The 57671-nt window shown below is 45.7% G+C and carries 50 protein-coding genes and 1 riboswitch (1 of these 51 running past the window's edge); of the genes, 16 read left to right on the plus strand and 34 right to left on the minus strand.

What is annotated here, in order from left to right; genetic code table 11:
• The first annotated feature begins 271 nt into the window (after positions 1 to 271).
• From F0261_RS06555 to F0261_RS06565, 3 genes are all read left to right on the plus strand, one after another.
• Positions 272 to 817 carry an NUDIX hydrolase gene (locus F0261_RS06555; protein ID WP_171337518.1) on the plus strand — a complete coding sequence of 182 codons (546 nt, stop codon included), beginning with the start codon at positions 272 to 274 and terminating at the stop codon, positions 815 to 817.
• A gap of 65 nt (positions 818 to 882) precedes the next feature.
• Positions 883 to 1650 (plus strand): class II aldolase/adducin family protein, encoded by a 768-nt coding sequence (locus tag F0261_RS06560; protein WP_014948258.1) that lies wholly within the window; start codon positions 883 to 885, stop codon positions 1648 to 1650.
• A 55-nt stretch (positions 1651 to 1705) separates the two neighbouring features.
• Positions 1706 to 2890, plus strand: coding sequence for a mandelate racemase/muconate lactonizing enzyme family protein (locus F0261_RS06565; RefSeq protein ID WP_014975676.1), 1185 nt, complete (start codon positions 1706 to 1708; stop codon positions 2888 to 2890).
• A gap of 70 nt (positions 2891 to 2960) precedes the next feature.
• Here F0261_RS06565 and F0261_RS06570 read toward each other — a convergent pair whose 3' ends face one another.
• Both F0261_RS06570 and F0261_RS06575 read right to left on the minus strand, forming a co-directional pair.
• Positions 2961 to 3836 (minus strand): amidohydrolase, encoded by an 876-nt coding sequence (locus F0261_RS06570; RefSeq protein ID WP_171337519.1) that lies wholly within the window; start codon positions 3834 to 3836, stop codon positions 2961 to 2963.
• 72 nt (positions 3837 to 3908) lie between these two features.
• Positions 3909 to 4700, minus strand: a complete 792-nt coding sequence (locus tag F0261_RS06575; RefSeq protein ID WP_171337520.1) for an SDR family NAD(P)-dependent oxidoreductase — start codon at positions 4698 to 4700, stop codon at positions 3909 to 3911.
• Positions 4701 to 5038: 338 nt separating this feature from the next.
• Between F0261_RS06575 and F0261_RS06580 the strand changes: the two genes are divergently transcribed.
• On the plus strand, positions 5039 to 6799 hold the full coding sequence (locus tag F0261_RS06580; RefSeq protein WP_171337521.1) for an acyl-CoA dehydrogenase family protein: 1761 nt from the start codon (positions 5039 to 5041) through the stop codon (positions 6797 to 6799).
• 94 nt (positions 6800 to 6893) lie between these two features.
• Here the strand turns inward: F0261_RS06580 and F0261_RS06585 are convergent, their stop codons facing one another.
• Together F0261_RS06585 and F0261_RS06590 are read right to left on the minus strand one after the other, a co-directional pair.
• Positions 6894 to 7439 carry a DUF3016 domain-containing protein gene (locus F0261_RS06585; RefSeq protein WP_014948252.1) on the minus strand — a complete coding sequence of 182 codons (546 nt, stop codon included), beginning with the start codon at positions 7437 to 7439 and terminating at the stop codon, positions 6894 to 6896.
• A gap of 123 nt (positions 7440 to 7562) precedes the next feature.
• Positions 7563 to 7934 carry a hypothetical protein gene (locus F0261_RS06590; RefSeq protein WP_014948251.1) on the minus strand — a complete coding sequence of 124 codons (372 nt, stop codon included), beginning with the start codon at positions 7932 to 7934 and terminating at the stop codon, positions 7563 to 7565.
• A 480-nt stretch (positions 7935 to 8414) separates the two neighbouring features.
• Between F0261_RS06590 and ccoG the strand changes: the two genes are divergently transcribed.
• The 5 genes from ccoG (at position 8415) to F0261_RS06615 (ending at position 14825) form a co-directional block, all read left to right on the plus strand.
• Entirely contained in the window at positions 8415 to 9845 is a 1431-nt protein-coding gene (gene ccoG, locus F0261_RS06595; protein WP_014975671.1) for a cytochrome c oxidase accessory protein CcoG, read from the plus strand.
• Positions 9842 to 10825 carry a serine/threonine protein kinase gene (locus tag F0261_RS06600; RefSeq protein WP_061439538.1) on the plus strand — a complete coding sequence of 328 codons (984 nt, stop codon included), beginning with the start codon at positions 9842 to 9844 and terminating at the stop codon, positions 10823 to 10825. The genes ccoG and F0261_RS06600 overlap by 4 nt, the downstream gene beginning before the upstream one ends.
• Positions 10826 to 10944: 119 nt before the next feature.
• Positions 10945 to 11197, plus strand: a riboswitch (cobalamin riboswitch).
• Positions 11198 to 11285: 88 nt separating this feature from the next.
• Positions 11286 to 13208 carry a TonB-dependent siderophore receptor gene (locus F0261_RS06605; RefSeq protein WP_216600737.1) on the plus strand — a complete coding sequence of 641 codons (1923 nt, stop codon included), beginning with the start codon at positions 11286 to 11288 and terminating at the stop codon, positions 13206 to 13208.
• Positions 13209 to 13516: 308 nt separating this feature from the next.
• A complete protein-coding gene (locus F0261_RS06610) occupies positions 13517 to 14149 on the plus strand; it encodes a thiol:disulfide interchange protein DsbA/DsbL (protein ID WP_014948248.1) in 633 nt (210 codons plus the stop codon).
• A gap of 85 nt (positions 14150 to 14234) precedes the next feature.
• Positions 14235 to 14825, plus strand: a complete 591-nt coding sequence (locus F0261_RS06615) for an HD family hydrolase (protein ID WP_014948247.1) — start codon at positions 14235 to 14237, stop codon at positions 14823 to 14825.
• Positions 14826 to 14883: 58 nt separating this feature from the next.
• Here the strand turns inward: F0261_RS06615 and F0261_RS06620 are convergent, their stop codons facing one another.
• From F0261_RS06620 to F0261_RS06680, 13 genes are all read right to left on the minus strand, one after another.
• The gene (locus F0261_RS06620) at positions 14884 to 16104 is read right to left on the minus strand and encodes an alginate export family protein (RefSeq protein WP_171337522.1); all 1221 of its coding nucleotides are present in this window, start codon (positions 16102 to 16104) and stop codon (positions 14884 to 14886) included.
• A gap of 129 nt (positions 16105 to 16233) precedes the next feature.
• Entirely contained in the window at positions 16234 to 17136 is a 903-nt protein-coding gene (locus F0261_RS06625) for an ABC transporter ATP-binding protein (RefSeq protein WP_171337523.1), read from the minus strand.
• Positions 17137 to 17152: 16 nt separating this feature from the next.
• Entirely contained in the window at positions 17153 to 18148 is a 996-nt protein-coding gene (locus tag F0261_RS06630) for an ABC transporter permease (RefSeq protein ID WP_061439529.1), read from the minus strand.
• Positions 18149 to 18236: 88 nt separating this feature from the next.
• The gene (locus F0261_RS06635; protein ID WP_061439524.1) at positions 18237 to 19646 is read right to left on the minus strand and encodes a CmpA/NrtA family ABC transporter substrate-binding protein; all 1410 of its coding nucleotides are present in this window, start codon (positions 19644 to 19646) and stop codon (positions 18237 to 18239) included.
• Positions 19647 to 20217: 571 nt separating this feature from the next.
• Entirely contained in the window at positions 20218 to 21534 is a 1317-nt protein-coding gene (locus tag F0261_RS06640) for a methyl-accepting chemotaxis protein (protein ID WP_061439522.1), read from the minus strand.
• A 282-nt stretch (positions 21535 to 21816) separates the two neighbouring features.
• A complete protein-coding gene (locus F0261_RS06645) occupies positions 21817 to 23415 on the minus strand; it encodes a GGDEF domain-containing protein (protein ID WP_061439521.1) in 1599 nt (532 codons plus the stop codon).
• Between the two features lie 4 nt (positions 23416 to 23419).
• A complete protein-coding gene (locus F0261_RS06650) occupies positions 23420 to 24937 on the minus strand; it encodes a bifunctional UDP-sugar hydrolase/5'-nucleotidase (protein WP_061439519.1) in 1518 nt (505 codons plus the stop codon).
• 145 nt (positions 24938 to 25082) lie between these two features.
• Positions 25083 to 26069, minus strand: coding sequence for a glycosyl transferase family protein (locus F0261_RS06655; RefSeq protein ID WP_061439517.1), 987 nt, complete (start codon positions 26067 to 26069; stop codon positions 25083 to 25085).
• The gene (gene cobA / locus F0261_RS06660) at positions 26053 to 27036 is read right to left on the minus strand and encodes a uroporphyrinogen-III C-methyltransferase (protein WP_061439515.1); all 984 of its coding nucleotides are present in this window, start codon (positions 27034 to 27036) and stop codon (positions 26053 to 26055) included. Before cobA ends, F0261_RS06655 begins: the two co-directional genes overlap by 17 nt.
• A gap of 12 nt (positions 27037 to 27048) precedes the next feature.
• The gene (locus F0261_RS06665; RefSeq protein WP_061439513.1) at positions 27049 to 29952 is read right to left on the minus strand and encodes a nitrate reductase; all 2904 of its coding nucleotides are present in this window, start codon (positions 29950 to 29952) and stop codon (positions 27049 to 27051) included.
• Between the two features lie 87 nt (positions 29953 to 30039).
• Positions 30040 to 30411, minus strand: coding sequence for a nitrite reductase small subunit NirD (gene nirD / locus F0261_RS06670; RefSeq protein WP_014975661.1), 372 nt, complete (start codon positions 30409 to 30411; stop codon positions 30040 to 30042).
• A 36-nt stretch (positions 30412 to 30447) separates the two neighbouring features.
• Positions 30448 to 32997 carry a nitrite reductase large subunit NirB gene (gene nirB, locus F0261_RS06675; protein WP_171337524.1) on the minus strand — a complete coding sequence of 850 codons (2550 nt, stop codon included), beginning with the start codon at positions 32995 to 32997 and terminating at the stop codon, positions 30448 to 30450.
• Between the two features lie 311 nt (positions 32998 to 33308).
• Positions 33309 to 34874: a SulP family inorganic anion transporter gene (locus F0261_RS06680; RefSeq protein ID WP_014978293.1), complete on the minus strand. Its 1566-nt coding sequence runs from the start codon at positions 34872 to 34874 to the stop codon at positions 33309 to 33311.
• A 434-nt stretch (positions 34875 to 35308) separates the two neighbouring features.
• Between F0261_RS06680 and F0261_RS06685 the strand changes: the two genes are divergently transcribed.
• Entirely contained in the window at positions 35309 to 35596 is a 288-nt protein-coding gene (locus F0261_RS06685; RefSeq protein ID WP_014948232.1) for a hypothetical protein, read from the plus strand.
• A gap of 354 nt (positions 35597 to 35950) precedes the next feature.
• On the plus strand, positions 35951 to 37291 hold the full coding sequence (locus F0261_RS06690) for a nitrate regulatory protein (RefSeq protein ID WP_014975658.1): 1341 nt from the start codon (positions 35951 to 35953) through the stop codon (positions 37289 to 37291).
• 48 nt (positions 37292 to 37339) lie between these two features.
• Here F0261_RS06690 and F0261_RS06695 read toward each other — a convergent pair whose 3' ends face one another.
• The 5 genes from F0261_RS06695 to F0261_RS06715 all read right to left on the minus strand — a co-directional run bounded on the left by F0261_RS06695 (position 37340) and on the right by F0261_RS06715 (position 40899).
• Complete coding sequence (locus F0261_RS06695) at positions 37340 to 37984, minus strand: nucleotidyltransferase family protein (protein ID WP_171337525.1); 645 nt, start codon at positions 37982 to 37984, stop codon at positions 37340 to 37342.
• Between the two features lie 2 nt (positions 37985 to 37986).
• On the minus strand, positions 37987 to 38679 hold the full coding sequence (locus tag F0261_RS06700; RefSeq protein ID WP_039231824.1) for a phosphatase PAP2 family protein: 693 nt from the start codon (positions 38677 to 38679) through the stop codon (positions 37987 to 37989).
• A 31-nt stretch (positions 38680 to 38710) separates the two neighbouring features.
• Positions 38711 to 39031, minus strand: a complete 321-nt coding sequence (locus F0261_RS06705) for a BolA family transcriptional regulator (protein ID WP_171337526.1) — start codon at positions 39029 to 39031, stop codon at positions 38711 to 38713.
• Between the two features lie 5 nt (positions 39032 to 39036).
• Positions 39037 to 39678, minus strand: coding sequence for an alpha-ketoglutarate-dependent dioxygenase AlkB (locus F0261_RS06710; protein WP_171337527.1), 642 nt, complete (start codon positions 39676 to 39678; stop codon positions 39037 to 39039).
• A 138-nt stretch (positions 39679 to 39816) separates the two neighbouring features.
• Entirely contained in the window at positions 39817 to 40899 is a 1083-nt protein-coding gene (locus F0261_RS06715; RefSeq protein ID WP_171337528.1) for a hypothetical protein, read from the minus strand.
• Positions 40900 to 41135: 236 nt separating this feature from the next.
• On the opposite strand from F0261_RS06715, the gene F0261_RS06720 reads away from it, so the two are divergent.
• A complete protein-coding gene (locus tag F0261_RS06720) occupies positions 41136 to 42368 on the plus strand; it encodes a methyltransferase (protein ID WP_014948223.1) in 1233 nt (410 codons plus the stop codon).
• Positions 42369 to 42417: 49 nt separating this feature from the next.
• On the plus strand, positions 42418 to 43026 hold the full coding sequence (locus F0261_RS06725) for a peptidylprolyl isomerase (protein WP_014975652.1): 609 nt from the start codon (positions 42418 to 42420) through the stop codon (positions 43024 to 43026).
• A 37-nt stretch (positions 43027 to 43063) separates the two neighbouring features.
• Here F0261_RS06725 and F0261_RS06730 read toward each other — a convergent pair whose 3' ends face one another.
• The 5 genes from F0261_RS06730 to efp form a co-directional block, all read right to left on the minus strand.
• On the minus strand, positions 43064 to 43582 hold the full coding sequence (locus F0261_RS06730) for a GNAT family N-acetyltransferase (RefSeq protein ID WP_171337529.1): 519 nt from the start codon (positions 43580 to 43582) through the stop codon (positions 43064 to 43066).
• A gap of 99 nt (positions 43583 to 43681) precedes the next feature.
• On the minus strand, positions 43682 to 44299 hold the full coding sequence (locus F0261_RS06735; protein WP_061439494.1) for a hypothetical protein: 618 nt from the start codon (positions 44297 to 44299) through the stop codon (positions 43682 to 43684).
• A 169-nt stretch (positions 44300 to 44468) separates the two neighbouring features.
• The gene (locus F0261_RS06740; protein WP_061439492.1) at positions 44469 to 46862 is read right to left on the minus strand and encodes a TonB-dependent receptor; all 2394 of its coding nucleotides are present in this window, start codon (positions 46860 to 46862) and stop codon (positions 44469 to 44471) included.
• A gap of 177 nt (positions 46863 to 47039) precedes the next feature.
• The gene (epmA, locus tag F0261_RS06745) at positions 47040 to 48008 is read right to left on the minus strand and encodes an elongation factor P--(R)-beta-lysine ligase (protein ID WP_061439490.1); all 969 of its coding nucleotides are present in this window, start codon (positions 48006 to 48008) and stop codon (positions 47040 to 47042) included.
• Between the two features lie 85 nt (positions 48009 to 48093).
• Positions 48094 to 48663 (minus strand): elongation factor P, encoded by a 570-nt coding sequence (gene efp / locus F0261_RS06750; RefSeq protein ID WP_014975647.1) that lies wholly within the window; start codon positions 48661 to 48663, stop codon positions 48094 to 48096.
• A gap of 36 nt (positions 48664 to 48699) precedes the next feature.
• Here efp and epmB point away from each other — a divergent pair, with 36 nt between their 5' ends.
• The gene (gene epmB, locus F0261_RS06755) at positions 48700 to 49725 is read left to right on the plus strand and encodes an EF-P beta-lysylation protein EpmB (protein WP_171337530.1); all 1026 of its coding nucleotides are present in this window, start codon (positions 48700 to 48702) and stop codon (positions 49723 to 49725) included.
• A gap of 1 nt (position 49726) precedes the next feature.
• On the opposite strand, the gene F0261_RS06760 is transcribed toward epmB, so the two are convergent.
• A complete protein-coding gene (locus tag F0261_RS06760; RefSeq protein ID WP_014978283.1) occupies positions 49727 to 49918 on the minus strand; it encodes a hypothetical protein in 192 nt (63 codons plus the stop codon).
• 279 nt (positions 49919 to 50197) lie between these two features.
• Here F0261_RS06760 and F0261_RS06765 point away from each other — a divergent pair, with 279 nt between their 5' ends.
• Positions 50198 to 50530 carry a hypothetical protein gene (locus F0261_RS06765; RefSeq protein ID WP_171337531.1) on the plus strand — a complete coding sequence of 111 codons (333 nt, stop codon included), beginning with the start codon at positions 50198 to 50200 and terminating at the stop codon, positions 50528 to 50530.
• A gap of 101 nt (positions 50531 to 50631) precedes the next feature.
• Here the strand turns inward: F0261_RS06765 and F0261_RS06770 are convergent, their stop codons facing one another.
• Both F0261_RS06770 and F0261_RS06775 read right to left on the minus strand, forming a co-directional pair.
• Complete coding sequence (locus tag F0261_RS06770) at positions 50632 to 51927, minus strand: hypothetical protein (RefSeq protein WP_171337532.1); 1296 nt, start codon at positions 51925 to 51927, stop codon at positions 50632 to 50634.
• Positions 51928 to 52106: 179 nt separating this feature from the next.
• Positions 52107 to 52808 (minus strand): HAD family phosphatase, encoded by a 702-nt coding sequence (locus F0261_RS06775; RefSeq protein ID WP_171337533.1) that lies wholly within the window; start codon positions 52806 to 52808, stop codon positions 52107 to 52109.
• Positions 52809 to 53019: 211 nt separating this feature from the next.
• On the opposite strand from F0261_RS06775, the gene F0261_RS06780 reads away from it, so the two are divergent.
• The gene (locus tag F0261_RS06780) at positions 53020 to 53694 is read left to right on the plus strand and encodes a hypothetical protein (protein WP_171337564.1); all 675 of its coding nucleotides are present in this window, start codon (positions 53020 to 53022) and stop codon (positions 53692 to 53694) included.
• Between the two features lie 124 nt (positions 53695 to 53818).
• On the opposite strand, the gene parE is transcribed toward F0261_RS06780, so the two are convergent.
• The 4 genes from parE to F0261_RS06800 form a co-directional block, all read right to left on the minus strand.
• A complete protein-coding gene (parE, locus tag F0261_RS06785; RefSeq protein WP_014975634.1) occupies positions 53819 to 55714 on the minus strand; it encodes a DNA topoisomerase IV subunit B in 1896 nt (631 codons plus the stop codon).
• Positions 55715 to 55827: 113 nt separating this feature from the next.
• Positions 55828 to 56409 (minus strand): YqiA/YcfP family alpha/beta fold hydrolase, encoded by a 582-nt coding sequence (locus F0261_RS06790; RefSeq protein WP_171337534.1) that lies wholly within the window; start codon positions 56407 to 56409, stop codon positions 55828 to 55830.
• 119 nt (positions 56410 to 56528) lie between these two features.
• Positions 56529 to 57362: a metallophosphoesterase gene (locus F0261_RS06795; RefSeq protein ID WP_171337535.1), complete on the minus strand. Its 834-nt coding sequence runs from the start codon at positions 57360 to 57362 to the stop codon at positions 56529 to 56531.
• On the minus strand, positions 57359 to 57671 hold the 3' portion of the coding sequence (locus F0261_RS06800; protein ID WP_014978277.1) for a DUF1249 domain-containing protein. The gene runs 83 nt beyond the window's last position; only the last 313 of its 396 coding nucleotides appear in the window; its start codon lies beyond the right edge, outside the window — the gene reads right to left on this strand; its stop codon occupies positions 57359 to 57361. Before F0261_RS06800 ends, F0261_RS06795 begins: the two co-directional genes overlap by 4 nt.

The raw sequence follows: 57671 nt of genomic DNA on the forward strand, positions 1-57671 counted from the left end.
TTTCAAATTCCCAGAATGAAGCTAGGAAGCTTGCCAGACCTTCCCGAAGGGCGAGTTTAAAATGTCCGTACTCTTTGTTGTGTCACCTTGATGTAGAGCCACTACACCTGCGGTAACACGCCGCGATTACGAACATTTTAACTCTCGCTGAGTGGGTAATGATCTACGCGGACTGGTATTAGTTGTGTTATATTTGCGTAGAGTCTGTCATTTAATATTGATTATTTTTAAAACAATCACAAACAGCTTCTAGAGTATTTTACCCAAATCGATGGTCATCTTATTTCGCTTATCAGCTATATTCGCTGTTTTAACGCTTTTCGCATGTTCACAGTCTTCACCCAACGCGCCGGTTTGTCGCGTTTCCGATAGGCTTTTATCTCAACAAAACCAAGTTGGAGAAAACAGTCCAGTCCCTTTGATTGCTGCCGCGTGCCTAGTCAAAACAAATAACAAGGTACTGTTAGTAGAACACCGTCTTTCAGGTAAATTGGATTTTCCTGGTGGAGGGGTGCTTGAACATGAGTCGGTCGCCTGTACTGCACACAGAGAAACGTGGGAAGAAACTGGGTTCAATGTTGAAGTTACCCAATATTTATCCACCACACCTAATGGATTGGCTATATTTGGTTGTGATTTAGATGCTGGTATTGAGACCCTTCCAGACGCCTTCGATGCGCCTCCTTGGGCCAAATTAGAGATAAAAAAACTCGTAAAAGCCGACCCCTTTACCCTTGACCACGACGCAATGCGTTTCGCTGACGATCTTATTCCCTTGCGCGATGGCTACACCCAATTCGATATAACGCAGCACTGACAAAGCATTGTTCATTGTTGCGGGTATTGGTAAATTGTCACCATGAAAAGAATAGGAGAAGTGGCTTGTTTTCACTGCCAACCTTAAGCCTTAAAGGCAAAGTATCTGAACAAGAATGGCAAACTCGTGTCGATTTAGCAGCATGCTATCGGTTAGTGGCAGATATGCGATGGGGCGACCTTATTTACACGCATATCTCAGCTAAGGTACCGGGCACTGATCATTACTTGGTTAACGCCTTTGGCCTGACGTTTGACGAGGTTACCGCCTCTAACCTGGTTAAGGTCGATTTAGAGGGTAACATCCTTGACGATACACCTTACGGCATAAACCCCGCTGGCTTCACCATTCACAGTGCTATCCACGAAGTGCGCCACGATGCCCAATGCGTTATTCACCTGCATACACTAGCCACAATCTCAGTCGCATCTGTCAAAGGCGGGCTTAAGCCCTGGAGCCAGTATTCAATGTTTTCGCTACCTTCACTTTCTTATCACAGCTACGAAGGTTTAGCCGTTGATGATAGTGAAAAGAAACGTTTGCAGGACGACCTTGGCGACACTAATCACATGCTTTTGCCTAATCACGGCGGTCTAACCCTTGGCCCCACCGTTGGCGACGCCTTTATGCGCTTTTACGATTTGCAGCGAGCGTGCGAAATTCAGCTTGCCCTGATGCAGTCTAATGAAGAGGTTATCGAGATACCGCAAAGCATTATTGATGGCATATACGCACAGGCTAATGTGGTTCACAGCGGCGAAACAGGCGGCCAAAAAGCATGGCCTGCCATGCTTCGCAAAGCTTACAAACTAGACCCGGGCTTCTGCGAATAATTTAGCTTAACCAGCTAAACGCCAACTTATTTCAAACAGGAATTGTTTATACATTATGAAAGTGACCAAAGTAGAAATTTTTGATATCGAATGCCCTAAACGCCCTCAGTGGAACCCAGTTTTCGTACGCGTATACACCGACGAAGGCATTACCGGTGTGGGCGAAGCAGGACTGGCTTATGATTGGGGTCACAGCGCCGCTGCACACATGATTAAAGAAATTGCCGAAGCCATGCTGATTGGCTTTAATCCTTTTCACACTGAACTGCTGTGGTCGAGAATGCTGCGCGAAGGCTTTTGGGGATTAGGCGGCGGCCCGGTTATTTATGCTGCGATGAGCGCTATTGATACTGCACTTTGGGACATTAAAGGCAAAGCGCTTGGCTTACCGGTTTACGAATTACTGGGTGGCAAAACTAATGGCAAGCTCCGTAGCTACGCTAGCCAGCTACAGTTTGATTGGGACAAAGAAGTAACCAAGCTTAACGATCCCGCTGACTATGCTCGCGCCACCGAAAAAGCACTTAAAGATGGTTACGATGCGGTTAAAGTTGACCCCATCGTTTACGATAAAGACGGCAACACCCATTTCGACAGAACCAAACTATTCACTAAGCCCGAGCTTAAACTTTTCAAAGCCCGCCTTCAGGCGATTAGAGACACAATGGGCGAAGATGGCGACATCATCTTTGAATGTCACAGCCTATTAGGTGCATCAACGGCTATCCAGCTGGGTGACATCGTTGAAGAAATTGGCTGTCTATATTACGAAGAGCCAGTGAATTACCTTAACTCGAAGCTTCACGACAAAGTAGCGAAGAACGTGAATGTGCCTATTGCGGGCGGTGAGCGCTTGTACCACCGCTGGGATGTACGCCCTTACCTTGAAGACCAATCTATTGATGTACTTCAGCCTGACGTTGGCCTTTGTGGTGGTTTCACCGAAGCGAAAAAGGTGTGTGACTATGCCGACATTTACGATGTACGTATTCAGGCTCACGTTTGCGGAGGCCCTGTAGCGACAGCGGCAAGCCTGCATCTAGAAACGGCCATTCCAAACTTCTTAATTCACGAGCACCATACCTACGCTATTAAAGACTGGAACCGTGAACTTTGCATTCAAGATCCTCAGCCAGTAAACGGCTTCATTGAAGCGCCTGACACACCGGGAATTGGTATCGATCTAAACGATGAGGTGGTTTATCGCTCGCCGCACATGACGGTAACTGCGCTTAAATAAAGCTGAAATCCAACGGGTTTATTGAAGGCAATAAACCCTAGGCTAGTTCAGCAGCTTAAGTAAGCTAGCTTTATGCGATGTCGTACCATCGCTTCGCATTTTCGTGCAGCAGCGCCGCTTTTTGAGTTACAGAAAGCGGCGTTGTCATATCAATGAACCCATGCCAAAGCGCGGCATACGGCATTCGCCACTGACATAGCGGGAAGTTGCTGGCAAACATCATGTGATCTGTGCCAACGGTGTCCAGCAAGGTTTCAAAAATATAAGACGCACGCTGCCACAGCCAACGGCGATCTTGCATTTCTAATCCTGAGAACTTAAACACAACTTGCTGCGTTTCATTCAAGTCGCGAATACTCTGCCGCCATGTTTTAAACGCAAAGCTATTTACATCAATTGGCGCTATTGCGGCATGGTTTATAGCCACTTTTAGCGAGGGTGTTTGTTCTAGTACCGTTAGCAGCGCATGCACAGCATTGCTATCTGCAAGATTTAACTGCGCTTCAAAAGACAAGCCTTGCGACGCCATATGATGAAGCCCCCATTTAACCTTAGGGGTGCGTAAAAGTACTTTAGCATCGTCATCTAATATGTGACGAAGCCCACGTATTGACTGGTACCGCTTTAGCTTGTCGATATGACTGCCAACATTATTTCCCGTTAAATCGATACACCCAACCGAACGGAATGGCAGCGTACAATGACGCTCCAAGAACGCAATTTCACGCCAGGGTCTTTCGTTGTCGTAACCCGCTTCAATGTGAACAAAACCGCCTAACTGCCCTAACGACGCGCAATAGAGCATGTGCTCTGTAGTATGTTTTGCAATCGCTTTTTTATCTGGCCAAAAGGGGGCATTGGCTGGTTTCAGCCAACCATAGTGCCCTTCGTTTAAGGCAAAGAAGTGAATATGAGGGTCTATCCAAGTGATTGAAGGCTTGCTCATCTTTGTTTATAAAACCTTGGTTTATGCTATTGCTGATAAGGCATTTCGCGTTGCTTTTCTGTTCAGCTCTTTCTATTGTGCTGTGTAGCCCCCATCCACCGCATACAAGCTACCCGTGATGAACGACGCTTTGTTGCTGCATAGGAAATAAGTCAATTCAGCTACGTCTTCGGGCTGGCCCAAACGTCCAATAGGTTGTGCAGCGGCTTCTTCTGCTACCACTTCATTTTTATCTGCCCCAGAGCGTGCCACGTAATTATCAATAGCGTTATGAAATAGAGGTGTTTCGATAGTACCCGGGCAGACCGCGTTAACGCGGATATTATAGGGTGCGTAGTCAAGCGCGGTGGTTTTCGCCATAGACGCCAATGCACCTTTGCTGACCCCGTAGGCGAACGAATTGCGCTTTCCAATAAAGGACTGATCTGAGCCCATCACCACAATCGCGCCGCTGCCCTGCTCTTTCATGGTTGGCAGGCAAGACTTAATCGCGCCATACGCCCCTTTTACGTTCAAGTTTAGTACCTTATCAAGCAGCGCTTCATCAGTGTCTTCAATGGTTGCTGAAACATGTATACCGGCATTACACACCAATGCGTCTATGCGTTGATAAGAACTAATAACCTCATTCACCGCGGCTTCAATATTACGCACAACACTTACATCACACGGCTTCCAGATAGCATTAGGTAGCGCTTGCTCAAAGTCTCTGATATCTAAATTAATGACTTGATATCCGTTTTGACTAAACAGCTTGCAGACTGCAAAACCGATACCCAAGCTTCCCCCCGTTACAATGCAAACCGGGCTCTGCGCATCATCATTGCTATGTTCAAGGTTTTTCTTCGCGCTTTCTGAATTCATGTTTTTATGTACCGTGTTGCTTGTGCGTATGTGAACGGGTTATTTCAATGTAGGCTAAGCATGCCAGTGAGAATTTGAATTGCAAGCGAGCTTACCACTTGAGTTCACTTTTCTATATTAACATCAATGCGTCAGTCATCATCATCAGAGCCTGTGTGACCTTTACTGCACATTTAAGTCTTGGTAAACCTATGTGTTTCTCTCATATCAGTCCGCATAGATCATTACCCACATCATCCAAATTTATTATTAACTTTCCTTTAACGGACTATTCGGACTACGCTTTTTGTGACTATAATAGACAAAATTAAAACACTTGTTTGAAAAAGGAGTCATCCATGCCTCTGTACCACGCCCCTACGACTGATTTTCAGTTCTTGTTAAAAGACTGGCTTGGACTTGATGCTCACTACGAAAAGCTCGGTATCAGCGACTTTGATAGCGAACTTGCCAACGAAATTATTGCACAGGGTGCAAAGTTTGCTTTGGATGTGGTTGCCCCTCTTAACCGTGAAGGCGATGAAGAAGGCTGTACGCTAAAAGACGGCAGCATTACCACGCCTAAAGGCTTCGCTGATGCCTATCAGGAATATGTTGCTAACGGCTGGAATGCAATGCTAGGTACTGCCGAGTACGACGGGCAAGACTTGCCGTACACCATGGCTGTGCCTGTTCACGAAATGCTAAACGCGGCGAACTTAAGCTGGCGTTTAACCACCATGCTTACTGAAAGCGCAACACTTGCGGTTACTAAACACGCCAGTAAAGAATTAAAAGATATCTACCTTGCTAAGCTAATCAGCGGTGAGTGGACAGGTACCATGAACCTGACCGAACCTCATGCAGGAACAGATTTGAGCTTGCTTAGTACCAAAGCAGAGCCACAAGGCGACGGCAGCTATAAAGTCACCGGAAATAAGATTTTTATTACCGCAGGCGATCACGACTGGAGTTCGAACGTTATTCACCTTGTTCTAGCTCGTCTGCCTGATGCTCCCAAAGGCGTTAAAGGCATCAGCTTATTCTTAGTGCCTAAGTTCCTTCCAGATGCCAGCAATGAGCCTGGCGAGGCGAACAGCTTGTCAGTAGGAAGCATCGAACACAAAATGGGGATCAAAGCGAGCCCGACTTGCGTGATGAATTTTGACGGTGCAACGGGGTACCTTGTAGGTGAAGAAAACCAAGGCCTAGCATGTATGTTCACCATGATGAACGATGCACGCTTCCAAGTAGGTCTGCAAGGTTTAGGGGCGGCAGAAGCCTCTTACCAAGGCGCGCTGACCTATGCCCGCGAACGCGTTCAGTCTCGCGCACCTCAGGGAATTCAAAATCCAGAAGGCAAAGCAGACCCGATCGTCTTTCAACCTGACGTAGCGCGTATGTTACTTACGCAGAAATCACTGATTGAAGGCTGTCGTGCACTTTCACTTTTCTATGCCAAGTTTATGGACGTTGAGAAGCTTGGTGAAGGTCAAGAAAAAGAAGATGCCGACAAGATACTTCAGTTTTTAACGCCAATCTGCAAAGCTTTTATGACGGATATGGGCCTTGAGACCACCAGCCTAGGTGTACAAGTATTTGGTGGTCACGGCTTTATTCGTGAATGGGGTATGGAACAACTTATGCGCGACGTGCGCATTGCTATGTTATATGAAGGCACCAACGGTATTCAGGCGCTAGACCTTATTGGTCGTAAGCTTACCCGAGATGGCGGTCAAATGATGGAAGCGACCTATAATGCGTTTAACGCTTTGGTCAGCGACATTCAAGACAGTGAGGCGAAGGGTCTGGCTCAAGGAATTCTTGATGACTGGCGTGCATCTTCAGCCGATTGCTTAGGTATGGATGCCACCACCGCTGCAGCTGCTGCTTGTGATTACTTGGCATACAGCGCCTATTCATTGATTGGTGTACTGTGGTACAGCATGGCCGACAAAGCGCAGGCATCAGGTAATGCAGTACTTGCAGCGTCTAAGATGAAGACACGTGACTTCTACATGGAACGTATATTAGTACGTCGCGATGCGCACAAAGCCGCTTATAAAGCTGGCCCTGGAAGCACCCTTGCAATATCAGGTAATGAGTTTGATTATCTGTAGGCAGCTTATTCTGCTATAGCCCGTGAAATATGGGCTATGAACGCAAAAAAGGTCACTATATGTGACCTTTTTTATTATGATTTGAACGAAACTATTAGTCGTTCGCTGCTACTTGGGTTGAAAAGGTATCTGAAAACCAATCATTAAGCATCGCTTTTTCATAAGAAAGCGATTCCGTGCGATTGCGACGAATATTCGACTCCATAAAATCCATATCTTTAAGTTTCACATCTTCACCACTTAAAATGACCTGACCGTCGGCATTAGCCAACGAGTAGCTGAATGTCATTCTAGGAATATCAACGCGCTTAATGATACGGACGTCGCTACCGGCGCCGTTACCGAAGCCGACAAACTGGCTTGGCCAAACCTGACCAGCTAAATCAACATTTGTTACTGTCATTGACAGCACTTGCGACTCAGGTAAATCACTGGCCAAATCTACAATGTGTTCTTCAAGCTCTTGTAGCGTTCGTTCGCGGAACCGTTTACGAGATTCATTGGTTGGTCTTACATCGCTATAAGACTCAGGTTCTTCCCACGTTATCTTCACCTCAGCGGCTTGAGTGGGAGCAAAAACGGTAAGGAGTCCCACCGCTGTGGCGCAGCTTAAACAAGAAAAAGTACGTAATTTATTCACTTTTATGCTCCTAAATTCAGTCGTTTAAACTATGAGTTAGCAAGACATTTAGAGAAAGCTTAGCATGCAGCAATTGTCGGCTTTTATATCAGCTTTATATTTAACCAACCTGGTTAAAATTGGCTAGTCTCGCTTTGCTACTTGCATAACTGACGACTGTTTAATGATTAGGCATAGTTGAACGCGTTTAGTTCCCGTAAAGTTGGGGTTTATATCGTCCTTTTCACAATAGGTGTGATAAAAACGTTTAACGCTTGCGCTATCAGCGGTGATTTGCTGAACATATGTTTGCTGGTAAGGCTTTAAGGGACTCAGCTGGATATTAATTTTATCTTGTAAACTACGCAGTTCCTCTCGCTCCGGTAAGGTGGCAATTGAAACTAGCCATTCAGAAAGCGAGTTCTGGATATCTTCAAAGAGATACTGAACAAAAGGAGACCGCAGCACAATTACCAAAACAATAATTTCAGCAGCGATGATAAAGAACCTTAACATGACTTCTCAGCTAACTTTGACAGACGTTTACTACAAATAGCGCCAATTTTTTAGCACCTTTCTCACTATGTGCTCAACTACACTTTGCCAATTTACATTTTCACAATGCTCACTGTACACGATTCAAACGGTAATTGACCACATTATTATCGACGATAATAGGGTCATATCGGTTTACCTGTAAATACAGCAAACTATACTCATGTATAGTAGGTAAAGCCTAATCGTCGATGTTGGGCATCAAATGGCATCTGGCCGTTATATTAATCCTCATTATTCACGTAGCTGTATTTAACTATTTACAAAGTTACATAGACTGAGGAAATCAAAACAAAAAACGACTTACGTTCTGAAGTTTCAGTATTGACTGAAACTTTAAAAAGATACACCATACGCCGCATTATTGATCTACATTAAATATGACGTTTTGAACGCAGTTATACTGCACAGGCAGTTCGTTACGTCACATAAGGTTAAGCTATGAATGAACAAATACCGGTAAAGACCGTTACACCGGTAAAAGTACATAAACCCAAAGGTGGACCTGAGGGTAAACGCCACGACTCTCGTAGCCGTATTTATGTGCGGGCTGTACAAGGCCCTCTGGAGACGTTTAGACGCATGTTTGGCCTTTTCTTTTTGGGCCTCTTTGCCATCATTCCATGGATTCAGTACAACGGGCATCAAGCCGTGCTACTCGATATTGGTGAGCAGCGATTTACTATATTCTCACTAACCTTATGGCCTCAAGATCTCACTTTGTTGGCCTACATATTTATTGTTTCCGCCTTTGCGCTGTTCTTCGTCACCACTTTCGCTGGTCGAGTGTGGTGTGGATTTATGTGTCCTCAAACAACGTGGGTATACATTTATACGTGGTTCGAAGAGAAATTCGAAGGCCCTCGCAACAAGCGTATAGCGCTAGATGCACGCAAAATGGATGCAGATAAATTTTTGCGTAAAACAGCTAAGCACACCGCTTGGGTATTGGTAGCGCTGTTAACGGCTTTAACCTTCGTTGGCTACTTTACGCCAATTGATGAACTGTTTATCGATTTTGTAACATTTAACACCAGCTTCTGGGCAGGTTTATCGGTTATTTTCTTTGCCGTATGTACGTACGGAAACGCTGGCTACATGCGCGAAATCATGTGCACGCACATTTGCCCGTATGCGCGTTTTCAGTCTGCCATGTTCGACAAAGACACGTTTACTGTATCGTACGATGCAAAGCGTGGAGAGCAACGCGGCCCGCGACCACGCAAACTTAGTCACGAGCAAGTAAAAGAAAAAGGGTTAGGCGACTGTATAGACTGCAACCTGTGTGTTCAGGTATGCCCAACCGGTATCGATATTCGAAATGGCTTACAATACGAATGCATCAACTGCGGCGCCTGTGTTGATGCGTGTAACGGTGTTATGGATAAAATGGGTTATCCTAAAGGCCTGATAAGCTTTACCTCTGAAGAAGAACTAGCTGGCGGTAAGACTCATATTTTACGTCCAAAGTTAATTGGTTACTTTGTTGTTTTAGTGGTGATGATAGGCTTGCTGTTTGCCAATATTTGGATGCGCAGCCCCACCGAAGTTGACATTATCCGCGACAGAAACTCGCTATACCGCGAAACGAATGAAGGGCTAATTGAGAACGTCTATACAATAAAAGTACTTAACAAAACACAGCAAACCCAAACCTACTCTATTGCTGTAAAAGGTTTGCCTGACTACAAGTACATTGGTGAGCAAACTGTAACAGTTGAAGGCGGTGCGGTGTATAGCACGCCAATTTCAGTTGCAACTGACGCCTATAATCTGGAAGATACGGTTACCGATATTTTTATCAGTGTAACCACCACTATTGATGGGGAAACGGTTACTGTTGATGAGCCAACTAAGTTCCTTTATCGATGACAGATTTTTCATTCTCTGGGCTTAGCCCAGACACCATATTAGATGCCCTGGAAAGTCAGGGCATTTTTCTTCAAAGCGGTTTACTAGCACTAAATAGTTATGAAAACCGCGTCTATCAGTTTTTGGCTGAAGACGGTCAGCGCTATGTAGCAAAATTCTATCGCCCAGGTCGATGGACCGACGCTCAAATTCTTGAAGAACACGCGTTTGCTGCAGAGCTAATCGACAACGAAATTCCATTGGCTGCGCCCATTTCTCTCAATGGCAGCACGCTGCATCACCACACCGTGGCCGAAACTGACTATCGATTTGCGTTATTTCCTTCGGTAGGCGGCAGGCAATTCGAAAATGACAACCTTGATCAACTCGAATGGATGGGGCGTTTCATTGGCCGTATTCACCGCGTGGCCCATGCTAAAGGGTTTGCACATCGTCCCTCGATTGATATTGAAAGTTACCTCGATGAGCCGAAGCAGGTGCTTACGCAAAGCACACTGCTGCCAGAGCATTTAAAGACAGCATTTTTTGCCATACTTAACCCCGTTATTGATGCCACGAAAAAAGCGTATAAGCCAACATCAAGTATTCGGCTTCACGGTGATTGCCACCCGGGCAATATATTATGGCGCGATGGCCCTACTTTCGTTGATTTAGATGATTGCCGCATGGGCCCTGCTATCCAAGATTTGTGGATGATGCTAAGCGGCGACCGCCAACAACAGCTTTTGCAGATCGATACTTTGGTTGAAGCATACGAGGAGTTTCACCCGTTTGACACTGCACAGTTGCCACTTATTGAGCCCCTCCGCGCTATGCGAATGGTGCATTACATGGCATGGCTTTCACGACGCTGGGAAGACCCTGCTTTTCCGCGGGCATTTCCTTGGTTTGCTGAAGACAAATACTGGGAAGGCCAAATACTTGCTCTGAAAGAACAGCTATCGGCCCTTCAAGAGCCTCCCCTGAAATTAGGATATTGAGCCAGCCCCTTTACTGCTGAAAAAACGCTTTTTCGATGACAGTTGTCGATAATCTTATGGCGGTTACGAAAAAGCGTAAGGTATAAGAAACCGTATTCGCTATCACTTTTTAACTTAGATATAATCGACAGTGTGTAGGTGCTCTTGTCTAGCTCCATATTAACTACGGCGACAAGGGTTAAACGGGAAATCAGTGAAAAACTGATGCTGCCCCCGCAACGGTAAACTCAACGCGTTGTCGTTTTCTTTTCATACGCCACTGTCTTTTATGCGTTACGTATTAAACGCCATTAGATGGGAAGGCAAAAGAGCTATTACATTTTTAGTAATGGTGAGTAAGCCCGGATACCGGCCTGTACTTCATGGTGTCGTTTGCTTGCTCACATCCATAATTAAGCAATGCGTGCACTTTCCCTAATCATGTGCTCGGGTGGAGCGCATCAAAGACAACATAAAAACCATGCGTACACATTTTACTAAAGCAGCCCTTAGCGCTGCAGTTATTTCGTGCTTAAGCACACCTGCCTTTGCTCAAACTTCTGACCAAGATATTGAAACTTTAACAGTAACAGGCACGCGTTTGCCTATTTCGTTAACCAAACTTCCTGGTTCAGTATCGGTGCTAACTGAAAGCGACATTAAAGCTTCGGGCGCACTTCAACTTACCGATCTAATTCGCGGCCTACCTGGCGTTAGCTTGTCTCAGTCAGGCAGTCCTGGTGGCTTAACAGAGCTGCGCGTGCGCGGCGGTGAAACCAACCATCTACTTGTTTTAATTGATGGCGTTGTTGCCAACGACGTAGGCCAAGGAAGCCTAGTTGACCTTGCTCACTTAACTAGCGCAAACGTGGTGCGCATAGAACTTCTTCGAGGCCCGCAGAGCGCAAGATGGGGCAGCGGCGCTATCGGTGGTGTATTGAGCATTACTACGAAATCAGGCCAGTTTGCCGATAATGCGTCACACGTAGACTTCTCTGCTGGCGTTGGCACACAAGGTACGTTGCAGGGCAGCATGAACGCGCGCTCGCAAAGCGATAACGTAGGTATTTCTGCATACGCCAGCTACATACGTACCGACGGCGACAACGTATCTCGTGTTGGTAACGAAGATGATGGCTACGACAACATGACCGCTGGCATTAATATTAATTATGCCGCAACGTCGGAGCATACGTTAATAGCTAACCTTCGCACGGTTCAGTACGAGAATGATTACGACGGCACTGATTTTGTGACGACAGGCCTTCCTGCTGACTCAGATAACGTGACGGATGGTTCACAAATTAGTGCGAAATTAAGATGGGAATTTGCTCCGGAAAATACAGGTTATCGCTCAGCGCTAAGTGCGCATTATCGCAAAGATGATAATGATAACACTGAGTCAGGTGCAGACACTGGCGGAACCACTGGTGAGCGCATAGAGTTAAACTGGACAGGTTTCTATACCATGGATAACTGGGATTTTGCTGGCGGTGTTGAATACCTACAGCGCCTTTTTACCCAGCGCGGCCCAATTGCATTTGGCGATCCGAACCAGAAGCAGCACGACAATACTTATAGCGTATTTGCCGAGACAAATGGTCAGCTAACCGAGTCGCTAACCGCAACACTAAGCGCACGATTCGACAACAACAGTGAATTCGACAATGCCGTAAGTTATCGCGGTGGCCTTACCTGGCAGCTTAACGATTACTACGCTGTTTTTACCAGCTATGGTAAAGCTGTTAAAACACCCACCTTCACCGAGCGCTTTGGCTACTTCCCAGCAAGCTTCATCGGCAACCCAAACTTAGAACCTGAAACCAGTGAAGAATGGGAAATAGGCGTTAAGGCAAACTGGAAATCACTGTCTGCACAAATCAGCGCATACACTACCGACCTTGAAGATGAAATCAATGGCTTCGTATTTGTGTCAGATTTGGGTGCATATAGTGCCGATAATATCGACGGTGAAAGCTCGCGAGAAGGTATTGATCTAGAACTTAACTGGGACAGTGGCTATGGTGATTTTACCGCAGCGTATAGTTATCTAGATGCGGAACAAACCGACAATGGTATAACAACCACTGAACTGCGTCGTGCCCGTCACCAAGGCTCATTAACCTACAACACTGACTTTGGAACGGAGAAGTTCAGCTTCTACACCAAGCTAGCTTACACAGGGAGTCATTACGACACCTTCTTCCCTCCTTTCCCTGAACCGTCTCAGACTCTGGCGCTGTCAGCCTATACGCTTGCAACCGTTAATTTAGGCTATCAGATAGATAAGCAGTGGCAGGTCTCGTTGAAGGTCGACAATGTATTTGATACTGATTATGAAGACATTGTAGGTTATGCAGGCCAAGAGCGTCGCGCTCTACTTTCAGTTAACTACAGCATGTAAGTGATGTAACGTTAATGAACCTTCTGTTGAGCGTTGCTTAAAGGCAAAACTCAACGTGAAATCAACAAACAATAAAGGGCTATACATGGTTATAGCCCTTTTTCTTTGAGTTTCTGTTAGGACCTGATGATTCAGACTCTGTTCATCATGCGTATATAAAATACTGCATTTACCTAAACCTTGAGTCGCGTTTTTTAGTGAGCTTGTCGCGTACTAAGGCATTGAAGTAGAACAGGTCCTAGTTAAGCGAACAAGCCTGTGATAATCTCGGTATCGATAATAGTTTTTTGAACATAGGATTATATTCCATGAAAAAGTTTGCAGTAATGTTTGTCATGGCAATGCTTTTGCCACTAACAGCATGCGCTCAGGAGCCAGCGTCTAAATGGAAAGAAGGTACGCACTATACTGTGCTTGATAAAGAAGCCACAGATAAGCCTGTTATTACTGAGTACTTCTCATTTTGGTGCCCTCACTGCTTCCAGTTCGAACCAATTGTTGCGCAAATTAAAGAAAAGAAAAGCGACGGCACGAAATTCAATAAGGTGCACGTAAACTTTATGCGTTTTACTGGACCTGAAGTTCAAGACGATGCAACTAAAGCCATGCTAATTGCGCGCGCTATGAAGCAAGAAGACGCGATGAACGGCGCTATTTTTAACTATATCCACAAGCAACGTGCATCTATCACTGGCTTGAAAGACCTTCGCAATATCTTCGTTGTGAACGGAGTAGACGGTGAAGAGTTTGACAAAATGGCCAAAAGCTTCGGCGTAAATAGCATGGTGCGCAAGAATCAACAGCAAATTGATGAGTATCGTGAGCACTTAACTGGTGTGCCAAGCTTTATTATCAACGGTAAATATCAGCCTACTTTCACTGCTGACATGACCTTCGACGACATCGCTGACCTAATCGTGTGGCTATCTGAGCAAAAATAATTTGGTTAATAACCAATACACTCATTAGACCTTGAATAACTAAATGGGCGCTCAGGCGCCCATTTTTACGCCTTGGAGCATCCCAATGTATGCAGTAAGTGACTTTGCTGACTTTATCTGTGAACTTGACCAGCTAAAAGCAGTTAAGCGCCAGATCACCCTTCCCTGTGATAACTATCGACAGGAAAACTCCGCAGAGCACAGCTGGCATGTTGCATTAATGGCAAATATGCTAAGCGAATATGCGGCTAAACCCATAGATGTGACCCGCGTTATTCGCATGATCCTTATTCACGATATTGTGGAAATTGATGCTGGCGACATGTTTGCTTTCAATCATCAAACAGATCACGACGCACAAGCCGAGAAAGAAGTAGCTGCCGCTAAGCGCATTTTTGGTTTATTGCCGAGTCCACTTAGTAGTGAAATGCTCGATTTATGGCTTGAGTTTGAAGCAGCGGAAACCGCCGATGCAGAATTTGCAAAATCAATGGACCGCGTACTTCCCGTATTTCAAAATATGAAAGACAACGGAGGAAGCTGGAAGCGTCACGGTATTGCAAGGGAGAAAATTGAGAAGCGTAATGCTCACCTTAAATCTTGCGCACCGGCTTTATGGGACTACGTTATGCAGCAGCTTGATGTGGCCGTTGAAAAAGGCTGGCTAAGTCAGTAACGACTCAGCCAGACCTGTAGTATTAATTACAACATAACGTTGTAATAGTGTATTGCAATTAGAAGCGTGTACCAATCCACATCCAGAAGCGATTGGTATCCACCTTTATATCTCCCGCATCGTAAGTACCGTACTTAATGCCAAAATTGTACTTACCTGCAAACTTCTTCGTATACTGCACATTAATTTCGCTGCCTAAGTCGTCAGCACCGTTGCTGCTGTCGTCAGCGCTGAAATCGTGGTAAGCCAAAAGCCATTTACCACCGGCTAGCCCACCTGATAGAGATAACTTAAGATCTTTTAAGCCCTGTGCTGGCGTGCCCAAGAACTGATCAGTCCAACCGTTGAATTTGTGCAGCGTAGCTAGCGGCGTTGCAAAACCGTACAACCCATCGTCAGAACCTAGTATTTCGTAATCGACCTTAGCAGTCACACCAGAAAACGTGGCTGCGACATACGCATTTAAATACGAGGCGTCAAAGTCGCTGGCCGTTTCGCCCGCGCCAGCTTCGCTTGATTGCGTGGCAAACTCACCACCGTAAGCCCAACTCACGCTCTCACCTTTCATCTTTCCATCGTAGCTCACGCCATACGTGTCCAACGCGTTATCCGTGTCGTTGTCCACTTCTAAAAGGTAAGCGTAGGCCACAAACTTGCCAATTTTAGATGTATAAGTCGCATGAAGAATATGATCTTTAGAATCTAAATCTGCCGCCTCAGCAAAAATGCGGTTGCGTTTGTAAAGATAGCTATAGAATAGTTCTAGATTGTCTGTTGCCGCATATTTAGCGCTTACGGCATCAAAGGTCTGGCGGTCTTGTCGCCAGCCAACGTGGCCAACAAATCGATGGTCATCCAAAGTAATTACTTGTCGCCCTACTCTGGCGGTAAAGTTATCCGCCTTATACTGAATAAAAGCTTGATCAACTTCGGTAGTTTCAGGGTCGGCAATGACCGAATACTCACCTACGTTAAAGCCAGTAGGCCCCACAGTAAACTCATCTTGCCCAAGTACAATACGACTGTCTTCAACCTCAGCGGTAAATGAGAAACCATTAACGCTACCCGAACTAAACCCTAGACGCGTACGCAAAGTCAGTGCACTTGCGTCTTCTAACGCATTGTCTTGATCAACAGCTTCGTAGCGTAAATTCAGATCCGCCCATGCCTTTGAATCGCTTAATGCGCTGTGAATGTCAGCGGCCATTGCGCTTCCACCCAATACTGTCAAAACAGATGCTGTTAGCATCTTAATGCCAAAGTTTTTTAACGTGTTCATGTGTATTCCCTATCGGTATCAATTTTTATTAGTCAACACTTACCCAGCCAGCAGTAGAATGCTGGTTAAAAGTGATGGTTTTGGTTAGTTGGCGGAAAAGGCTTCCGCCCTAGTCAGGTGCCGATAAAGCTAGGCGGCATCTGACTTCTTAGCGTCTTTTTTTTCAGATGACACCCCGCTGGGTTTTGCTAGCTGTTGTGAATGTTTGTTAGTTGTAGGCGCTTGGTTTGCGCGTGACGAAACGGTTTCAACCTTCTTTTGTTTGTCGTAAAGAAAGGTTAAGACTTCATGTCTGTAGTGGTTGTACTGCTTGTTATCTGCAAGTGCTAATCTATCTCGTGGACGCGGCAACGCAATATCTAGAATTTCGCCAATGGTGGCCGCTGGGCCGTTATTCATCATAACAATGCGGTCAGATAGCAATACTGCCTCATCCACATCGTGGGTAATCATAATAACCGTGTTGCCCAAGTCAGCGTGAATTTCCATGAGCGAGTCTTGAAGATGAGCGCGAGTTAGGGCGTCTAGCGCACCGAACGGTTCGTCCATTAGCAGCACTTTTGGTTCCATTGCCAATGCTCGCGCAATGCCTACTCGCTGTTTCATACCACCTGATATTTCACTGGGTAATTTATCAAGGGCGTGGGTCATGTGCACAAGCTCTAGGTTGTGCATGATCCAGTCACGCATCTCGGTTTTACTCTTGTCTCGCATGGTAGATTTCACGGCCAGTTCAACATTTTTGTATACCGTAAGCCAAGGTAATAAAGAGTGGTTTTGAAAGACTACAGCGCGCTCAGGTCCAGGCTGCTTCACTTCTGCGCCATCTAAAATTACGCCGCCCGTGGTAGCTTGATGTAGACCTGCGACGATATTCAACACCGTTGATTTACCGCAGCCCGAATGGCCAATTAACGACACAAATTCACCTTTACTGATTTTAAGATTCACATCTTGAAGCGCAGTAAATGGCCCCTTCGGTGTGGGGAAGTCGATACCCACCTGCTCTAACTCTAAGTGTTTAGTGTGCATAAAATTCTCCTCAAAATTAGCGTAGTACGCTCGACTTGTCCCAGCTTACAGCGCGCTGAATCGATAACATTAAGCGGTCTAGCACAAAGCCAATAGCGCCAATGGTGAGCACTGCTACCATGATTCTCGCTAGCGACTCCGAACTTCCGTTTTGGAATTCATCCCACACAAACTTTCCTAGGCCCGGGTTTTGGGCAAGCATTTCTGCCGCAATCAGTACCATCCAGCCAATACCAAGCGACAATCTAAGTCCTGTAAAAATCATGGGAATAGAAGATGGAAGTACTATTTTGGTGAGATGAGCAAAGGGCGTAAGACGCAATACTTTACTTACGTTGATTAGGTCTTTATCAATATTGGAAACGCCTACAGCGGTGTTAATAAGAGTTGGCCATAAACAACAAAGCGAAACCGTAAAGGCAGAGGTGACAAATGATTTAGAAAACGCCGGGTCATCGCTGACATAAAGGGCACTTACTACCATAGTCACCAGCGGCAGCCATGCCAATGGAGACACTGGCTTAAATAACTGGATAAGTGGATTTATTGCGGTGTAAGCAGATTTACTTAGACCACATAGTATACCCACGGGAACCGCCACGACTGATGCAATTAAGAATCCAACCATGACGGTGTAAAGGCTTGTCCATATCTGATCAAAAAACGTTGGCGCACCGGTGAATTCTCTAATTTTTGGCTGATAAGTAGGGTCCTGCGCTACACGCGCTGCATTTCTTGCTTCTTGACGTTGATAGAAAGCGTCCGCTTTTTCACGCTGTGTAATATGCTCGTCAATTAACGCACTGGCTTGCTCGAAAACTTGTGCAGGTCCTGGGAACTGCCCCAGCGACGTGTCGATACTTTTTGCTACACCATTCCAAATGGCCAAAAACATCAGCAAGCCGATAACAGGCAGCAGCAACGCAGGCGTGGATTGATATAAACGGCTCAACAAAGAGTTGGCGTTTGACGGCGACGATGGAAGGCGAAGAATGGTTGTCATCTTGCTCATTGCTTGCTCCTGACTCTTGATGTGCGCTTTTGCGCTGTTTATGCCCCGCCCTAGTTAGAACTGAAGGTAGGGCCATTAAATCAGACACTTACAGTACAGTGTCGCCCTTCAGACCAATCTTAAATTGCTCTAAGTAAGCGTTAGGCGTGCTTCCGTCAAACGTCACGCCATCAATGAATTCGCTCTGAGGCGGCTTGTAGCCCGTTTCCGTCCCAAACTCTGGAAAATCAGACGCCTTAGCTTTACCTTCGGCAATCAGTGCTTTAGCAGCCTGAGCATAAACCTCTGGTTTATAAACTTTTTTGGCTGTCTCTTTATACCAATCGTCAGACTTAGCCTCTGAAATTTGACCCCAGCGGCGCATTTGTGTGAGGTACCAAATAGCATCACTGTAGTATGGGTAAGTGGCGTTGTAGCGGAAGAACACGTTAAAATCAGGCACGTCGCGCTTGTCACCTTTCTCGTATTCGAAAGTGCCTGTCATGCTGTTAGCCAGTACGTCTTCATCTGCCCCTACGTAGTTACTTTTAGCAAGAATCTTTACCGCTTCAGGACGGTTCGCATTGTCGTTTTCATCCAGCCACATTGCCGCTCGAATTAGGGCTTTAACCACGCGAATGTGCGTATTTGGGTATTTGTCAGCCCAGCCCTGGCTTACGCCGAACACTTTTTCAGGGTTATTTTTCCAAATTTCGTAATCGGTGATCACAGGCACACCAATACCTTTGAATACTGCCTGTTGATTCCATGGCTCGCCTACGCAGTACCCATAGATGGTGCCGGCTTCCATCGTCGCTGGCATTTGCGGTGGGGGAGTGACTGACAACAGAGCCTGAGCGTCTATTTGGCCCGCGGTATCGCCTTTATGCGGCGCATAATATCCAGGGTGAATTCCACCTGCCGCAAGCCAATAGCGTAACTCGTAGTTGTGTGTAGAAACTGGAAATACCATTCCCATGTTGAACGGCTTTCCAGCATTGCGGTATTCATCAACCACTGGCTTTAAATAATCAGCTTTAATAGGATGAACTGGCTTGCCATTTTCGTGTGGAATATGGGCCTTCATTTTGTCCCAAATTTCATTAGAAACGGTAATTCCATTACCATTGAGGTCCATACTAAACGCTGTTACCACATGCGATTCCGTGCCGAAGCCAATGGTCGCACCAAGGGGTTGGCCAGCCAGCATATGAGCGCCATCTAGTTGGCCGTCGATTACGCGATCAAGCAGCACTTTCCAGTTAGCTTGCGCTTCCAATGTAACGTAGAGGCCCTCATCTTCAAAAAAGCCTTTTTCGTACGCCACAGCAAGCGGTGCCATATCAGTTAGCTTGATAAAACCAAACTTAAGTTCTTCCTTTTCAGGCCAGCCTACCGCTGGCTCTTGTGCTGCCACACTCGCAGAAAAACTTGCTACAGAGACGGCAAGTGCTGCACATACTCCAGCACTCGCCGTTCGAAAGCGTTTTAGCAGTGATGTTGTCTTTAACCCAGTCATACGTGTTCCTCGTAGCCAAAAAAAAACCCACCAGCGTACGACGTTTAACCGTCGAGCATGGTGGGCTTCGTTGCCGTGTTTGTAATATCGGAGTTCTTACAAACGCATCAAGTTGTTAATGGTAAGTCAGGAATTCCCGCTCACACACCTCATCTTTAAGGGAGGTTTATTAAAAGCTTTAGCTTATAAAACCATCTTTATTTTTTATTATTATGCACTTGCCATAAATGCCGGAGATGATGATGCTTCCTTACCGTTCTCCGCTGAATCCTATTTGTTTACCCTATGGTAAGTGTTGTGCATTCCACTCTGCCATCGCATTTGTGTTTGCACCCGTTGCATTGTACAGCAACGTTGCTGTTGCACGGATTATTTAGCACCCATCGTGCCAGAAATGTAAGCCATTAAAATTTATGAATATTTACACTATTGAGGTAAGAGAAAAGTGAGAATGAATTCGTTTTGGTGCACCAAAACAGGGGGGGTGTTCAACCTTGGTGCGCGAAAGCAGATACCAAGGTTGAACAAATATGGCCAATGACTGAGGCTGTCTGATTGTGTCGCTAATTTTCTAGAGGCGTTTAGTAAATTGCCCGATAGCGTTTACCACTTCATTGGCACCGCTTTGGATTTCGCTCATTGCTTTGCCTGACTGCGTTGAATACTCTAAGGCTTCGCGCGCTTTTTCCTGACCCGCTTCAATTAACTGAACTGCATTTTCTGTTAACTTTCTGTTTTCTACGACGACGTTTACGATTTCTTCAGTTGCGCTACTGGTTCGCGACGCTAGCTGCCTGACTTCATCGGCAACCACCGCGAAACCACGCCCTTGATCGCCTGCACGTGCAGCTTCAATAGCAGCGTTAAGCGCCAATAAATTAGTTTGATCGGCAATTCCGCTAATACTTTTAACCAAATCCGCAACTTTTTGGGATTGCTCATCTAGGTCCTTAATACCTTCACTCGCATTGCCCATCTGTTTCGTTAATTCGTTCATCGCCTTAACCGTAGAATCGAGCACTTGGTTACCCTTACATGCTTGCTCTCCAGTTTCTTGCGAAATGTTGAATGCAACGTTGGCGGCTTCAGAAATGGCGAATTCCCGCTTCATTTGCTCTGTAATTACCGTTGCGAATTTCACTACTTTATAAAGCTGACCATCTTCGTTTCTGATGGGGTTATATGACGCTTCTAGCCACACGTCATTCCCTCGGCTATCAATGCGTTTGTAGCGTCCAGATTCTAACTGTCCTTGCGCTAGCCCACGCCAAAAATGTTTATATTCTTCCGAGTTCGCCTCTTGCTCTGTGCAAAAGATCCTGTGATGCTTCCCAACTAGTTGCTCCAGCTTGTACCCCAAACCTTTCAAAAAGTTTTCGTTGGCTTTTATGATGGTGCCATCAAGGTTAAATTCAATAACAGCAGAAGAGCGATGAAGCGCGGCAATCATATCTCTAAGCTCATTACTGTAAGAAATATTGCGCGTTTGCTCTGCCATATAGAAAGAAATACACTTCACATTTCCATAGGCGTCGTCTATGGGCTGTATAATTCCTCTTACCCAAATCTCATGACCTTTTGCATTGTTGAATCTAACTGCGCCATGCCAATGACGATGATTTTTAATAGCGCCTAGCATATCTTGAACGTCCGATTTTTTGGGCGATTTCGGATCCATTAGGCTTTCAAGAGACTTCCCTTCTAGCTCTGAAATCTTAAATCCTGTTGCTTGAGTATATAGATCATTAATTGCACTTATACGTCCGTCTGCATTCAACTCAATGTACAACATTTCTTCACGAAGCTCTTCCTTAACCGTTTCATGTGCCGCCATTTCCTTTTCCAAACGTTGGTTTTCGGCTATCAACTCTTTATTTTTGAAAAACATCCTGCGCTCCTAATGAACTTCGTTTCACGCATTATTTATCAGCCGACTCAGCTCATAACGAAGCCACCCTGACAAAATAGGCACTGGCGTATCACACTGAAATACGGTTAGTTGTCTGAAACGATAAGCTAGTATTTATTGGCTTTGATTAAAGATAGCAGAGCAAGTGAAGTTTATTGATGTTTCACACAAATAAAACTAAATTTTTTGTTCAATAAAGATTAAAGATAGCCCAGTTTGGGCATTGACATAAACCCGCCTCTTTTTGCTATACCAAAATACTCATGGCAGCGATGAAAACACGCAGCGATTCCTTCCGCCCGTTTTGGCGTCGTACAACGCTTTATCAGCGGTATTCAGGATCGAAGTTAATGTCCAGTTGTGGTGATTAACGAAGTTGACCGTTGCAACGCCCAAACTTGCGGTAATTACGGGTGAAACTGTGCTCTTGCTGTGCTCTATCCCTAATGATTCTATCGCATCTCGAATCTCTTCAGCTTTCACCTTCGCGCCTTTCTCATCGATATTAGGCAAAATCGCTACGAACTCCTCACCACCGTATCGAGCACAAAAATCAGTATTACGGGTAATAACTTCATTAAGCCCAATAGCGACGGCTTTCAGGCATTCATCCCCTTTAGGGTGACCATAATTGTCATTGTAAAGTTTGAAACTATCGACATCCAAGATAATCACCGTCAACGGCCATTCATACCGTTTTGACATTGCTATTACCTTTTCCATTTCCATTTCAAACGCCCGTCGGTTTGGGATGTTAGTGAGCGGATCGCTAAGTGACAAACGAATCAATTCGGTTTCTTGGCTCTTCACTCTCTCAAAATACAGTGCAAAGGTTTTAGCCAGGCGAGATATCTCGTCACTGCCTTCGAAGCTTGCTACCTCGTCACTATTTTTTTCAACCAAATTGGTTAAAGCAATTAAACGCAGAATAATACGTTTGTAGATGTAGAAGATGATGGCGCAACAAATAATCATCACAATTAATGAGAGTGCCAATGACAGGGTTATTTGTTTGGACACGGCCTGGTTGGCAGACAATGCGTAAGAAGAGGTGTCTTTTGTGATTGAAGATGCCCTAAACTCAATATTTGACGCGACTTCTTCAGCCAAGTGCTCAACAAAACTGCCTCGCCCTCTTGAACGTCCACGAATACGCATGACATTAGCTTGTTTATCAATCATGCCCCATTTACCTAATACCCCCTCCTCTAGCGCTCTTACCAGTTCGCTGCTGCGCTTGTCTAGCGATGTCGCCTCACGCAAGGAAGCGATGCTTTCTTCAATACTGTCCTCTAACTTGCGTAACTCATGCAGTTGGAACTGCTGATTTATTTGGGCAATTTGTAATATCAGAGGAACCAGCGTTTGAGAAGATTGAATACCCACATACTGCGATTTATTGTCTTCGAAAATATTGTTCAAGTAAGTAAAGAGTACTTCCCTTTCCACCCGCACTTCTTTTTCAACATCAATTCGCTGACGCACTAATGCGTTTAGTTCTTCTATTTCTAATGTAAGTACATTCAGTTGCGTCGCTAAGTACTTGTCTCCCTGCTCAAGTTTCAAATTGGAGGAATCCAGGCGCTCTATCGTTTCATCTAACTGAGTTTTGACAATACGCCGAGACGATTGGCTCTCAGACGATGTTAATCGCGCAGTAAGTGAAATTAAGTGCTGAACTTCACGAGTAATTTCAGTAGCTTGGCTAAGAGTGGGGATAGAAGACGAGGTGATATCGTCAAGCACTGTTCGCACGTCATTTAAACGCAGCAGCGTCAAAACCAGTATTAAAAGAAAAAATCCCATCACACTGCATTGTGCAATGATAAACAGATACAAAATCTTTTTCTTATGCTGCATCTGATCACTCGCCTTTTGCCATATTTATTATGCGGTTATCAGTTTTAGGCTTTAAATCGTATTGATTGACGATGGCCTGCATAACAAGGTCTGATATTTGAGGGGGACGTGTGCTCGAGGCCGGACGCTTTTCGGTATTCTTTAACGCATAGAAACCGTCTCCGCCATTAGCCAGAAAGTTACTTGTAGCCAATGAATAGGTTTTCGACTTATCTATTCGCTTTCCATTAATCGTGACATTTTTTACTCGTTGAAGCACTTTCGCTGAAGGGTCGAAACTATAAGACATACCCGATACATGAGGAAAACCACCTTTTAAATTTTGATATTGCGAAAGCCCCTCTTCCAGAGCTTGAATTAACTGAGCGCCAGTTATATCCAAAGCCACAACATGCGCGCGAAACGGCATTTCGGTGACAATATCTTGCCGAGTAATTGGTGTACCTGCCGTATATTGTTTGTTGCCTCGGATACTGCCTCCGTTTATCAAGGCAATTTCAGTATTGGCATAGCGTTTAATGGTATCCGCGACAAAGTTTACAAAAGGATTCTCTTCACTTCTCACTTCTTTGCGCGCAGTCGAAACGGCAATCTTCCATTCGCCAATTTGGATATTTAACAACCGCTTTAGGCGCGCTTCATACTCAATGAGTTGCTCGTTTAACTCAGCATCAGCCTCTATATCTTCTAACGGCTGTTCTATATACGACGTTGCTTGCCACCCAGTATTTTTCACAAAACTAGCAACGACAGCGGTTCCCTGCTGTGTAAGTACCATACTATTAGGATGACGCGTAGTTTCGAGCATATTTTTCTCGTCCAAGCGACTGTCTGTTATAAAAGCGACATCAATAATGCGTTTGTTCAGCATGGTATTAATAAAAGGGAACGGGTAGGAATAGTGAAGCAAAATAATATCTGCGCCTTGCTGTCGCAATCTTTTAGACTCCTCCATGATGGCTTTTTGAGGAGGCGTTATAGCAATATCAGATAATTGGTACTCCTCTATCACTCTCTCATGTAAAACTGATATAACACCAAGTGTTAATTCTTCTTTTTCTACAATCACAGAAGTGTGCAGGCCATCTGGGGAACGCCCCACCCGGTTGTCTATTACGTTGCTGGCTACCAATGGAAAGGCTGCTTCATAAGAACGAAGAGATAATTCATCCTCATAGAAACTAAATTCTCTCTTTGTGACCCCCATCACATCTGGCTCAAGGGAATTGAGAATATCAATAATGTGGGAGCCACGGTCAAACGAGGATAGCGCGCTCGGCCCAATCGAGCCGCCGCCGAAAATGAAGAAGACGGTTTCACTAATTTGCCGCTGTTGTTTTACGAGGGTTTGAAGATTAGCGTAACGCCCTGTGCGTGCGTCGCTAATATTAGGCATATCTGCGGTTAGTACGAAAGTTACGCTAGAGGTTGTGACCTGTTCTCGATTTTCAGATACAGCATAACCTGCTCGAAATAAGAGCGACAGGCTAGCTAAAAATACGAGCCATTGCGTGATTCGCATAACACCACTTAAGGAAAACTTGTTAATACTATTAACAAGTATAGCAACGATTAAGTCAATGCGACGATTGGCTATTTTTCCTTAAAAAGAAGGGCTTTATAACAAGCAATATAGATAATTGCCCGCTCAGAAAACGCAGGTGACCTTAAAATGGCGTTGCGCTTTTATCGCGCTGTGCCCAAAGCTGCCTTGCCTGGGACAGGGCATCTGCAACATCACACTTTTGTAGCAGTATCAAATAGCTGGCAAGTGTACTCAAAACGGCTTGTTCACCGTAAAGGCTATTCGCGTTACCCGCCCACACATCAAGCATGTCGTTAACGTTCATGTCTTTATCTTTAAGCGCCCATTTGTCAGCAACCACCGGCATTATTACTTCTTCGGTCTCACCATTTCGGGTAATAAATAGCTCAGTTTCCCGTTCACCATTAACTTCAGGATCTCCGCCATCACCACGAAAGCAAAGCGCATCTATAGATGGATAATTTTCATTAACGCGGCAGTGTTTGTGGTCAAGATGCATATGGTAAACGCCCTGTACGCAAAATTGTGCAGCGGTGGGATTCAACAACCTTGCGAGGGTGTTAGCGCATGAACGCAGGCCAAATACCTCACGAAGCTTAATAATTGTGTCGAGCGCAGGCAGCAAATAAGACAAATCAAGGTAAGTCACCCCTTTATCCGTTAACTGCTGTTTGGCATCTTCAATACTGCTAACTTCAGACAGGCCCAATTGGGGTAACGCTATACTTGCATAAAGGCGCCCTGAACCCGGCTCATGCGCACCGTGGAGCATAACCGAGTAACCATTGTTGGCTAGAACCGCTACGGCCAATAAGTACCATGGTAACTGGCGACGCTTTCCCGCGTAGCAGCCAATATCTAACGTGGGGGTGAGGGTTTTGACTTCTGGCTCTATTAGCTCTCTGCATGCATCGACAAAGCCAATAACTTCTTCTGGTGTTTCTTCACGCGTACGCAGCAACATAAGAAATGCGCCGCGTTGATCGCCTGTCACTTCATTGGCCAATACCATTTTCATGGCATGATAAGCCTCATCACGGGTAAGGCTACGCCCCCCTTTTTGACCTTTGCCAATAATTTTTATGTATTCACTAAATGGTTGCTGCATGCTTGGATGAATGTAATAGAAGAGTATTTACCTGTTGACGAGACTCTACCACCTTTCCAAATATAAGTAACGTAGGCCCCGTTAAATTTGCTGCTTCTACCTTGCTATGAATATCGGCAAGCACGCCAGTAATCATGCGCTGTTCAGGCGAAGTGGCATTTTCAATTACCGCTACTGGCCATGTCGTTGGCACGTTGTGATGAATCAAGCCTTTGCATAGACCTTCAAGCCGGCTTAGTCCCATATAAACCACCATGGTTTGGTTCAACACATTTTGCGCCAAAGGTGCCATCTCTGGCCATTGTTCCGCGTCTTTAAAATGTGCGGTCATAAAACTCACCGATTGAGCGCAGCGCCTGTCGGTTAAAGGGATACCCGTATAGGCTGACACACCCGATGCTGCCGTAATACCAGGAACAATAGCAAAAGGAATGTTGGCCTTTGTGAGTGCATCGGTTTCTTCGCAGGTTCTTGCAAATAGGGCTGGGTCACCGCCTTTTAACCGCACGACAGTGTGACCGTTGCATGCCAATTCAACCACTCGCTTGCATATAGCGTCTTGGGTAAAGCTATGCTTTTTGCAGCGCTTCCCTACATATTCTTTCACCACTTTAGAGGGAATTAGCGCGAGAATATCTTCGCTGACTAAGGCATCGAACAGCACGACATCGGCTTGTTGCAGAAGACGAAACGCTTTTAACGTAAGTAACTCGGCATCGCCGGGGCCAGCACCGACGATGAACACCTGCCCTTGTTTATGACCTTCAGTTTGCCTGTTTGCTAACTTCAACCACTTGCCAAAGTATGAATGCTTAGCTGGAGCTTTTGGATTATCGGAGCGCTGGCGCGTCGTCACGGTCGTGACCGTGGTAGAAATAGCATCGCGATAAAAGAGGTTTAACAAAGGTTTCTGCGGTTTAAATAAGGTGCGCAAAAACGGTAACGACCAACTAGATGCAATTGACATGATTTAACGCTCCTAAACAGATTGAATTTCAATGACTAAATGCTTGTCTATCAGCTGAGACAAGGCGGGCTTACACGAGCCACAATTCGTACCACACTTTAATGCTTCACCAAGCTCTGCCACCGAACTACAGCCTTCTTCGATGGCATGTGTAATGGTTTTTTCGCGCACTTCAAAGCAGCTACAAACTACATCACCATTTAAAAATGCGTCGTCTACTTGGCCACGTATTAAATTGCGCTGTATGTCTGTAGAAATAGATGTGTTGAGAAGACTGGCAAGCCATTCGTTAGGTACTGACCATGTGCTTTTTGAATGTGGCGCTGCCTGCGCTGTTGTATGTGCAGTTGCTGGTGCCCTTTCACCCTTTTCTGGCTCATCGCCCAAAAACGCCGCGAAACAAAGAGTATCATCGACAAGCGCAAGGCATACTGAGTATGTATGATGATGAAACTGCAATAGCACCGCGTTTTGCGGCAGCAGAGGTATCAACCCTTGGGTAAAATCCCGACGACCTTTGTTCGAAGCAACATTCAATACTGATAATGCTGCATCCGAGTTATTTAAAGGTGAAGACGCCTCTGTGCTTTCAAGCGGTGTCGTATTCCAGTAATCACACGCATGCTTTAGTGCGTCTTCACTAAACGGATTAAGTTTTGAATTATGTGCTGATTGGTTTACTGATGAAACAAAGAGCTTGCCGTAGGTAGCGAAATGAGCAGGCGCGATAGCTACCGCCGCGTGTTTTAACTCTGGCTGCCCTGAAATAGGGTCTACCGCGCTGGCGTAAAGTGCGCCTAGTTTACTGTGCGAACCCCATTGCGCCGACCAGTGAATAGGAATGAATACTTCCCCTTTGCGCATATCCGTATCCGCTTTAACCGGATAAATAACAGGGGCGTCTTTACACACTGCACTTGAAAGAGAAACGAGGCTTCCATCTTCAACGCCCAATTCAGCAGCGTCTTTAGGGTTGATATGCACGCAAGCACTTGGCATATGAGCCAGTAACTTTGCCGCTTTACCCGTGCGCGTCATGGTATGCCACTGATCTCGCGCTCGGCCGCTGTTCACAACAAAAGGATAAGCGTCTGATGTTACCTGCAGTGGCGCTCTGTAAGTTACGGGAATAAGTTTCGCTTTGCCACTAGGGGTTGAAAACCGTTTATCTTCAAAAGGACGTTTACTGGTAAGGCGAGGGTTAGGGTTAGATTTAGAATTAGAACTGGCCGTATTCTCAGCTTTTATAACTGTGTGAAAAGGCCACTGCAAAGGCGATAGCCCATTGTACTGAGCTTCACTTAACGCTTGTAAAGGTGACAGGTCTAATTGTCGCTTACCGTTATTTTGATAGCCGGTTAGCCCAGCGTATTCGCAGAATATTTGTGACGAATGGGTAAAATTAAATGCCTCGCCAAAGCCCATTTTACCCGCCACTTCGCATAGTATTTGCCAATCGTGTTTTGCACTACCTGGTGGGGGCAATATACCGCGCTGACGTGAAATACGGCGCTCTGAGTTTGTTACCGTGCCGTCTTTTTCCGACCACCCCGTGGCAGGAAGGGCAATGTGCGCGTAGTTAAGCGTATCGTTAGACTCAACAATATCAGACACCACCACCATGTCACACTTTGAAAGTGCGCGCTCAACTTGACCGCGATTTGGCATACTGACAACAGGGTTAGTCCCCATTATCCAAACGAACTTTACCTTTCCACTCTCAATTGCATTAAACAAATCAACTGCTTTAAGCCCCTGCCCTTTAGGCATGACGGGTGCATTCCAATAGGTTTTAACAGCGCTGATATGATCAGGGTTTTCAAGGTCCATATGAGCAGCTAGCATATTGGCTAACCCACCGACTTCACGCCCTCCCATGGCATTTGGCTGGCCAGTAATTGAAAACGGACCACAACCGTCTTTAGCAATTAAATCCATTGCTAAATGACAGTTGATAATGGCTTGGGCTTTATCCACACCAGCAGAAGACTGGTTCACGCCCATAGAATAAAAAGTAACTACGCTAGAGGCTTCACAAAAGGCATCAAAGAAGGCCTTAATGCTGTTAATGTCCAGGTCGCATACTTCAGCAACGTCATCTAACGTTAAGGCATTTGCACTTTTGAGCGTTTCTTCAAGTCCCTCGGCATAGGTCTCAACGGCGGATTTGTCTATTCGACCTTGTGCGTTTGCATAGCTGAGTAAACCGTTAAATAGCGCTACGTCGCTACCCGGCTTTATAGGAAGGTGTAAATCGGCAATGGTACAGGTTTCGGTTTTGCGTGGGTCAACAACAATGACCTTCATATTCGGATTTTTCAGCTTTGCTCGCTGAATGCGTTGAAAAAGCACTGGGTGCGCCCACGCCGCATTACTTCCGGTGATCACCAGTAAATCTGTACATTCCAAATCGGTGTAATCGCAAGGCACTACATCTTCACCGAAGGCTCGCTTGTACGCGGCAACGGCTGATGACATACATAGGCGTGAATTCGTATCGATATTGGCACTGCCGATGAAACCTTTCATAAGCTTATTGGCAATGTAATAGTCTTCGGTGAGAAGCTGACCTGATACATAAAAAGCAACGGCATCCGCGCCATACTGCGCAATGGTAGAGGTGATCTTATCCGCAATCACATCGGTGGCCGTGTCCCAATCCACCGATTGACCTGCCATGGTTGGGTGAAGCAAACGACCGTTTATGTCGTTTGTTTCAAGCAGGTTTGTTCCTTTGACACACAATCTTCCATAATTGGCGGGATGCTCTGGCGTGCCTTTAACAGTGTCCAGGGTTATGGCACGCGTGCTTACGTTGCAACTGATATCTACACCACACCCTACGCCGCAGTAAGGGCATGTTGTTTGTCTTAATTGTTCAGACATCATGTCGGGTTGTCGTGTAGGCATATTCATTTCATTACCTTTTTCGGTTTCACAGCTTTTGAATGCATTTTGCTAAAAGGCTTTTTTCATGTGGGCGTTCAAATAAAGGCAGTTTGCTTAAACACCGACAAAAACCTTTTCGCCCTCTACCTTCACAGCGTAAGCCGTGACGGAAACATCGTCGTGTTCTTTACACAGCCCGGTTTCTAAAAAGTAATGCTCTTTGTATAGAGGCGAAGCAACAACAGGCGCACCGCCTATCGACCCTAGAAGCCCGCGATAGAGTACGTTTGCTTTACCAATAGGGTCGTAGTTACTAATGGCGAAAACCTGGGTTTCGCCGTTTATCTTCAAACTGAAAATTGCCACTTGCTGTGAGTCGACAAGGGCGCAAACCCCACTGTTTGTCACTAAGTCGTTCGTCTCACAAACATAGTGCCATTGCACTTGCTGTGGTTCTGACGCCATTACATTTTGCGCTGCTGACATAATTTGATTCTCCTAACAGGGTTGATAAGCCAGTGGCTATACCATAGAGACAGGAATGAACTGATCTTTACCTGCTACTTTTTCAGCTTCAGTAGCTGGGCGAACCTGGCCTCGCTCTGAAACAAACTGAATATTGGTGTCGCTAGCATTGCTGTTTACGAATTGACGGAAACGCTTGCGCGACTCAGGGTTTTCAATGGTGGTTTTCCATTCGCACTGATAAGCATCAACCACAGCATCCATCTGTGCTTCAAGCTCACCATTAATGCCAAGAGCATCGTTGATTACAACGTCTTGCAAGTAAGCTAACCCACCTTCTAAGTTGTCCATCCACACCGATGTGCGCTGTAGGCGATCAGCCGTTTTCACGTAAAACATCAGCACGCGGTCGATGTACTTAATAAGGGTTTCGGTATCTAGGTCGGTGGCAAACAGGTCTGCATGTCGAGGCTTCATGCCGCCATTCCCGCAAACATACAGGTTCCAGCCTTGCTCGGTAGCAATAACGCCAATGTCTTTGCTTTGGGCTTCTGCGCACTCACGGGTACACCCCGAAACGGCAAATTTAATTTTGTGCGGCGCACGTAAGCCTTTGTAACGATTCTCTAAGTCAATGGCAGTGCCAACAGAATCCTGAACACCGTAGCGGCACCATGTGCTTCCCACACAGGATTTCACGGTACGCAGTGCCTTCGCGTAAGCATGGCCGGTTTCAAAACCACCAGCGACCAGTTTTTCCCAGATATCAGGTAAGTGCTCTACGCGCGCTCCAAATAAATCAATGCGCTGACCACCCGTGATTTTGGTGTACAAGTTGTATTCTTTTGCCACTTCGCCGAGCAGAATCAACTTCTCAGGCGTTATTTCGCCACCAGGTACACGCGGTACAACGGAATACGTGCCATCTTTTTGCATGTTGCCAAGGTAGATATCGTTGGTGTCTTGCAGAGGAAGATGTGAAGCCTTAAGAATGTAGTCGTTATACACCGAGGCTAAAATTGAGCCCACAGCGGGCTTACAAATTTCACACCCTAGACCTTCACCATGCTGCTCTAGTAGCTCGTCAAAGGTGCGAATGCCGTTTACCTTAACAATGTGAAATAGCTCTTGTCGGGTATAGTTGAAGTGCTCACAAATGGCTTTTGATAATTCCACACCGCGCTTTTCAAGTTCGCTATCCACAACATTTTTAAGTAAGGCAGCACAACCTCCACACCCTGTGCTGGCTTTGGTTTCGCCTTTTACATCGCCAACGCTACAACAGCCGCCTTCAATGGCTGAAACAATATCGCCCTTTGTCACATTTAGGCATGAACAAATAGACGCGGTGTCTGGTAGTGCATCGGCACCTAGCGCCGGTGCAGCATCGGATGAGGGCAGAATTAGGCTTTCTGGGTGTTCAGGTAATTCAATATTATTAAGTGCATACTGTAGGAGCGTGTCGTAGTCGCTGGTATCGCCAACGAGTACAGCACCAAGCACGTACTTTTGCTCGCTATCTACCACCAGCTTTTTGTACACGCCTTCTGGCTGATTTAAATAGGTGTAGCTAAGCGCACCGACTGTGCGTTCATGAGCATCGCCAATTGAGCCCACTTCCACACCCATTAGCTTGAGTTTGGTACTCATATCTGCGCCAGCGAACTCGGCATCGCCGCCGGTTATATGACTTACAGCCGTGCGCGCCATGGTATAGCCAGGTGCTACCAGGCCAAAGATTTTGTTATCCCACAGCGCACATTCACCCACAGCGTAAATGTTTGGATCAGACGTCACGCAGTGGTTATCAATGACAATACCGCCGCGCTCACCCAGTGTTAGCGCTGACTTTCTGCCAAGCTGATCGGAAGGTCGAATACCGGCAGAGAATAAAATCATGTCAGTTTCTAGTGCAGTGCCGTCAGCAAACACCATTTTATAGCGGCAGGTATCACCAGCCTCGATAGTTTGGGTGGCCTTTTGGGTGTGAACCATTACGCCCAATGCTTCGATTTTATCTTTAAGCACGTTACCACCAGCTTGGTCTAGCTGTACCGCCATAAGCTGCGGGGCAAACTCTACCACGTGGGTGTCTAGACCGGCTTGTTTTAATGCGTTAGCGGCTTCTAAACCCAACAGCCCACCACCGACAACAACCCCTACTTTGCTCACCGCTGCTGAAGCTTCAATAGCGAGTAGATCGTCTATAGTACGGTACACCAAGCAATGCTCTTGATCGTTGCCAGGGATGGGTGGCACAAATGGGTATGAGCCCGTAGCTAACACAAGCTTATCGTAGCTAAACACCTGCCCTTCAGAAGTCGTCACTTTATTATTGTCACGGTCTATATCGGTAACCAAGGCATTGGTAACTACGTTTACGCCCCACTCGGCGTACTGAGCGGGTGTAGTGAGCGCTAAGTCATCAGCACTCGCGCCGCTAAAAAAAGACGACAGATAAACGCGGTCGTACGCAAGGCGTGACTCGCCGCATAAAACGGTTATTTCTACATTGGCATCGCTTTGGTGAAGCTGCTCAACAAAATGATGCCCCACCATGCCGTTGCCTACGACGACAATTTGCGTTTTTGAGTCCAATGAAGTCATGGTATTCCCCTTTTTTCGGGACAAAAAAAAGCCCGCTTCAACTTTCGTTGATGCGGGCTTCGTTGCCTATTTTGCCAACGGTTTAGGTCGGCTAACACATTTTACGGAGTGTTATAAATCACACAATTTTCAGCGATTGACACAAATCACCAAAACACACTTTACGTTTATAGCTATCCAAGTTCAGTGCCAAAAACGTAAGCAATTGTTTTTATTTGATTTACTACAAAATAAGCATTATTCAGACTTCACAACTGCACCAAACAAACGCAAAACTGTGTTCACTTGGTGCATTGAGGCTATCAAATAACTTAGGCCAGCTTATCCGTCGCTACGCGGTAGCGAGGGTCTTCAACCACGTTAATTTCAACAAACTTATCGGCCTTGCGAAGCAGTGAGCGACATTCATCACTGATATGGCGAATGTGTAGCTTTTTACCCTGCTCTTCGTATTTGTCAGCAAGGGTATCTAGCGCATCGATACCTGATGAATCCCAAATGCGAGAGTCTTTAAAGTCAATAACTACATCGTTAGGATCGTTGGCTATATCAAACAGGTCTTTGAAATGCGATACCGAGCCGAAGAACAGCGGGCCGTCTAGCTCATAGACTTTCCAACCGTCGTTATCGATATGGGATCTCGCTTCGATATGACGAGCGTGTTTCCATGCAAACACCAGTGCGGAAACAATAACACCCACAACAACTGCAATAGCCAGGTCAGCGATAACGGTAACGCCTGTTACTAGGAAAAGTACGAACGCATCTTCTTTGTTTACGCCGCGAATAATTCTGAATGACGCCCACTCAAATGTAGCGATAACCACCACGAACATAACGCCAACAAGGGCAGCGAGAGGAATCATTTCAATTAGCGGAGCAGCAAATAGAATAAAGCCCAATAATACAACCGCCGCGGTGATACCAGACAAGCGGCCACGGCCACCAGAGTTAATGTTAATCATACTTTGGCCAATCATAGCGCAACCGCCCATACCGCCAAAGAAACCGTTTACGGTATTTGCAACACCTTGGCCAACGCATTCTTTGTTGCCGCGTCCGCGGGTGTCCGTCATTTCATCAATTAATGAAAGGGTAAGGAGCGATTCAATAAGACCAACCAAGCAAAGAATGACTGAGGTAGGCAAAATGATCATGAAGGTTTCCCAGGTGAACGGCACCATAGGAATAGCAAAGCTAGGAAGTTCACCCGCTAGCGTTGCGGTATCGCGCTGGTCAGCTGGTAGCAAATCGCGAACAAAGTCGATTACAGTGCGCGCTTCAAGGTCAAGACCGTGTACTAACAAGGTTACCGTAACAATCGCTACCAGCGACGCAGGTACGGCTTTAGTTAGCTTTGGTAGTAAATAGATAATAGCCATAGTTAACGCCACAAGCCCTAACATCCAATATAGCAGCGTACCTTCCATCCACTGCAACTCACCGGCCGCGTTAGTGACTTTGAACTGGCCTAACTGCGCCAGGAAAATAACAATTGCCAAACCATTTACGAAGCCTAGCATTACCGGATATGGGACCAGTCGTATAAACTTTCCAAGCTTGAAAATACCGCACATTATTTGCAGTAAACCAGCCAAAATAACCGCGGCAAATAAATACTGCACACCGTGTTGGGCAACCAGTGCCACCATTACAACGGCCATGGCGCCGGTAGCACCAGAAATCATTCCTGGTCGGCCACCAATAGCGGAAGTGATTAAGCCCATCATGAAAGCCGCATAAAGACCAATCATTGGTTCTACGCCGGCCACAAATGCGAATGCAACGGCTTCAGGGACCAAGGCAAGCGCCACGGTAATACCTGATAGCACGTCGTTTTTAACGTTGCTGTCTTTACTGGTAATTAAATCGAACATGTTCTCTCAGAAGCTAAGATGTTAAACACAACAACCCACCATGGCGTACACCGCGTTAAAGCAGAACACCAAGTAGGTAGGAGATTTTTTCGGCGATTCTATCACCATTGTAGCTCAAAATCTTTTAATAGATTGTTACTAGGGCCTGTTGAACGTTGATGTGCAGCAAAGATCAACAGGCCCCAGTCCGAACTACTTGGCGCTTACGTGATAAGCGCAGGGCTCTTTGCCCCTTTCCTAATGCTGTGAGCTTGTCAATTTTTCATGTACGGTCTCAGGGCTTAATTTAATAGCGAATGCTGACAAATTGCATCGTACATGGCATCGTATAATGGTTTTTATTAACCGCGTCGTTCAATGCGCTTCGATTTCTAATACGGGGCTACGGTAAGACGTCGCAATAAGGCACAAGTCTTATTCAACGAGGAGTTAAAGTGGTACCTTATATTCTGACTATTTTGTGCGTGCTAGTGGCAGGCGCTATTCATTGGATGTCGCCGAAGGCTTATTGGAAAGCCACTATCATGTCGACCGCCGTTATTTTACTATTTTCTGTAGCAGCATTGTTTATCTTTAAAGCATCAGGAATGCTGGTTAGCGAGCACACTGGCGAGAATGCTGACTTTTCTGGGCAAATGTTAACTATCACCACAATGATTGCCTTCTTCGGTTTCTTAATTTCACTGTTTGTAGGTTGGTTTCTTCGCGTAGTCAGAAACTAATCTGGATAGCAAAACCACACCTTTTGCGAAGCTGCACCATTTTGGCGCAGCTTCTTCTCTCTCAACTTCCCTCTTAACGCCGCTAACCTTCCCGTCCCCCTTATACAGTCACCTTAAGTTAAAATTCCAGCCGAACCACATGCCGCTAAATGTCAGCACTCCGAGCGTTTTTGTTCACTCTAACGCTTATCTTCATTAATTCTAATAAACAGGGCATAAGTGTTGCTTGGTACACGTATTGCTCTGCTGAGTGCAGGGGCTAAGAGCAATGAGTTTCAAAAAACGTTTCGCCAATAGATGCACTCATCAAGAAAAAATTCGAAACGTGTGTACCGAAGATTAGCAGGCCTTAACATGCTTCATGAACCAGAACAGACCATTGCGCTTTGTAGCGACGCCACTAAGCGCTTTTTGCTAGCGGCCAAGCACGCCGAAATAACCGTGCTTGAGCAACTATCTAGTAATTGTCGAATTGTAATTGCCGTTCGAGAACTTATTCATGAACTGCAAAAAGAGCGTGGGGCCAGCAATATCTTTCTTGCTTCAAAAGGCGAGCGTTATGCCGCTGAGCGAATGCAGTACGTCAGTGCTAGCGAGCAAGCGGAGTCAATGTTGAAAAGCCACTTGAAATCTCTCTACCTGACAGATGAGATCACAACGGGTAACCCGCGGTTGTTGAGCAGCATTACACTTGCTATGCAGGCGACGGACTACCTGCCCAGACTGAGAGAACAAGTAAGCAAGCAGCTGCTGACACCACTGGAATCTACACGAGCATATAGTCGTCTAGTTGCCAGTTTGCTTACGGTTATTTTTGAAGCGGCAGATATTGCAAGCGACCCAACAATCACTCGCTTATTGGTTGCACTGTTCAATTTTATGCAGGCAAAAGAATACGCTGGGCAGGAGCGGGCGTGGGGCGCTATTGGTTTCGCAGAAACTCATTTCGATGTTCGCCTTTGTGAAAAGCTGGCCGCGCTTCAGCATGCCCAAGAACATCACTTCAGTATATTCTGTGAGTTTAGCTGTAAGCCGCATAAAGATGCATTAGACGCGTTGAACAAAAGCCCTGCTGCAATCGATATTACACAGCTTAGAAATATGATTGCACAGCTTGGTGACGGCAGTCCGATTGCCGGAGAAATATCGGAAGTTTGGTTTGATGTAGCAACACGTCGAATGGATGCAATGCAGACTATCGAAGTGGCGCTCACTGAGGCCCTTACTCAGCAAGCTAACAGTAAAGTGGCCGATGCAAAAAATGAGATGGCCAATCATCAGCAGTTGCTTACGCGCTTCAATGATGAACACGCTACTGATGGCTCACCGCTCACCTTATTGTTCGATCCAAGTATGCCTGGACTCGCGGAAGACACCAAAGAAGACGAAATCAAAACGCTATCACTTAACGAGCAAACGAAGACTCTATCTGCTCACCGCTCTTTTTATGATTTACTGCGTTCACAGGCCCAACACATAGAAGATATGGGTCGGGAGCTCGAAGAGGCCAAGCGTGCAATACAGGAACAAAAACTGATTGGGCGAGCAAAACTGGTAGTAATGGAGCAATTCGGATTAAGCGAAAATAACGCGTATCGTCGACTGCAAAAACAAGCTATGAGCGAAAATACGACCATAGCGGCTATTGCCGCTAAGATCGTAAATATTACAACAAAGACTACTGCTCAAAGGTAGCTACTCTCAATTGAGTCACTTCTAGTTTAATTAAGCGCGTTCTAGCTCTTAAGGAGAAACTAAAGTCAACAAAGGCCAAACAGTAAGCCAATTCTTAGAAGCTAGTCGCTGTTTAAAAACTTCGGGCCTTGGATATTTTGGGTTAATACTTATGGTGCCTGCGAAGTTTGCTTCCAAGCCAAATGGCGCAAGTATGTCTAAATCATCATTGGCTAAAAGACGAACCGCAACACAGGTTTCTCGTTCTATCCAATAAGAAATAGCGTCGTGGCAATTTTGATAGGGAGCGTGCTCGTGAGCTACGTGCATACGCGCTTGGTTTTTAACTTGCCAATTAGCTTGAGAAACCATACGCGCTAACTCGCGTTCTATGGCTTGTTCTTGTGCTTTTAGTCCTGGTTTGGCAGCTGCAGAATTTGGTGAGTAAGCTTGCGGTTGAGGTACTGATTTCAATGTATTATCGGCACTCGCAACACTTTGCGGCGGATTAATTTCACCACTAAAGTAAATCACATCAATATCGTTAAGCGGAGTTGGTGTCGCTCTTGCGTGTAACTCATCCCATATGGCATTTCGAACAAATCCAGCACCAATGTACCCTTGCGGTAAATCGAGCGCTCTCAAAGCGCGAAGGCAGCGCATGCGAAAAGGATCCCGCTTAATAATGTCGCCTAGCCGCTTGAAATCTTGCACGTTTAATCTTCGTCTTTTATACGCAGTTTGCGTTTCCACTTGATGATATAAAAGCAAAAGGCAGCCATACTGCCACCAGCAAACCACCCTGCAATAATGTCGCTAGGCCAATGCACGCCCAATAAAATGCGGCTTAAGCCAATACAAAATACAAGAAAAGTGGCTGCCATATAGATCCACACTTTTACTGAAGCGTTTTGCGTGAAGTACGTTAACAAATAGGCGATATAGAAATAAACAAGCGTAGATAAGGTAGCATGTGCAGAGGGGAAACTTTGTGTATACACACTTACATCCTGCATGGGCAGCGGAGGACGAGGCCTGTCGATGCCAGCTTTGAGTAAGAAGGTCGTTGCGATCCCCACGGCAACAGCAATCAAAAAAGTCAGTGCCTTTTTCTTTTCACCGGCCATCGCCAAGGCTCCGGCAACTGAAATCGTGACAAAGATAAGTGCCGTATTACTGCCTAACGCGGTGATATCGCGTAGCGCGTCTTCTTTCCAACCTGATACATTGCCTGCTTCACTAATTACATTGAATAACGCATTGTCAAACGTAGTCAGCACGCCCATGTAGACAAACAACATCATAAGCAAAAAACCGGTGCCAAGTAGTAACACCTGAATAGAGGGTGTTTTTATGATGTCTAAGTAAGAGGCTAGCGCGCCGCTGTTTTTCGTTTCACTGCTTGTCATAAATCTACTTCCATTTAGTACAAAAAGAGCGTTATTGGTCGTGCTTGCTACCACCTAGGCAGTTTGGCGATACCATAGATTGCCCACCTCGAGCTTCCCACTCTGTAGGCGTATACGTGTGAAGTGCCAACGCGTGAACTGGCCCCTGCAGCGCGTCAGCCGCAAGACCGTTAATTTCTCTGTGTCTCGCTATTAAGCGCTTCCCCTCAAAGGCATCACTCACTACCGTTACTTTAAAATGACTTTGAGCCCCTTCTGGAACATTGTGCATAAAACTCTCATCTACAACCTCGAGAAAACTCGGATTAAGTGCAGCTTCAATCGTAGTTTCCAGAAACGCTTTTACTTGCATTTGGCTTACCTTGTTCTGTGAATAAGATGTCGGAATGTTAGATTAATTCTACCACCGATAGGCTTAGCCGTCTTCGCAATACCATGCACATAATGACTTTGTGTTGTTCCTGCCATAATTAATACACTGCCGTGCTCAAGCACCTGTGTATACTTTTCCTTTGTTTCTTTGTGCTTAAAAACAAAGGGCCTTGCTTCACCTAAGGTGACGGATGCAATAACCGGGTTTATACCCAACTCAGGCTCATCATCTGAATGAAAGCTCATGCTATCTTGTCCGTCACGATACCAATTCGCTAACACACTGTTGAACTTTGTATTTTGGGTTGGAGCACATAACGCTTCACAACAATCCTTAATACTTAAAAGGCTGTTCGTCCACGGATTTGGCGACATGGTTAAATTCGAATAGGTATAGGTGCAATCGTCATCGCCGTGCCAGCTCTGAAGGCGGGGAATTTTTACCGGCTTGCCAAACAATCTGATCGAGTCCTGACGCCAGGGTAACTCGGCCTTCAGTAACTCAAAAAAAGTATCTGCATCACTTTTTGATAGCGCCTGAGGAAAATAAGTGACATCGCCCTCTGACAGCGGGAGCTTATGTGACGAGCTATTGTTTTCTGGGGTCTCGAAAAGAGAAAACTGCATGCGTAACTATGATATTTCCGGTGATTTTTAATTTTGGCTATGGGCACTTGATCTCAAAAGTGCTTAAACACACCTTTGAAGTATCCCCAATTACACCTTAATTACGCATGCATTGCTAATGTGGATTGATGTTAACTTCTATAAGCGTGATTTTTCTTTGAAGTCGTCATCTGCAGGTGTGGCACTGTATGCACCGCTGTCTTGAATAACGCCTTTATTCTTGTTCATCCACGTTTTGATTACGGCACTGCTCGCCGATGCGCTCGGTACTTGGGTATTGCTTCCGTCAAGTGTCAACGGGCTGAAAGCTCGTGACCAAAAATAGTGAGTCACTGCAGCACCATGCTTCTCAGCCACTTGCCACCAAGCAAAATTCCATGGTTTTAGCTCTGAAAATGCAATGCTATTCATTAGGCTAGCGTTATTGTCACCAGCAAGGAATGTGCTGGTAACCGGCGAGCTACGATACGCTTCAATGGCAATTCCCTTAGCTTTTAGTGCATCAACAATGCTTTTACTTCTCTCACCAGTCCAATCGTTATTCAGATAAAATTTTTCGCCTATGGAATAGAAAGGGTCGAGCAATGCGATACGATTTGGCCGATATGATGATGTCAGAACACCTCTATTTACCGCATCGTCTGATTTCTCTGAAATAGTAAGCGCTAGTTGATTCCCCAAAGAGTGACCCGCTATGCGGAGCTCGCTACCATTAAAGTTAGGCATTCCATTCGTGAGAGAGTTGTAAAGTAACTGTGTTACCGAAGAGCTTGGTCCCGAGCTGTAGCTGCCATTTGACGACTTCCAGCGCATATTTCGAGGACCAGAAGCCGAATGAATCTTGGCTTCTGCATCTTTAACTTCAGACTCATCTGCAAACTGGTTCCAATACAGAATCCCTACATTATACCCTCTATCTAACCAATACCATGCGAGGTCTTCGTTAGGTCCTCCCGAGTTTGAACGATTCAACGTCTCGCGACGACGCTCCGTTACCGAGCCGTTTTGCCATCCGTGAATGTAGATGACCGTTTTATTATTGGCGTTGTAGTATGGATTAGGCTCATTAACATTCGCTTTTTTCGCGTCGTTGTAGTCAAACCAATACAAACCGTAATCTAAATTACTAAAGGCGGCATCAGGGAAAGTTACTTCAGCTTTAACATTTAGAGAGAGCGTTGAAAAGGCAATGGACAGTAGAATTATCAGTCGTATTTTCATAGTTTTCTCAGTTAATTATCAAGTGGTCAGATGAGATTTAATTAACAATATTTTCACACAAATAAAACAAAGTAAACGTTTTACCTTTTATTTTCATCGAAACATTCGCGTTTTGAGTCTTCTTGGCTGTTAGAGCCGCATGGCGGATATGATAAGATAGGCAGCGCGTACATAAACCAAATAGGCATTCCCAAAAGTATGTGAGTGCTTTGAGCCATCTCTGAAAACAGACTCCAATGAATACAGAATTTATTTTTGCCGACCGACAATTCTCGCTTATTCGCTACCCTGAAAAGCACCAGCACATAAGCCTTCAAGCATGGGATAGCGCTGATGAACTCGTTATTGAGCACATTGAGAGCTTATTAAGTGAAGCGTCGCTTTCAATTGGCAGTGGTGACAATGATGGCTCAATGATGATTTTTAACGACGATTTCGGCGCGTTAGGTTGTTGGTTTTCGCACTTAGCACCTTACTGGGTATCTGACTCCTACATATCTTTGCGATCACTCTCTGAGAATTTAAAAGCCAATCATTTACTGGGTAATGCAGAAACGAGCAATAAAAACGGCCTGCTAACCGCGCCGCTGAAAACCTTGACTAGCGTGCAAAGCTTAACGTTTAAGCCAGAAAAGGCGCCGAGTCTTGTTGTGCTGAAGGTCCCCCGCGCCCTTGCACTTCTTGAACAGCAGCTTATTGATTTACAAAAATATATAACACCTGACACGCGTGTTATCGCAACCGGTAAAGTGAAGACCATCACAAAATCCGTACTCAACCTATTTGAACGATATATTGGCCCCACCACCACGTCCCTTGCCAAGAAGAAATCGCGGCTTGTGTTCGCTTCGCCTCGTGAGTCAATAAAACTATCTGACTCGCCCTATCCGACGCGCTGGCAGTGTAAAAGTACGATGGGAACGGCGTTAACTATAGACAATCTGGCGAATACGTTTTCCCGACAGTCATTAGATATAGGCGCTCGCATTATGCTTGAACATATGACGGTGAGCGCTAATGATGTGGTGGTAGATTTAGGCTGCGGCAACGGAGTACTGGGGGTTAATGCCCTTTCTCTTGCCCCTGATGCCAAAGTAATATTTGTGGATGAGTCCTATATGGCATTAGAAAGTGCCAGACTCAATGTGCTCAACAACTTCCCGGATAAAATTGATCAATGTGAGTTTGTTGCAAGTAATTGCCTTGAAACATTAATCAATAGAGAGAATAAACCTGCTGTTACCAAAATTCTGTGTAACCCACCGTTTCATCAACAAAACGCAATCACTGACCATATTGCATGGCAAATGTTCACTGATTCCCGGGACGTACTTATTAAAAGCGGTCACTTAGTGGTGGTTGGTAACCGGCACCTCGACTATCACATTAAACTTAAAAAGTTGTTTGGTGGCGCTAAGGTACTTGCGAGTGACAAAAAGTTCGTTATCTTAGGCACTGCAAAACGATAAACGATCAAAAAACATGCGCGAATTAAGGAAAACATTTAAAGGCATTTTTATGAAGAAAATACTTTTATCACTACTGACCGCTATCATGCTAATAGGCAGCAGTTCACCCGTTATGGCCAAGAAAGACGATGGGTCTCAGGTTCAGCCAGATAACTATTACCCTCGGGTGAAAATAGAAACCACCATGGGCGATATTGTGGTTGAACTGGACAGAAGACGTGCGCCAATTACCGTAAATAACTTTCTTCGTTATGTTGATAAGCGCGCCTACGAAGACACCATTTTTCACCGCATCGTGCCTGGTTTTGTTGTGCAAGGTGGTGGTTATACGGCAGACTTCAACGGCAAGTCGAACTTTCCAGATATCTTCAATGAGTCTGGTAACGGTTTGACTAACGACCTGCACACCATTGCAATGGCAAGACAAGGTGACCCGCATACCGCAAACCGACAATTTTTCTTCAACGTGAATGACAACAGCAGCTTAAACCCCGGAAGAGACTGGGGCTACGCGGTTTTTGGCGTAATTGTTGAAGGCGAAGATATTGTTGATGCCATGTCGGAAGTAGAAACTGAATATTCGATTCGCCTTAACGCGAATAACGTACCCATTGAGCCGATCATTATTAAAAAGATGACCGTGTTACCGCCCTTATAGCGATTAACAGATACTAACAGCCATAAAGAGCAATGCTTTATGGCTGTAATTCCAACCTGAACAAATGCTGTTTTGGGAACGTTTTGTCGAAGTAAAAGCCCTGCTTGTTAAATCCTAAGCGCTGTAAAAGCTTCTGCGACGCCATATTTTCTGGGTGTGTCATGGCTGTTAGAAAACGATAGCCCTCAGAGGCAGACCACGCTATAACACACTGACATGCCTCATGACATATACCCTTGCCTCTTGCTTCAGGCAGCATGGCAAAGCCTAAATCTGGACATTCAAATGCAAAGCGATTGAAGAGACCACAAACCCCTAACGGTTGTTTGGTTTCGGTTAATTCGACAGCCAGCAGGCCATACCCCCACTCTTCGCGCTGCGCATTTGTTTTGCCAATGTAGTCACACGCATCGTCTACTGTATCGACATTTTTACTTCCAATGTATCTAAGCCATAGCGGGTCCTGCTGCAGCGCAAGTACCCAGTGTTTATCATCAAAAGTAAGCGGCCGTAGCGTTATTTTATCGTTTGTAAAAATAGCGGTGTTTGTGTTCACACTAATCCTTTTAGCAAAGTTTTTATGACGCGCATGTAGTACTCGCTTTTGTACCTCTACATTTGAACGTATAACTAGAAGTAAGACCTAAGGCAAACACTATCTCTTTGATAGAAGCCTGTCTATGTGCTCAAAGTGGTCTGGGTTGACCACTGCCGCGCGGGGGTACTTTGGGTTCGCTCTGTCGTTTACTCTTGGGTGCTCCCACAACGATGTATGGACGATAAATCGCTCGGCTTCCTCTATACCACCGTGCTCTAAGCATCCACTCAAGCATGTATCTACGTACGTTTGATGTACGGGATAGGCGTCATTTGCCTGTGTACAGTCGAGTGTTTCGCAAATCCAAAAGGTAAATTGTGCAAGCACATCGTCTAGAGACGCAGAACCCTTGTGTTGATGAAAGTTGAGTGCTTTAGCGCTTACTTCGACAAACCGATAGTCTTTTTCTCTCTCCTGTAAGGCAGGGTTAATTTGTGTTGGGATAAGCTGGGCGTTTAATTTGCAATGCGCATTGGCCACGGCGCCAACGTAAGTCTGTTTTTCATGAAGACTACGCGTCACCCATGCCCTTTCGAAGCCTGAAACCGTCACAGAGATCCCTGGTGTAAAAATGTTGGAGTAGCGCTCTCGGCTGTCTTTGCTAAGTAAGCTTCCATAACCTAACACCATGTGTTTTTCGGTTTGCGTACTTAACCAATTCGCTATGTCATTCATTTTCACCTCTACTTCACAACCGCTCGACGTTTACCATCTTAAGCATGTTTATCTTTGCAGTTTATTCAACTGGAAAAAATCGTACTGACCACTTTCCCCTAGTATAAAAAAAGGCGATGTACTGAGAGCCCCAATACATCGCCTTGTATACCGCAGTGGAGTTGTTTAATTAAAACAACGCTCTCACACCCATAGTAAAGTTTCTACCTGGAAGCGGTGCTTGGTCTTTTAAGAAAGATGTATGAACACGGGCTTCCTCGTCAGTTAGGTTTTCACCGCGCGCAAACACTACCCAGTCAATGCCCTGTGTGCCAAATTCATATTGCACGCTTGCGTTAACCAAGGTGTAACCGTCGGTTGCAGTCTCAAATGACGCAACTTCATTTTGGTCGTCGTACCACGTAAAGCCCACGTCAGCACTTAAACCATCGTTCACGTAGCTTAATTCACTACCAAAGCGCATAGGCGGCGTGCGCGGAAGGTTGTCGTCTTCAATTTCTGCGCGGATATAGTCACCAAATACGGTTAAGCGTAGCGTGTCTGATAAATCAACGTAAGTTTCTGCTTCGAAGCCCCAGATGTCAGCGTCAGCCTGTTGGAAATAATAAATTGGCAAGCCTTCTTCATCGCCGTGTTCATCATGTCCATGCTCTTCGTGTTCGCTGAGCGCAATTAAGCCTGTGCTTGTTTGGAAGATATAGTCATCTGCCTGATTGTAGAAGAAAGACGCACTATAGCCCCAGCTACCGGTAAATTTACGGAAAGTAATATCTAGGTTGGTACTAACTTCTTCTTTTACGCCTTTAAGTGTTTCTTCGATATGGCCTTCTTCATCCATATCAAATACTAAACCCACTTCGTAGCTTTGGGTTGCTAAATGCTGGCCAGCAGAGAAAAGTTCTTGCTGACTAGGCGCACGCTCACTGCGTGACAACGTAACGGCAACCGAGTGACCTTCCTGGTATTCCCAGTTAGCGCCCGCTGAAAGCGATAGGCTGGTAAAGTCGTAGTCAGGGAAGTTGAAAGCAACAGCATGCTCCTCGCCTTCATGCTCATCATGCAATACGTCAAGTTCCACTTCGCTGGCATCAGCATCTAATGTCGTTCGCTCTAGTCGGCCACCAAGCTCAAAGGTTACATTACCTACTTTCTTTTGTTCTATAAGATAAAGTGCGTAGCTCGATGTAGTATTAGCTGGGGTAAAGGCTTCTTCGCCCACGGCATTGTAATCGCTATGATTAAACTGTAGCCCGAATACGCCGTGCCAGCCGTTCACTTCTTCGTGATAAGCAGACAGGCGAATGTCGCTCGATTCATTTGTGAATACCGTGCCTGGCTCACCGTCTTCAATCTCAGCATGTTCGTAATCGGTGTAAGCTGCGGCAAATTTAAGGTTAGTTATTCCTTCAAAGGGTGAATGCCACTCACCGGCTGCTTGATAACGGGTCATATCTACATCAAGTAACACGCCTTCTTCAGCGTGTTCTTCATGATCATGTTCTTCAAGATCGTGGTCTTCGCCCTCATGCTCTTCCTCACCATGAGCATGGCTATAGCCAGGTACGCCATATTTGTTGTCGAGTTGTTCAACAGCGAAACCGAAGTAGCCTTCTTCGGCCACGTAAGATAAACCTGCAACGACGTTACGCGTCTCCATTGCGCTGCTTTCTAGCACACCGTTTGGTTCATCTTCATCGGGGTCGATAGACGCAAAGCCCGGAATATCCGCGTTATCTGTATCGCGATAAAACCCGTCGACATGCCATGCAATATTGCCACTGCCACCCGTTACATCTGCACGGGTATACGAGCCGTTATTCACTGTGCTATAGCTAGTTTCAGCTTCGCCTTCTACGCCGTCTATCTGATACTGAGGAATACGTTTGTCAACCACGTTAACCACACCACCAATAGCGCCACTGCCGTATTGAAGCGTTGCAGGACCGCGAAGTACTTCCACCTGCGTTGCACTTGAAAGTGTGGTGGCAACATTGTGATCTGGACCTACTCGAGATACATCAGATACATCCAAACCGTTTTGAACAATCTTTACGCGCGGGCCATCATTACCGCGAATAACTGGGCTGCTTGAAACCGGGCCAAAATAAGTGCTGTGCACACCCGGAGCGTTTTTTAGGGTTTCCCCTAAGGTTGGTGCTTCTATTTTACGTAATTTTTCAGCACCAATTACTGTCACTGGCGTAACAGATTCCAGTACTGATGATTGAAGCGCATTGGCGGTAACCACGATATTTTCGACGGATGCAGGCTTTAAAACGAAATCTACATTTTGATCCGTATTTACGTCGCCTAAGTCGTTATCACCATGAATGTAGTTTGAAGAATAAACATGTAAATGAATATGTGGCTGCTTTACATCGTCAAAACGGTAAATACCATTTGCATCGGTGTATGCTACACGGCGGCTGCCTTCGATTTTTACTTCAGCCCCTGCAACAGGTTGCCCTGCCGTGTCGGTGACTTTTCCCGTTACTGTGGTGGCATACACAGGCGCACTTAACAGCCCTGCTATGGACAAACTTAGCAGCGAACGCATTTTCATGGGTATCCCTCTGTGGATGTTATAACATTATTTAGTGATGTTATAACATTTTAGCCATTACCCATTGCTTGTCAACCGCTGCTTTACTCACTTAATCTTATGTTTTTGCAATTTAATCGGACGCGCCTACTGGAACCCAAGGTTTAAGCAATTCATAGCTAATTGGGCACGAAGGTACTAAGCCCTACTCACAGTGAAATTGATCACTCCTTGAATATGCTTCGCGTTGATTTTAAGCATTAACAGCCTGTCGATGCCCAGCGCCACACCCGCACACGGTGGCAAACCTGCGTCAAGCGCACTTAAGAAATTCTCATCAATGGGCTTAGTGGGAAGGCCATGTTCTTCGCGCTTTCTGTTATCCGTTTCAAAACGCAGCCGCTGCTCTTTTGCTGCACTTAACTCATGAAAACCGTTAGCAAGTTCAGCGCCTTGGTAATACACCTCAAAGCGTTCGGCAACCCGTTCATCAACTGGGCTTAGTTTGGCAAGCGCCGCCTGAGAAGCAGGGAAATCGTAGATGAAGCACGGTTTTTCGTTACCGATTTTAGGTTCGATTACATAGCTGAATAACAGTTGTAACTTGCTGTCATAGCTTAGATTTTGCGGCGCGTGAATATCTATGTTCTGCTCTTCCATTACCTTTAGCAAAACGTCGTTATCAGCACTTAACGGGTCAATATTTAAAAAGGTTTGAAAAGCTTGCTGATACGTCATCTTGTCGGCTGGAGCTGTCGCCAGTGTTTCTTGCAATAAAGCGTCGACCTCTTCCATTAATGCAAAATGATCAAAGTCCAAGCGGTACCACTCTAGCATGGTAAACTCAGGGTTGTGCCAGCGGCCTTCCCCTTCATGGCGAAACGCTTTGCACACTTGATAAATACTACCGCTGTCAGCGCATAGTAACCGCTTCATGGCATATTCAGGTGACGTTTGAAGATACAGCGTAGTTGGCTTACCGGATGAGCCAAAATTGAATTGTGTATCGAACGCGTCTAAATGCTCATCGGTAACCGTACCGTTTGAAAGTAAAGGCGTATCTACCTCTAGAACGTTTCGTGCGTAAAAAAACTCACGTATTGTTCTGAGTAATTCTGCTCGCGCAACACGCGCTTCATGAGTGGTAGTAGGCTGCCAAGATTGCATGTGTCCAAACCTAAGAAGATTAGCTAAAACAAAAAACCGGTACACAAAGGTACCGGCTTTACACGTAAACAGAATGTCTCAGATACTATTTTTGTGCGCGAGACACGTATTCGCCAGAGCGCGTATCTACACGGATAACTTCGCCGGTTTGAACGAATAGAGGAACGCGAACAACTGCACCAGTGCTCAGCGTTGCTGGCTTACCGCCTGTACCCGCTGTATCACCTTTAAGACCAGGATCAGTTTCAGTGATCTCTAGCTCAACAAAGTTTGGTGGCGTAACCGTGATAGGTGAACCGTTCCACAATGTAATGGTACAAACGTCGTTCTCTACCAACCACTTTTTATTCTCACCCACTGCTTTTTCGTCTGCAGCGATTTGTTCGAATGTATCGTTGTTCATAAAGTGGTAGAATTCGCCGTCGGTGTACAAGTAGGCAAGCTCCGTATCCATTACGTCAGCGCCTTCTACTGATTCACCTGAGCGGAAAGTTTTCTCTAAAACTTTACCTGAAATAAGCTTGCGGATTTTTACGCGGTTAAACGCTTGGCCCTTACCCGGCTTTACGTATTCGTTTTCTAGAATGTTGCAAGGTTCGCCGTCCAGCATGATTTTCAGGCCGCCTTTGAACTCGTTAGTGCTGTAATTAGCCATAATTCCTCTGTCTAAACATAAGGTACAAAAAGTTTCGTGGAACAAATAATACCTAAAAAACCGATTTCTGTAGAGCATAACTGGCAAAAAGAATTAGCAAGTAGCTTTACTGATCCTGCAAAGCTATTGCAACACTTAGGTTTAGACCAAGAAAAATACGCACAACACATTAAAGCACGTCGACTTTTTCCTATGCGTGTTCCACGACATTTCGCAGACCTTATGGAAAAGGGAAACCCTAACGACCCGCTGTTTTTGCAAGTCATGCCGCTCAGCGATGAATTCCTAACATCACCCGGTTATAGCGAAGATCCACTCGACGAGCACGACACCGCAGGCAAAGGCATACTGCACAAATACGATTCTCGCGTGTTATTAATGGTTCGCACCGGCTGTGCAGTAAACTGCCGTTACTGTTTTCGCCGCCATTTTCCTTACGCCGACAATGCGGTAAGTAAGCACCAATGGCTTGATGTGCTTGAATACCTTCGCAGTAATAACAAAATTAATGAGGTGATTTTTTCAGGTGGCGACCCACTGATGGCGAAAGATGATCATTTGTCGTGGTTAGCCAACGAAATTGCCTCCATTCCCCATATAAAACGCCTGCGTATTCATAGCCGTCTGCCGGTAGTGCTACCAGAACGAATTAGCCATGACTTTGTTGAATGGTTTACCGCATTGCCGCTTCAAAAAGTATTAGTGCTGCACGCAAACCACGCGAATGAGATGTCAGAAACGCTAAAATCCCGATTAAGCACACTACGAGAGAGAGGTGTGACCCTACTCAATCAGTCGGTATTGCTAAAAGGCGTAAACGATTCCGGCGATGCCATAAGTGATTTAAGTGAAACGCTGTTTGAGGCTGGTGTACTGCCCTACTACTTGCATGTGTTAGATAAAGTGCAGGGTGCGAGTCATTTTTATGTGAGTGATGATGAAGGTCGTCGAATCATGAAAGAAGCGATAAAGCGCCTGCCGGGCTTCTTGGTGCCAAAACTGGTGAGAGAAATTGGCGGTCAACCCGGCAAAACGCCTATCGACTTACATTTGCATCCGTAACTTACGCGTAGGTATCAATGTTGGCGCCTAACGCGGGGTTTGAAGATGACGTTTTTGGTACGTCAGCGGCTGATTCCAGCAGCTGAAGCGACGCTTTTCCCTCTTGCTCTTGCTGGCTTTTTGCCAACTTAAGAGAGGCCAACTCAAGTGACGCACCGGACGTTCCAGAGGCACTAGCACCTTGTAGATCCATACCATTTTCCTTTGTTGCTTGTAGCAAAGTAAAAAAATGGGCAGAATTGCCCACCCTTACGGCGTGTTGTCCATTACGTAAAAAGCAAGCGGCCTAATTGCCCGCAGACTTCGTAATTTACAACTGACTTCAGGTTATCGGCCTTGAAAGGCGAAACTTTAATCATTATTTACCGTGATACATTCGGCGTAGCATAAATGATAGCTGCGCAATATATATGAACATTAAGTGTGCGGCTAACGCGTGCACCGGATTACATTAGAAACAAAAGGCGTGACCATGCAACAGAGCCAAGAGATGCAAGCTGTCCATCAACAACTTCAAGAAACACTTCAAACGCTGCACCGCAAAGCTGTTGATGCCGACCAAATACTAGATAGTTTACAGCGCGATCAAAAAGGGAAGTTTGCAGCCGTTTTCGCAGATGACAGTGGGTTTAGCACATCAGCAAAGCGCTTTAGTCCATATGTTCAAGAAATTGCAAATGACTGGCAATCGCTAAAGGAACTGGATGATGATGCGGCCAAACAAGCCCTAGCGCCATTAGTTAAAAAAATAGAGTTGGCGCTGGTGACCATTGCGCAATTTCAGCAATCCCTATCTAAAAGCTAGCGCGGACTAAAATATGTCCATGAACGAAAAGCTCGCTTTATTTGCGGGCTTTTTTTGAAATTAGCTTCTCGCTTACGGCGAACTCTCACGCGCCTTACCGCTTATTTTTGATAAAGCGGTAGCAAGGCAATTCTCCGCTTAATTTCCTGTACTTCTTTCAAATAGGCTTCACTGTCCACCCGCTGATACTGCTCGGTAAATACTTGCTTACTTAAGCCTTCGGGCAGGCCTTCAATAGGCGGGATGATTTCAAGTTCACTTTGAATGCGCGCAATCGCGTTTTGCACTTCCATCGCTGTATTTGGATGGGTAGCGACCTTTGCAAACTCAGTACCCGACATGTCTGCCGCTAAGTCTACAAAGCTATAGCCCGAACCACCGTTGCCCCGGTCCATTAGCTCTTTAAACTCACCAATTGCTAGGGACATACCTTGTTCTGCCATTAACTCTAATGCAGCAGAAATGATAAAGTGACGAGCCAAATCGTTGCGCTTGTGCAGCACAGCACCTCTGCGAGGCTTTAGCGCTTTTTCGGAATCTGGCTGTATGTCGCCCACCAGAGTCCCAACACGATGATGCCCAACGTAAACCGCTAAAGCGAGGATTACCGCATTATTATGCAGTACTGCATCTTCAGGGGTTTGGCTTTGCTCTCTCGCCCGTGCCATCCCTTCGCGCAAGTATTCAATAAGGGATACCGGTTTACTTGATAAGGCTATTTCTCTACCAGACAAATAACGTAAATAGTACGCAGATAACTGCTGAAGCTCGGTCTGTTCGCTTACCGACATATTCGACGCCACTACGTTTAACTCGCTTAGCAGCTCATCTAAACGCCCAACATCAAGGGTAAGTTCACCGCTTCTCATGGTCACACGTTCAACCCGCGATAACGCAATGGTGGCTATTTCTGATTGCGTATAAGAGTTCACCGTACGCTCTAAAAACCCAAGTAAAAAACGACCCGGAATGGTTAAGTCGCCAACTTGGACTTGCTCTATACGCAAGCTATCTCCAGGCAGTACTAGTGCTGACGCATTTACATAATACCCCGAATTGTTGATAGCGTAAGTGACGTTAATGGTTCCCGCCAACGGCGTGATATTCACTACGCCCTTAAAGTCAGGTAATGCACGCTGTAACACACCCACTAAACTTTCGACTTGGGTTTCGGTGAGCGTAACTTGATGCCCCTCTTCTCGGCGGGAAAACGCCTGTTGCAGCTGACCGAGGAGTTCATTAACGCTATCAGCACCATCTAGCTGTGTGGGCGCTGTCGATACGACTAATGGCGCTTTTTGCACAGCCATAACCGTAATCGTAGCAACGCTTACTACAAGCAGAACAACAATGATGGCAAGAGTAATCAAAAGCCATTTTACGCTACGCAAAATCATGAGAAATCAGCTGTACCTGTCATAACAATGAATAAAAAATAAGTTAGCGCCTCTGGCGTTCTTTGCTGTAAAACAAAGAAAGTTACGCCCTAACGTGCTGGTTATACTACGTTATCTATTTTCGCGCCACCAGTGACAAGTTGGCACGACAAGTCGGCAATTAACCTCCACCGCATTCGCTAAAAAACGAGTTCGCAGTCCACCCAGTCTTTCAAGCTTGTATACCGCACTGTGGCACCAGACAAGTCATGATGTTTCGACAAATCCGTGGGTATCACAACGCAGGCTAGGTTTGCAGCAAGTGCCGCTGTCATGCCGGTTTGCGTGTCTTCAATTGCCACACATTCACCGGGTATTTTTCCTAGCTTGTCCATTGCAAGCGCGTAACAATCAGGTGCTGGTTTGCTGTTTTCGACATCTTCCACGGCAACCACGCAAGAAATATAAGCACTTAAACCATACTGAGATAAGGTTTTTTCCACCGACTTTTTACTTCCCCCAGTCACGATGCCAATGGTGTAACCTTTGTTTGCACATTGTTCAATGGCTTCTTTAGCAAACGGCATTAAGGGAAAAGCTTGCTTATCTAAGTAGTCGCTAATGCTTTTGTGTTTTTGCTCTGCTAACACCTGCGGCGCTACATCAATATTAAAATGTTTGACGAGATCGACAGCATTTTGCTTTACTGGAATACCCGCCATCACTTCACAATAAAAATCCTCGCTTAATTCAACATCGTACCCCAGCAAAATGTCTTTCCACAGGTCAAAATGTACGGATTCTGAGTCAATAAGGGTACCGTCGTGATCAAATAATAGCGTTGTGGTTTTGTCGCTTACCGCTAACTGGCTACTTGATGAAGAAACTGAGTGCAATGCCAAAATAAACCTCCTTGCTAGTTCGATACCGGTTTTGAAAACATATTGGGGCCATCGATACCGAAAAAACGATAACACCTTTAGCCCCTGCTGCAGTGCTTTGTTAATAGTGATTGCTATCATGCCATATGTCAGAACATGCCAGAACAGTGCCAGTCCTGTGATACACTGTGGCTTTCACGAGCTAGAACATTTTCAACGTGGAGCAAATTGGGTGCTTTACCACATTTTAGGCTTTGCCAGTACCGCGCTGTTTTTACTGACATGGTTAGGATTATGGTCACAAATTAAGGCCATGACGCGCTTTCAAGTGCCCGTTTCTAGCGAAAGTGACGATGCTAACCACAGTCTGTCACTTAACCAGTTTGGCTCTAGCTATTTTGCCTTTTTCTCAATTTTCCTATTTGGCATTTCGGTAGAACCTTTCAACCATTACTTGGTGTGGACGCGATTTGGCGCGCTCATACTTACGCTCATTATCATTTGTAAAATATGGCAACACAGGCGCACTACAATTTCAGGTTACGTTGCCGCTGTTGCTCTGCTAGCTCTCATTGGTGGCACACTTTCCATTGCTTTTCGGCCATTCCCAACGCTTGCACAGCTTGGCGCAAACACATTAATGCTGGTCGTAACCGTCATTTTATTTCAAGGGTCTCTGCATCAATGGCTTGTACTGCAGCGCAGACAAAAAGTGGGGTCGCTGTCATTTGCGCTGTTTCGCAATATCTTGATAAAAGACGTTAGCACTTTGCTGTTTGGGCTAACAATGCCATTAAGCCAAAGCTGGCCGCTGCTTATCTTAAATGGTACGAGCGTAATTATGCGCGGAAGTATTTTATTGCAAATGCACAAACTAAAACGCCGAGAACTTCCCGTGTCAGGGTAGTTTCTCGGCGTTTTCGATTTGTTTCATGTAGCGATAAGGTTACTTGTCTAGCGGTCACTTGTTTGAACAGCGTTATCAATACAAGCTTCTATAACTAAGCGCAAAAGCGGCGCGTTTCTGCAATCTACAACGCCACTTCAGCCATATTACCTTTGCTTTCAAGCCATGTTTTACGATCGCCAGAACGCTTCTTAGCAAGTAGCATGTCCATCAACTCCATCATTTCTTCCGCGTCTTCAATGGTCAGCTGAACAAGGCGACGGGTGTTTGGGTCCATGGTTGTTTCGCGAAGTTGTAGCGGGTTCATTTCACCCAAGCCTTTAAAGCGCTGTACGTTGACTTTACCGCGTTTCTTTTCCGCTTCAATTCGGTCAAGAATGCCCTGCTTCTCGCCTTCATCTAGCGCGTAATATACCTCTTTGCCTACATCTATTCTAAATAGCGGCGGCATAGCGACATACACATGGCCTTGTTCTACCAAGGTTCTGAAGTGACGTACAAAGAGCGCACATAGCAACGTTGCAATGTGTAGCCCATCGGAGTCAGCATCGGCAAGAATACAAATTTTACCGTAGCGCAAACCAGATAGGTCCGTCGAGTCTGGATCGATACCCAGCGCAACTGAAATATCGTGAATCTCCTGTGATGCTAATACCTGAGAAGAGTCAACTTCCCAGCTATTTAAGATTTTACCGCGCAGCGGCATAATTGCCTGAAACTCTCGGTCTCGCGCTTGCTTGGCCGAGCCACCCGCCGAGTCACCCTCTACTAAAAACAGTTCAGAGTAAGAAATATCTTGTGATGAGCAGTCGGTCAGTTTGCCTGGTAGTGCCGGCCCTTGAGTGACCTTTTTACGCGCAACCTTTTTGGTTTGACGCAGACGGCGCTGTGCATTGTTGATACACATTTCAGCAAGGGCCTCGGCAATTTCCGTATGCTGGTTTAACCAAAGGCTGAATGCGTCTTTCACCACGCCTGACACAAACGCGCTGGCCTGACGTGAAGACAGGCGTTCTTTAGTCTGTCCGGCAAACTGCGGGTCCTGCATCTTAGTCGACAGGATATAGGCACAGCGGTCCCAAATGTCATCTGGCGATAACTTAACGCCACGAGGCATTAAGTTTCTAAATTCGCAAAATTCGCGCATGGACTCTAGTAAGCCTTGGCGCAGCCCGTTAACGTGTGTACCGCCTTGCGCTGTAGGAATAAGGTTAACGTAGCTTTCCGTTACTAAATCACCACCTTCAGGCAACCACATTACAGCCCAATCGGCGGCTTCTGTGTTGCCACTGAAAGTACCTACAAATGGCGTGTCAGACGGCAAGGTTTCAAACTCTTCTACCGCTTGGTAGAGGTAGTCTTTAAGGCCGTCTTCGTAATACCACTCTTGGCTTTCTTTGGTGATCTTGTTGTCGAAACGAATGCGCAGACCCGGGCTTAATACCGCTTTAGCGCGCAAGTTGTGCACAAGTCGGCTGGCTGAGAATTTTGCCGAGTCGAAATATTGCGGGTCAGGCCAGAAGTGAACACGAGTTCCTGTATTGCGTTTACCGCAGGTATCAATAACTTGTAAGTCTTCGACTTTGTCGCCGTTTTCAAAGGCAATTTGGTATACGTTACTGTCTCGTCGAATGGTCACTTCTACGCGGGTTGAAAGCGCGTTAACTACCGAGATCCCTACCCCGTGAAGACCACCAGAGAAGGCATAGTTTTTGTTTGAAAACTTACCACCTGCGTGAAGTTTACATAGAATTAGCTCTACGCCTGATATTCCCTCTTCAGGGTGAATATCTACCGGCATACCACGACCATCGTCGATAACTTCTAACGATTGGTCTTCATGCAAAATTACTTTGATGTTAGAGGCGTGCCCAGCAAGCGCTTCATCCACACTGTTATCGATGACTTCCTGACCCAAGTGATTTGGGCGGGTAGTGTCGGTATACATACCAGGGCGGCGTTTTACGGGGTCAAGGCCGTTTAAAACCTCGATAGCATCTGAATTGTATTGATTTGACATAGTTATGGTTGTTATTTAAGCCAGCGACAAAGAAAGAGGTACGCGGCGCTTAAGCAAAGCGCCGCACAGCATAGGTTTGATGTTAGCAGGGCGAGTACAGACTGGCAATGCGCTTATTTCAGCAAAAACTCGGCAATAGCAGGCAAGTGATTTTCGTAACCTACAAAGCTGTGATCGCCGCCTTCTTCAATAACCAGATGACTTTGTGCGTACTTTTCTTCAGCCAAACGGTAATCCAGTGTTTCATCTTCTGTCTGAAGCAACACCTTGTAACTGTTTGGTTCTTTGATTGACGTTGCCTCTAACGCTTGAATTACCCCTATATCGCTTTCAACTATTTCAAACTTTTCCTTGCTGTAAGGATTTTCATGAGTGCCGATAAACCCTTGCAACAGCTCGTAGGGGCGAACTGCAGGGTTAATTAACACCGCTTTGCCTCCAAATTTTTCAAGCAAAAACGTAGAGAGATAGCCCCCCATTGAACTACCAATAAGCTTCAGCCCGTTTTCAAGCAGAGCCGGTGTGTTTTCAATAAGTGAAGTTAGCTGGTCTTCTACTTTACTGGGAAAATTAGACAGCTCTGGAATATGTAGGGTAACGTTTGCGTGATGCTGCTCAAAATACGCTTTTGTGGCTTGCGCCTTAATGGATTTCGGCGAACTTAAAAAGCCGTGAAGATATAAAATGTGCTGCATGTTTTTCTCTATTCTGTGTTCTCTTTTTCTATATTTAATATGAACTCGATGAGAGTTCAAAACTGTTCTTAACGCCAAATACTTCCAAAACAGCCACGCTTAAGCAAAGAGCGCGAAAGCTAAACCCGAACAACCTTAACGCCCACCGTGCCACCATCCATTAAGCTCATCACCTGATACCCTGGCGCTTCATTGCTAACACCGAATTCGGGACGCATTTCCCATTGCCAACAGGTAGATGGGCTGCCGTAAGAAGGCGTATTGTGCTTTCCTATCTGCTGGCGCAACGGCGAATGTACGTGTCCGTGTAGGAAGGCTTTTAACTGCGGATATTCATCTGTAAGCGATACTAACCGCTGAGCATCAACCAAAGAGTGCTTATCCATCCAACTGTTTGAAGGCAAAATGTGGTGATGAAGTGCAACGAGATGATTGGCCTGTGGTGACCTAATTAGCGCTTGTTCTAGCGCCTGAATATCGCTTTCTTTTACTTCCCCGGCTGCCGTTTGCTTATTGGTTATAGCGCGGGTATCCAGGCCGTGTATTTGCCAATTGGGAAAGCTTATCGGGTCATTGCTCTTTAAATGACGGCTGCCAAGATATTTTTCAAAGTACGGATTATTATCGTGATTACCCGCCAGCACAAACCATTCTATATTTGCTGGCTCAATATATTGCTCCATCAATGCAATAAAATGCTCGTAGCTCTCAGATGAATTATCGCCGCTAATATCCCCAGTCACCAACACAATTACTTGATGCTTTGCCCTCTGTTCTGACTCGCTGGCAGCTTTTTGAGCAACGTAATTTTTAATATCAGCGCTATCAACAACATATTCTTGAATGCTACTGAGCACGCGTGCTAGCGATTTATAGGGCGCTATACCCGCATATCCCGTTTTATTTTTATCTTTCAGTAAGTGGCAATCACTGAGTTGTATAAGTGTAATCACGCTTCAGAGGTAACATTTGAGGAGTGTTGCAAACAGAAGTTTAGCCACTCAGCTAAAAAGATGTTCACCATATGCTTTTCGTTGCGCTGGCGCATCTTTAAGTTCGGATACTCGTAAGAGGGTTCGAGCGCTCCCGTATTTTGGCTATTGATAACCTCCGCCATGCGAGCGTCGTGATATAGGCGCACCGTCATACTAGGCGTTAAGTAAGACGGCATGTCTTTAGTGGTTTGCTTAATACTTAATGTACTGGTGTAGCGAGCAGACTCCACAATGCGTATTTCATAAGACAGGCCCACTCCTACCGAA

It is taken from the genome of Alteromonas sp. 07-89-2, assembly GCF_013113925.1.
Classification (GTDB): domain Bacteria; phylum Pseudomonadota; class Gammaproteobacteria; order Enterobacterales; family Alteromonadaceae; genus Alteromonas; species Alteromonas macleodii.

What these genes read in the sequence shown, in the direction of transcription:
- F0261_RS06690 (WP_014975658.1), top strand. Translation starts at nt 35,951, where the DNA reads ATGCTTCATGAACCAGAACAGACCATTGCGCTTTGTAGCGACGCCACT.
- cobA (WP_061439515.1), bottom strand. Translation starts at nt 27,036, where the DNA reads ATGTCAATTGCATCTAGTTGGTCGTTACCGTTTTTGCGCACCTTATTT.
- F0261_RS06630 (WP_061439529.1), bottom strand. Translation starts at nt 18,148, where the DNA reads ATGAGCAAGATGACAACCATTCTTCGCCTTCCATCGTCGCCGTCAAAC.
- F0261_RS06705 (WP_171337526.1), bottom strand. Translation starts at nt 39,031, where the DNA reads ATGCAAGTAAAAGCGTTTCTGGAAACTACGATTGAAGCTGCACTTAAT.
- F0261_RS06790 (WP_171337534.1), bottom strand. Translation starts at nt 56,409, where the DNA reads ATGCAGCACATTTTATATCTTCACGGCTTTTTAAGTTCGCCGAAATCC.
- F0261_RS06665 (WP_061439513.1), bottom strand. Translation starts at nt 29,952, where the DNA reads ATGAATATGCCTACACGACAACCCGACATGATGTCTGAACAATTAAGA.
- F0261_RS06645 (WP_061439521.1), bottom strand. Translation starts at nt 23,415, where the DNA reads ATGCAGCATAAGAAAAAGATTTTGTATCTGTTTATCATTGCACAATGC.
- F0261_RS06580 (WP_171337521.1), top strand. Translation starts at nt 5,039, where the DNA reads ATGCCTCTGTACCACGCCCCTACGACTGATTTTCAGTTCTTGTTAAAA.
- F0261_RS06555 (WP_171337518.1), top strand. Translation starts at nt 272, where the DNA reads ATGGTCATCTTATTTCGCTTATCAGCTATATTCGCTGTTTTAACGCTT.
- F0261_RS06760 (WP_014978283.1), bottom strand. Translation starts at nt 49,918, where the DNA reads ATGGATCTACAAGGTGCTAGTGCCTCTGGAACGTCCGGTGCGTCACTT.
- F0261_RS06605 (WP_216600737.1), top strand. Translation starts at nt 11,286, where the DNA reads ATGCGTACACATTTTACTAAAGCAGCCCTTAGCGCTGCAGTTATTTCG.
- parE (WP_014975634.1), bottom strand. Translation starts at nt 55,714, where the DNA reads ATGTCAAATCAATACAATTCAGATGCTATCGAGGTTTTAAACGGCCTT.
- F0261_RS06720 (WP_014948223.1), top strand. Translation starts at nt 41,136, where the DNA reads ATGAATACAGAATTTATTTTTGCCGACCGACAATTCTCGCTTATTCGC.
- F0261_RS06740 (WP_061439492.1), bottom strand. Translation starts at nt 46,862, where the DNA reads ATGAAAATGCGTTCGCTGCTAAGTTTGTCCATAGCAGGGCTGTTAAGT.
- F0261_RS06715 (WP_171337528.1), bottom strand. Translation starts at nt 40,899, where the DNA reads ATGAAAATACGACTGATAATTCTACTGTCCATTGCCTTTTCAACGCTC.
- epmA (WP_061439490.1), bottom strand. Translation starts at nt 48,008, where the DNA reads ATGCAATCTTGGCAGCCTACTACCACTCATGAAGCGCGTGTTGCGCGA.
- F0261_RS06710 (WP_171337527.1), bottom strand. Translation starts at nt 39,678, where the DNA reads ATGCAGTTTTCTCTTTTCGAGACCCCAGAAAACAATAGCTCGTCACAT.
- F0261_RS06620 (WP_171337522.1), bottom strand. Translation starts at nt 16,104, where the DNA reads ATGAACACGTTAAAAAACTTTGGCATTAAGATGCTAACAGCATCTGTT.
- nirD (WP_014975661.1), bottom strand. Translation starts at nt 30,411, where the DNA reads ATGTCAGCAGCGCAAAATGTAATGGCGTCAGAACCACAGCAAGTGCAA.
- F0261_RS06570 (WP_171337519.1), bottom strand. Translation starts at nt 3,836, where the DNA reads ATGAGCAAGCCTTCAATCACTTGGATAGACCCTCATATTCACTTCTTT.
- F0261_RS06770 (WP_171337532.1), bottom strand. Translation starts at nt 51,927, where the DNA reads ATGATTTTGCGTAGCGTAAAATGGCTTTTGATTACTCTTGCCATCATT.
- F0261_RS06590 (WP_014948251.1), bottom strand. Translation starts at nt 7,934, where the DNA reads ATGTTAAGGTTCTTTATCATCGCTGCTGAAATTATTGTTTTGGTAATT.
- F0261_RS06625 (WP_171337523.1), bottom strand. Translation starts at nt 17,136, where the DNA reads ATGCACACTAAACACTTAGAGTTAGAGCAGGTGGGTATCGACTTCCCC.
- F0261_RS06680 (WP_014978293.1), bottom strand. Translation starts at nt 34,874, where the DNA reads ATGTTCGATTTAATTACCAGTAAAGACAGCAACGTTAAAAACGACGTG.
- F0261_RS06735 (WP_061439494.1), bottom strand. Translation starts at nt 44,299, where the DNA reads ATGAATGACATAGCGAATTGGTTAAGTACGCAAACCGAAAAACACATG.
- F0261_RS06635 (WP_061439524.1), bottom strand. Translation starts at nt 19,646, where the DNA reads ATGACTGGGTTAAAGACAACATCACTGCTAAAACGCTTTCGAACGGCG.
- F0261_RS06725 (WP_014975652.1), top strand. Translation starts at nt 42,418, where the DNA reads ATGAAGAAAATACTTTTATCACTACTGACCGCTATCATGCTAATAGGC.
- F0261_RS06765 (WP_171337531.1), top strand. Translation starts at nt 50,198, where the DNA reads ATGCAACAGAGCCAAGAGATGCAAGCTGTCCATCAACAACTTCAAGAA.
- F0261_RS06655 (WP_061439517.1), bottom strand. Translation starts at nt 26,069, where the DNA reads ATGCAGCAACCATTTAGTGAATACATAAAAATTATTGGCAAAGGTCAA.
- F0261_RS06640 (WP_061439522.1), bottom strand. Translation starts at nt 21,534, where the DNA reads ATGTTTTTCAAAAATAAAGAGTTGATAGCCGAAAACCAACGTTTGGAA.
- F0261_RS06650 (WP_061439519.1), bottom strand. Translation starts at nt 24,937, where the DNA reads ATGCGAATCACGCAATGGCTCGTATTTTTAGCTAGCCTGTCGCTCTTA.
- F0261_RS06700 (WP_039231824.1), bottom strand. Translation starts at nt 38,679, where the DNA reads ATGACAAGCAGTGAAACGAAAAACAGCGGCGCGCTAGCCTCTTACTTA.
- F0261_RS06600 (WP_061439538.1), top strand. Translation starts at nt 9,842, where the DNA reads ATGACAGATTTTTCATTCTCTGGGCTTAGCCCAGACACCATATTAGAT.
- F0261_RS06565 (WP_014975676.1), top strand. Translation starts at nt 1,706, where the DNA reads ATGAAAGTGACCAAAGTAGAAATTTTTGATATCGAATGCCCTAAACGC.
- ccoG (WP_014975671.1), top strand. Translation starts at nt 8,415, where the DNA reads ATGAATGAACAAATACCGGTAAAGACCGTTACACCGGTAAAAGTACAT.
- F0261_RS06575 (WP_171337520.1), bottom strand. Translation starts at nt 4,700, where the DNA reads ATGAATTCAGAAAGCGCGAAGAAAAACCTTGAACATAGCAATGATGAT.
- F0261_RS06615 (WP_014948247.1), top strand. Translation starts at nt 14,235, where the DNA reads ATGTATGCAGTAAGTGACTTTGCTGACTTTATCTGTGAACTTGACCAG.
- nirB (WP_171337524.1), bottom strand. Translation starts at nt 32,997, where the DNA reads ATGACTTCATTGGACTCAAAAACGCAAATTGTCGTCGTAGGCAACGGC.
- F0261_RS06610 (WP_014948248.1), top strand. Translation starts at nt 13,517, where the DNA reads ATGAAAAAGTTTGCAGTAATGTTTGTCATGGCAATGCTTTTGCCACTA.
- efp (WP_014975647.1), bottom strand. Translation starts at nt 48,663, where the DNA reads ATGGCTAATTACAGCACTAACGAGTTCAAAGGCGGCCTGAAAATCATG.